The organism is Alcanivorax sp. (assembly GCF_002726155.1).
Taxonomy (GTDB): domain Bacteria; phylum Pseudomonadota; class Gammaproteobacteria; order Pseudomonadales; family Alcanivoracaceae; genus Alcanivorax.
On sequence record NZ_PBSH01000031.1, the window covers coordinates 115,344 to 161,571 of the forward strand.

Genomic DNA, 46,228 nt, shown 5'->3' on the forward strand with positions numbered 1-46,228 from the left:
GTGAAACCATGAGCTACCAAAGTTTTGAAGACCTTATTGCGTCCATGTCTGCAGAAGCCTGCGACAACATGCGCCGTGCGGTGGAAACCGGGAAGTGGGCGGATGGCCGCGTTTTAACCCGTGAGCAAAAGGAGCTTTGCCTGCAGGCGGTGATTGCCTGGGAGCAGCAGAACCTGCCGGAAGAGCAGCGCACCGGGTATATGGAGCAGGCCTGCAAGAGCAGTGAAGAAAAACCGGAAGAACAGCCAGTAATCCTGCGTGGCCCGGATACATTGCAGTAAACATATTTTAATTATTTGAATACTTTTCGTCGGTGACCGGCGAGTCGTCCCTGAAAAAACGCCTGCCGGCGTTTCCCGCCATTATTTTTCTGTTCCGCGCGTTTGTGGAAAAACGGAATTAATGTATTCTTCCTAGAAACCTCACTTCGGTAGTGGGGTTAGCGTAGGCACAAATAATTCGTTTGGCTAAAGAGCCTTCTGCTGCTTGTATCAAGCCCCCCCTGAGTGTAAGTGCAGGCAACGGCAGGAATTAGATAATAAAAAGTGGTTTGGGAGAGATCATGAATACTTATAAAAAGGTACTGCCTCTGGCAGTGGCTATGGCACTGGCTGCCTGTGGCGGCGGGAGCGACACGGTACCGGACCAGAGCGAAGGGGCCACCTTCCTTGGTACTTACCCGAAATTTAACCCTGTCACATCGGATCTGCCTCTTAACACTGATCTGATTTTTGCCGATGCGTCCACCAGTGATGGCACGGCGAATGTTGGCGTGCCGGATAACGCGATCGAAGCTGCTGTTAATAGCCTGGATGGTTTTTCGGTTACGGCCTATTTTGATATCGCCTTCGCTGGCGGTTCTATTGACCCCGACAGTATCTGTACCCCGGTTCAAGCCGCCATGGGGGCCATGTGCCAGCCAAATGTTTTTCTTATTCCTCTTGATACCTCGGGCGGTGACGGTGATGCGCTGAACCCCGGCAATATTGTTGGCGTCGATATGGCTGCACTGGCAACGACGGCATACTCGGCCTCAACGGCATCGGTGGATGGCGGCACTGATAACGTGCTGCGTATCACTCCGGCCATTCCGCTGATGGCGAAAAGCAAGTATCTGGTGTTTGTAACTGATGGCTTGCTGAACTCTCAGGGCGACCCTGTTGGCGGTTCTGCCTCCTACCAGTTAATGGGGGCCGATGCTCCTCCAGTGCCAGCCAGCCTGGCACCTGTGCGTGGCGCTGTTCAGGGATGGGAAACCATTGCTGGTGGCGTGCTGTTTGCCAATGGTCTGGCTGCCGATCCGGTATCCGCGAAAGACTCTGTGGTGATTTCCTACACCTTTACGACTACGGATCCTCTGACTCCGCTGGTTGCCATGGCGGCGCCTCGTGCGGCAGTGACCCAAGCCCAGATTGATGCCGGCCAGGATCCGATGGTGGCTGCAGGTAACGCCGCAGATCTGGAAACAAACGGGCTGTTGAGCACACCGAAAGCGCGTTTCGTTGACGTCAATGCCGCCACCGGTTTGGATTTCAGTACCCTGACTCAGGGAGCGCTGGCTGCTGATGCTGGTAAGCTGTATACCGGTGCCATTGAGCTTCCCTATTATCTGAAGGCGCCGGCCAGTGCCTCTGATCTGAGCTTCCTGCAAACATCTTGGACTGCGGACCAGGTTCTCGGCTCGCAGCTGGGAGAGGGTGTGCCGCCCATGGATGTGGACGGTTCATTCAATGTGACTTACCGCTATCCGTTTGCGGCGCGAATGGGTAACGAAACTGTACCTCTGCAGGTAACCTTGCCGAACCCGGCAAGCCAGCCGGCAGAACTTGGCGGTGCCACCTGTGCGAATGTCCGCGATAGCTCGGGTTACCCCACGGTTATCTATGTGCACGGCATTACCAGTGACCGGACCTCGGTAATGGCGCTGGGCCACACACTGGCGTCCAAGTGTGTGGCGACAGTGGCCATTGACCTTCCGGTTCACGGTGTTCCGGCCAACAGTGCCTTTGCTGGTGCGCTCAATGTGGAAAACAGCGCGTTGATCCCGTTCTCTACGCTGTATGGCGATACCCTGCGTGAGCGGCACTTTAATGTGGCCCAGGATGCTGCGGGCAATCCGGCGCCGATGAACTTTACTAACCCTACCGCTCTTGACGGTGCGGGTGCATGGTTTATCAACCTTGCTGACCTGACCAATACTCGTGACAACCTGCGCCAATCGGTTATGGATCTGCTGAACCTGAATGCGAGCATTCAGGCGATCAGTGATCTGGATATCGATGGCAACGGTTCGCTTGATGTGGATAACGTGACGGTTGTTGGCGCTTCATTGGGCACCATCGTTGGTTCGGTGTTCACCACAGTTAACCAGATTGCCATGGGCAACGATGCCAGCTTCGGCAGCAACCTGAACGCGATCCAGGGTTTCGTAGGGTCCGTTGGCGGTACGCAACTGGCTCACCTGCTGAATAATTCCGATACCTTCGCACCGCGTATCCAGGCAGGGCTTGCCGCCAATGGCGTTCAAGTCGGCACGTCGGACTACGAGAAGTTCCTGTATGTGGCGCAAAGCACGGTGTCGTCCGGTGATCCGGTGAATTTCGCGGCGACCCTTGGCACTCTTGGGGTACCGGTTTTGCTCCAGCAGGTTAATGGTGACACCGTTGTACCCAATGGTGATGCATCGTTGCCTTTGATGGGGACAGATGGTCTGTCTTCTCTGGTAGGCGCTGTGCAACTGACACCGGGTGAGCAAGATGTTTCCGGCACCCCGGGCATCGTCAAGATGACCGCTGGTGGCCATGGTTCGTTGCTGACGCCTTCTGGTGGTGCGCCTCAGGTAACGGCGGAGCTTCAGACCCAGGCGGTGAGCTTCATTCTCTCGGGTGGTGCACAAACGGCCGTGGGTGCAGCTGCGCCGGCGGATGTGGAAACTCCAGCTCCCTGATTCACAGTTAGTCTCCAATAAACGACAACACCCCGCCTCGGCGGGGTGTTGTCGTTCTGGGCTAACGATTAAGATGGCGGTTCCCGTGATTTGTCAGGAGCAGTAGATGGAAACCGCGCACAGTGCAGTCAAGACTACCCGTCTGGTGGATTACCAGCCGCCGGCCTATCTGGTCGATAGTGTGGCACTGGATGTAGATATTCGCGATGGTGTGACCACGGTGACCAGTAGTCTGTCTCTGCGTCGCAATCCCGCCTTTCCTGACGCCACAGTAATGATCTTCAACGGTGAAAGCCTCCTCTTACGCACCCTGGCGCTGGATGATGTGGTGCTCGATAGTGACCGCTATCACTATGAAAACGGCCTGTTAACCGTCGAGGGATTGCCTGAAGCCTGTGTGCTCACCTCCGTGGTCGATATCGAGCCGGAAAAAAACACCGCGCTGGAAGGGCTGTATCAGTCCAACGGAATGTATTGCACCCAGTGTGAAGCGGAAGGCTTTCGCCACATTACCTTTTTCCCGGATCGCCCGGATGTGCTGGCCCGGTTCACTACCACCGTGCGGGCTGATAAAGCCCGTTATCCGTTGTTACTCTCCAACGGTAATCCCGTGGCCTGGGGGGAAGAAGAGGAAGGCGGGAACGGTCGCCACTGGGTGACCTGGGAAGACCCGTTCCCGAAACCCTGTTATCTGTTTGCGCTCGTAGCCGGAGACCTGGCGTGCCTGGAGGGCACTTTCGTGACGGTTTCCGGGCGCAAGGTGGCATTGCGCTTGTATGCCGAGCACCGTGATCTGGACAAGCTGGACCATGCCATGGCGTCGCTGAAAAACGCCATGCGCTGGGATGAGCAGGTTTACGGCCGGGAATACGATCTGGATATCTACATGATCGTGGCGGTCAGCCATTTCAATATGGGTGCCATGGAAAATAAGGGTCTGAATATTTTCAACACCTCCTGTGTGCTGGCGCATCCCTCCACTACCACAGACGCAGGTTTCCAGCGGGTGGAATCTGTGGTGGCTCACGAATACTTCCATAACTGGTCCGGTAATCGGGTGACCTGTCGCGACTGGTTCCAGCTAAGCCTGAAGGAAGGGTTTACGGTCTTTCGCGATCAGCAGTTTTCGGCTGACATGAATTCCGCTGCCGTTCAGCGGGTGGAGAACGTGGATTTCCTGGTGAACCACCAATTCCCGGAAGATCAGGGGCCCATGGCCCACGCAGTTCGCCCGGAGGAATATCAGAAAATTGATAATTTCTACACCCTGACCATTTATGAAAAGGGCGCGGAAATTGTTCGCATGCAGTATCACTTGCTGGGGGCGGAGAATTTCCGCAAGGCTACAGACCATTATTTCCAGGCGAATGATGGCAAAGCGGTAACCTGTGATGACTTCGTGGCCAGCATGGAGGCCGTTTCCGGCCGTGATCTGGGCCAGTTCAAGCGCTGGTACAGCCAGGCGGGTACGCCAATACTGACCGTTACAGATGAGTACCGTGACGGGCAGTATCATCTTACTTTTCGTCAACATACTCCTGCCACCCCCGGTCAGGAGGACAAGCAGCCGTTGGTGATCCCCATCCGCCTGGCCCTTCTGGATAAACAGGGTGCGCCCTGTGCTCTGGACGCGAGCGGGCAAGGCGAGCGGGTCATCATCGTGGATAAGGCACAAGATACTGTGTCCTTCTCCGTGCCAGAAGGCGTGACGCCTTCGTTGCTGCGTGGTTTCTCCGCCCCGGTGGTGCTGGATTATGACTACACGCCGGCGCAGCTGGCACGCCTGCTGGCGTATGACAGTGATGGCTATTGTCGATGGAATGCGGCTCAGCGCCTTTACTTCGCCGCCCTGGATCGGCTGGTGGCTGAGCCCGGGGAGGCGAATGCAGAAGCTGCGGCGCTGGTTCCTGTGCTGGAGCAAGTCATCGCACGCAGCGATGAAGACCCCGCTCAGGCCGCGCTGTTGCTCACCTTGCCCAGTGAAGTGGCATTGGGTGACCGGCATACCCCCTTGAACCCAGCATCCATTCACTTGGCGCATCGCGCCATGAAACGGGCATTGGGTAAGGCCTTGCAGGCACACTGGCTGTCTCTGGCAGAAAATCTGCTGGCGACGGAGTTGAGCATGGATGGCCGTGCCATGGGGCGGCGGCAATTGCGTAATCTGGCGCTGGACTTTTTAGCAGCAGGCGAACATGACGAAGCAGGGCGCTTGGCGGTGGAATTGTTTGAGCTTCCCCTGTGCATGAGTGAAGAGTTGGGGGCGCTGAAGGTGCTGGTGCACCATGACTTGCCAGGGGCAGACCAGGCTCTGGCGCAGTTTGCTGAACGGTGGCAGGACGAAGCACTGGTGATGGATCAGTGGTTCGCGGTGCAGGCCACTGTGCCGGGCGAGCAGACCGTCGATCGGGTCAATGGCTTGCTGGAGCATCCTGCCTTTGACTGGAAAACGCCGAACCGGGTGCGGGCTCTGGTGGGAACATTCACCAATGGCAACCCGTCGGCCTTCCATGCGGAAAATGGAGCGGGGTACCGCTTGTTTGCCCAGGCGCTGACCCGGTTGGATGCGATCAACCCACAGGTGGCGGCCCGCCTGGCCAATGGGGCGGCGCGCCTGCCGAAGCTCGAACCGCAGCGGCGGGAGCGGCTGGCAGAGGTGCTTTCCGGAGTGCAAAAAAGTGCATCGGATAACGTGGTAGAGGTGCTGGGCCGCATCCTGTCATCCTGATTCCGGGGGCACCGCCGGATGGGCTTGTACGGGGCGAATTAGGGGATGACCGGCTAGTCGTTAATAATAGAGTACACAGGGGATTTATTTTTTTTCCTGATGTGTAAGAATTATGCATTAGCTCGGGCGGTGGTTTGTATCAGGAAGAATGATGGGACCTGCTGCAAATGGGAGCTACTGTTGCCCGAGTAAAAAACAATAAAGCCATGCGCATGGCAATTCGGAGAGCTACATGAATAATAATCACCTGCGTAAAACCAGGCTGGCTATGGCTGTTGCCAGCATCACTGCCCTTACCGGACTATCCCTTCCTGCTTCAGCGGTCCAGCTGGACTTCGAGAATCCTGACTGGGCAGGGCGACTGGATACGACTGTGTCTGTTGGTGCCCTGTTCCGGACGGAGGGGCAGGATTCCATGCTTGCCGCCACCGGTGACGTGGTGGATATGACCAAGGCCGGTTATGGTTCTCAGATCAACAAGAACGATGCCAACAATAACTACGATACCGGTCTGGCTTCTCTGGTGTACAAAATTACTCCGGAACTGGATCTGAGCTGGCAGGGCAAGTACGGCATGTTCCTGCGTGGTACCGCCTTTTATGATCAGGTGATTATGGGGGGCGATCATGACGGTGGTGTTCTGAATGCGTCTGCCCCGTATGTACCTGGAAATGGTTTTAGCCGTTACGCAACCTATTCGGATTATGCCAACAATGGCACCGGCGATGACTTTACCCGTGATGCCGAGCGCTATGCCGGCCAGCGTGCGCGTATGCTGGATGCGTATGTGTGGGGCAACTTCGATATGTTCGACCGCCCCCTGAACGTGCGTCTTGGCCAGCAGGTGATTAACTGGGGTGAGGCGCTGTTCATGCAGAATGGTGTTAACACCGCCAACTACTTTGATCTGAATGCCTTGCGCCTGCCGGGTTCTGAAATCAAAGAAGCCTTGCTTCCCCTCAATAGCTTGTACTTCTCCTACGGCTTGACCTTCAATGCCACCCTTGAGGCGTTCTACCAGCTGGACTGGAAGAACTCTGAAGACGCGCCAACGGGGACATACTTCTCCACCCATGATGCCTTCCCGGGCAAGGGCGCAGACAACGTAATCATTGACGGGCGGGTGGTGGCTCTGGGTGCCAATGCTCCGGGTCTTGAAGGCGCCTTTGCAGGTTATACCGCACTCAACTACTCCGACTATCAATACGAAGCGACTCAGGTCACGGTAGATCGTATCCGGGACAAGGAAGCATCAGACAGTGGTCAGTTCGGCCTGGCATATCGTTATTTTGCTGAAGGCCTTAATGGCACGGAGTTCGCGCTGTATTACACCCGCACCCATGCGAAGACGCCGGTCGTGGGCGCTCGTCTGAATAATGTCCAGGCTGCACAAGGTGGTGGCGCAGCAGCGATGCCATTGATTATCGACACCGCAGAATATCAGATGGCGTACGCCGAAGATCAGGACATGATCGGTGGTAGCTTTAACACCAGCATTGGTAGCATGTCGCTGGCCGGTGAGATTGCTTACCGTCCCAAGCGTGCGATTATCAACGAAGCAGGCGATGACCTGATTTCTGCCCTGGCAGGAGCCGCGGGTAAATCCGCAGGTTTGTTGGGCCCTGATACTGTCGTGAGAATAGAAGATCTGACCGGCCACTGTGTGCGTGCAGAAATGGGCGGAAGCTGTCTGTCCGGCGATACAGTGGTCACAGATAGTGCGCTCTATTACTTCTATGACGAAGTGGAAAGCTACAACGGCTCTCTGGTCAGCATCTTTAACTTCGGTCCTACATTCGGTTCTGATGGCCTCATCGCCTTGCTGGAGCTGGGTGTTGAGCACATCGAAGGCCTGGAAAGCCCGGATGAAGAATACAACTCAACAGCGGCAATTCTGGAATCAGAAGCACAGATCCTGAGCCCGGATGATCCGAACAAGTACAACCTGGACCCCACTTCCTGGGGCTACCGTGCGGTGCTGAAGGCGGATTACAGTAACGTTTTCGCGGGTGTTTCCATGAGCCCAAGTGTACGTTTTGCCCATGATGTAAACGGTAACTCTCCGATTGGCGGCAACTTTATGGAAGATCGTAAAGCAGCCACCCTGGGCGTGAGTTTCCTGTACTTGAACAACCTGGAAGTGGCCATGTCTGGCACCACCTTCTGGGGCGCCAAATATTCCAACAAACTGGCCGACCGGAACAACGCTTCGGTTTCTGTTAAGTACTCTTTCTAATTTGTTCCAGGTCGGGATGCCGGCCTGTTTTTAACGGAGAGCAATCATGTTGAAGAAATTGACCGCAATGGGTGGTGCACTGGCACTGTCTCTGAGCGTAGCGGCCAATGTGCACGCTGGTGTTTCCAGCCAGGAAGCGGCGAAGCTGGGTAAATCCCTGACGCCATTCGGTGCACAGATTAAAGGCAACGGTAAAGCGATCTCTACAGGTCTGGGTATCCCGGATTACACTGGTGGCATTCAGCGCAAGGATATTCCCAAGGAATACACCCGCCCGGGCCAACATCACCCGGACCCGTACAAGTCTGACAAAATCGCCTTCACCATCAACGCCCAGAACGTGTCCCAGTATGCGGACAAGGTGCCGGACGGTGTGCAGGCCATGCTGAAAACCTACCCGGACACCTTCAAGCTGAACGTGTATCCGAGCCATCGCTCCACGTCTGCACCGCAGTGGGTGTATGACAACACCAAAAGCAACGCTACCAAGGCCAAGCTGGGTGAAACCGGTGTGGACAACGCCTTTGGCGGTATTCCGTTCCCGATTCTGAGTGGTAGCAACGAGCAGAAAGCCAAGCAGGCAATCTGGAATCACATTTTGCGCTGGCGTGGCCTGTACGTAGTGCGCCGTGCGTCAGAAGTGGCCGTTCAGCGTAGCGGTGCCTACTCGCTGATTACCTCGCAGCAGGAAGTGTATTTCCGTTACTACGATCCGAAGTACAACTTTGACTCCCTGGATAACATCATTTTCTACTACCTGTCCTTCACCAAAGCGCCGGCACGTCTGGCGGGTGGTGCGGTACTGGTACACGAAATGCTGGACCAACAGAAAATGCCGCGCCAAGCTTGGGGCTACAATGCTGGCCAGCGTCGCGTGCGCCGTGCACCGAACCTGGCTTACGACACGCCGATTGCGGCGGCCGATGGCCTGCGTACGGCAGACGACACCGACATGTATAACGGTGCGCCAGACAAGTACAACTGGAAGCTGGTTAGCGATAAGCCGGTAGAAATGTTTATCCCGTATAACAACTACAAGCTGGATAGCGCGGATGTGAAATATGAGACCCTGCTGCAAAAGGGCCATGTGAACTCTGACTACCAGCGTTGGGAGCTGCACCGCGTCTGGGTGGTGGAAGCAAACTTGAAAGAAGGTGAGCGACACATCTACGAGAAGCGTCGCTTCTATATTGATGCGGATTCCTGGCAGATTGCCGCCATCGATCAGTACGACCGTCGTGGCGAGCTGTGGCGCGTCAGCCTGGCTTACATCAAGAATTACTACGAAGTACCGACCCAGTGGACCGCTCTGGATACGTTCCACGACCTGCGTGCTCAGCGTTATCACGTGCAGTTCCTGGATAACGAAGAGTCAACGATGCTTGATTACAGCCAGCCGGTACCCGGCGACCGTTACTTCCACCCGGCAGCGCTACGCCGCCGCGGTCGTTAATTATAAAAACGTCGGTTCCTTGAAGCCGGCAATGCAAAACGACCGGGAGGCCGCCTATGGCTCCCGGTTGTTTTGTGCTCGGCCCTGAAAAAAGGGCCCTCGGGAAGAGTAAGGGACAATGAAAAAAACAGTGTTAATGGCTTTTTCGGCCATGCTGTCTGCGCCCCTGCAGGCAGATTTCGTTTCGAATGATGCACCTCTGGTCACCGCTAACAGTTACCTGGATATCGCTTACGCCGATAGCCGGGTTGTTGCTGTGGGCGACCGGGGTAAAATTCTCTATTCCGATGATCAGGGTGATCACTGGAAGCAGGCGGTAACGCCCTCTGAAGTGCTGCTCACCTCGGTGTGCTTTGCTGATGCTCGCCACGGCTGGGCGGTTGGCCACGATGCGGTGGTACTGGGCAGCGATGATGGTGGGGAAACCTGGACCGTGCAATACAGCGACCCTCTGGGTAGCGGTGAGGAGGATGCGGCGCCGGTTGAGGAGGAGCTGGATGACTACGCCATGGATGATCTCTATGGTGACCCCTACGGTGATGATGCCTACGGCGATGAAGGCGACGATCTCTATGGCGATAGTGCTGCCATGGCACCAGTCGATACATCCGGTGCACCGTTGCTGGATGTGTTCTGCGATAGTCGTGATCGTGCGGTTGCTGTGGGCGGGTATGGCTACTTCCTGCGAACCACTGATGGTGGCGAAACCTGGAATAAAGCCCTGGATAGCCTGGATAACCGTGATGGCTGGCATTTGTATGACTATGCCGCTGCCAAAGGCGGAAACGATCGCTATGTAGTGGGCGAAAAAGGCGTGATGTTCCACTCTGCCGACAAAGGCGTGAGCTGGGAAAAATTGCAAAGTCCTTACAGCGGCACCCTGTTTGGGGTGACGACCATTTCTGATTATAAAGCCTTGGCCTATGGCCTTCAGGGCAATGTGTGGTTGACGGCTAATCGCGGGCGCAGCTGGGCAAAAATTCCCTCAAAGCTGAGCCGCGGTGTGAACGATGGCACCGTGCTGGCGGATGGCACTGTGGTGCTGGTCACTAATGCCGGTGGCATCCTTACCAGCCACGATGGCGGTCAATCTTTTTCCCTGCGGTTCTTGCCGGATCGCGATTCTATCTCCGCAGTTCTTCCTCGTGATGCAGGTGGCATTCTTGTCGCCGGGCAGGGTGGGTTGCGTGTGATCGAAGACGTTAAATAAGGGGCACAGCAATGTCAGGTCGTATTTCCAAAAGTATTGCCAGTGGGCTGTTTGCTGTTCGGCCCCTGATTCTGCTGGCCTTTATCGCAGCCACTGTGCTGCTGGGTTTCCAGGCCAGCAAGATCGAACTGAACACCGATATCCGCAAGATGGTCCCGCTGGATCATCCTTATATCCAGAATTTCCTCGAACACCAGAATGATTTGAGCCTGGGTAATGACGTCCGCGTGATTGTTGCGGAAACCCAAGGCGAGGACATTTTCAACGAAGATTATGTCAACGCGTTAAAAGAAGTCACTGACGAAGTCTTTGCGCTGGAAGGCGTTGATCCGAGCAAAATTCGTTCGCTGTGGACCAGCAACGTGCGCTGGAACGAAGTGACCGAGCAGGGTTTCCAGGGCGGGGAAGTGATTCCTGCAGGCTATGATGGCTCACAAGATTCTCTGGAGCAGCTGCGCACCAACGTGCTGCGTTCCGGGCAGGTGGGGCGTCTGGTTGCTGATAACTTCCAGTCCAGCGTGGTGCACGCTTATTTGCTGGATGCCTTGGGTGATGACGGTGTCGATATTCCGGCCCTGTCGGCCCGGCTGGAAGAGATCCGCAGCAAGTATCAGGATAAATACCCGAACGTTCGCATTCACATTGTCGGCCTGGCAAAGAAAGCCGGTGACGTGATGGCAGCGGCGGAAGAAGTGGCCATGTTCTTCTTCTTCACCCTGGGGTTGATCGCGCTGTTGCTGTTGATCGACACACGTTGCCTGCGCAGTGCACTTACCGTGACGGCCTGTTCCTTTGTGGCGGTGATCTGGCAGCTGGGCATTGTCAGCAGCCTGGGCTTTACCATCGATCCCTATTCCATGCTGGTGCCGTTCCTGGTCTTTGCCATTGCGGTATCACACGGTGTTCAGATCGTTAACACCCTGGCCAACTATGCAGCAGAAGGGCGTAGCTCTCTGGATTCGGCCCGCTCTACGTTCCAGGCGCTGTGTGTGCCGGGCATGGTGGCGCTGGTATCAGATGCCATCGGTTTCCTCACCCTCTACATGATCGATGTGGGCGTGATTCGTGAGCTGGCCATGGCCGCGAGCATCGGCGTGGCGGTGATCATCATTTCCAACCTGGTCGTTGTCCCGCTGGTATTGTCTTACCTGGGCGTGAGTGGTGCTTCCATTCGCAAGATTCAGGCAGGGGAAAAGAAAGATCACCCGCTGGCGGGGCTGTTTGCCCGCTTTACTCGCACTCCGTTGGCAGCGCTATCTATTGCTGTGGCTGTTGCGGGTTATGGTGCCGGTATTTATCTCAGTCAGGATCTCAAAATCGGTGATCTGGACAAAGGGGCTCCTGAATTGTGGCCGGACCCATGTGAAGACATGGACTGCCCGCGCGGCTATGAGCCCAAGCCTCGCTACCGTTACAACCATGACGTGAACTTCCTGGTATCCAATTACTCGGTTAGTGCGGATGTGCTGGTGGTCATGGGCAAGACTCCGATGGAGTCCTGTAATACCTATCAGGCCATGCAGACCGTGGATGACCTGGCGTGGAACCTGCGTAACGTGGAAGGGGTGCAAGACGTCACGACCATCGCGTCTGCGACGAAGCTGATCTCTACCAATATGAATGAAGGGTCCATGAAATGGGCGACCATTTCCCGGGATCAGTATGCGCTGAATAACGTCATGAGCTTTATGCCGGACAGCCTGTACAACCTGGATTGCTCCCTGACGCCGGTTTACGTGTTCCTGGACGATCACAAGGCAGAAACACTGGAGCGTGTTACCGGAGCCGTAGCCGACTTTGCCGAGTCTCGTAATAACAAGGATGTGATGGAGCTGAAGCTGGCCTCGGGTAACGCGGGCGTGGAAGCAGCAACCAACCAGACCATCGCCGCCAGCCAGTACCCCATGCTGGCTCTGGTTTACGCGGTGGTGTCGGTGCTGATTCTGATCGCGTTCCGCTCTTTCCGTGCGGTGATTTGTATCATCGTGCCGCTGGGGCTTACCTCGATTCTCTGTCAGGCACTGATGGCTCACCTTGGCATCGGCGTAAAAGTCGCCACTCTGCCGGTTATTGCTCTGGGTGTGGGTATCGGTGTGGATTACGGTATTTATATCTACAGCAAGCTATCCGAATACCTGAAGCAAGGGATGGAGCTGGAAGAGGCCTATAAGCAGACCTTGAAAACCACGGGTAAGGCGGTGGCATTCACCGGTATTACCCTGGCAGTGGGCGTTGTCTTCTGGGTGTTCAGTTCCATTAAGTTCCAGGCGGACATGGGCATCCTGCTGACCTTTATGTTCCTGTGGAACATGATCGGCGCCCTGTGGCTTCTGCCGGCTCTGGCTCGCTTCCTGCTCAAGCCGGACCCGGCCCGCGCCAAACTGCGCAGTTAACTGGCGCGCTGATTTCGTTGGTTATCTTCAAGCCCGGCTCTGCCGGGCTTTTTTTGTGCCGCTTTGCGGCTGCAGCAGGTCTCACGCTGCAGGTAGCACGCCATGCGTAGCGGATTTTGGGAGGTGATAGCGCGCGGACTGGGTTTCCAATGGATTGACCGTTCGCCTCACTGTCGGACACAAAACATCGAAGTCACCGGGACCGTTGGCTATAATGCCGCCGATTACCACCGATCGGGCACTTTCATGCTGTATTCCCTGGCACGACCTTTACTGTTTTCTCTCTCTGAAGAGCATTCCCACGAGCTGACGCTGGCAATGCTGCGCAAGCGGGCAGGCAAGTTGTGGCCTGGCACGGTGCCGGCGGCGCCTAAAGAAGTCATGGGAATCGAGTTCGCCAATCCGGTGGGGCTAGCTGCAGGGCTGGACAAGAATGGTGACTGCATCGATGGGCTGGCGGATCTGGGTTTTGGTTTCGTTGAAGTGGGGACTGTTACGCCCCGGCCGCAGCCGGGCAATCCTCAGCCGCGTCTGTTTCGCCTTCCCCAGGCCCAGGCCCTGATCAACCGGATGGGGTTCAATAATCTGGGAGTGGAATACCTGGTAGGGGCGGTGAAACGTAGCCGCTATCAAGGGGTGCTGGGGATCAACATTGGCAAGAACAAGGATACCCCGGTGGAAGATGCGGTTCAGGACTACCTGATCTGCCAGCAGAAAGTGCACGCCTATGCCAGCTACCTGGTGGTCAATGTGTCCTCACCCAATACGCCGGGTTTACGCACCCTGCAACACGGCGCCGCTCTGGATGAGCTGCTGGGTACGTTGCGCGAAGCCCAGACGCGCCTGGATCAGGAACACCGCCGCCGGGTGCCGCTGGTGATCAAGATTGCCCCGGACAACAGCGAGGAAGAGCTGCAGGGGATGGCAGACGCGTTTGTGCAGCACGGAATCGACGGTGTGTGCGTGGGCAATACCACCTTGTCCCGCGAGGGCGTACAGGGCCTGAAGCACGGAGAGGAACAGGGTGGGCTCAGTGGCGCGCCGTTAACCCCCATTGCCAACCGGGCGTTGGCTTCCATGCGCCATGCGCTTAATGGTCGTATCCCTATTATTGGTGTGGGTGGCATTAATAGCGCTGATGATGCACTGGAAAAGCAGCGCCAGGGGGCGGATCTGGTGCAGATTTACAGTGGCCTGATCTACCAGGGCCCGGGCTTGATCGGTGATATCGCTCGTGCCTGGCCGAAAGGGATTTGATCGATCCATGTCCCGCTATGGGCTGGACATTAAAAAGGGCCCGGGTGGGGCCCTGTGGGTCGGCGCGCTGAACGCGTCGGCGTTGTGAAACTGGAAGAAGTTAACCGATATTTTTCAGATTCTGGATGCTGGCCACGCCGAGCATTCCGTGAGCAAAGTCAGTGCGACCTTCGCGCCATCCCCCCATCCAGTTGGTGCGTGCCTGGAGCGTGCCAAACGGGCAGTCTTCACGGGATTTTCCATCCAGGCCGGCGTTGTATCCCCGGTTGTAAGCGCGGTCGTCTTTACTACGTTTTTGTCGCTTCATAAACGCTTTCCCTTTCACAGATAGCGGTACCGAAAAATGGCCCCTCGGCTAAAAACGTAGCCAAGTAGCGGGGCCGACACATTCAGTATGGGAAAGCGGTAAGGTGGTGTCGAATACCATGTAGCAATATGGTCAGTGCTGGTTAAGCATATGACGTATAAAGGACAGATTGATGACCGTTTCTCTAATACCATGAAAAACAAGTAGTTAGTTTTTCGCATAGGGCATGAATCAGTCACTTAAGAGGATTTGGTAATGGAATTTGTGGCCACCTGCATGCCAGGTTTGGCAGATCTGCTCAGTGACGAATTGTCTTCACTGGGCATATCCGTAACAGAAGCCGGGCGTGCCCATGTGAGTTTTTCCGGAGGCTCGGCGGATGCCCTCAAGGTGTGCCTGTGGTCTCGACTGTCTGAGCGTGTTCTGTTGCATCTGGCCACGCTGGGTGTAACGCCCGACATCGCGCCGGAAAAGCTCGCCGGTAGTCAGGATTGGCTGTCGCTGGTGGGCAACAACGCTCCTGTGCACGTGCATATTGAGCACGGTGCAGAGGTACGTGGTGATAACCGGATCAGCGCCAAACGCTTTATCCAGGCTCTACCAGAGCAGTTTGCGATTTCGCGTGAACCGAAGGGCAGTTGCTGCATTCGTGCTCGCCTTGATCTGAACGAAGCGCACCTGTGGCTGGACCTGGCCGGTGAGCCCCTGCACCGTCGCGGCTATCGCCTTGCAGGTGGCCGGGCGCCGTTGCGTGAAACCCTGGCAGCAGCCATGTTGTGGGCCATCGGTTGGGGTAAAGCAGAGCGTCATCCTGCCTTGCTCGATCCGTTCTGCGGCAGTGGCACCCTGGTGATAGAGGCGGCCTTGATGGCTGCCGGGCGCGCCGCCGGTGCTCAGCGTCAGCACTATGGCTTCCAGCACTGGCGCGGTTGCCGCCGTCAGTTGTGGCTGGATGCCCAGCAGGAAGCGGGTGAGAGCGCCAATCGTCCGGTGCCGGCGTTGTCGTTGAAGGGCTTTGATGCTGATAGCAAGACGTTGCCGTTGGCATTGCAGAATGCCGAACGTGCCGGGGTGCGTAATGCGATTCATTTTGAGCGCCGGGAGTTGGGGGCGCTGAGGCCGCGTGACTTTGCGGCCAATGGCATTGTGGTGGGCAATCCGCCCTGGGGCGAGCGTCTTGATGAGAAGCAGCAGGCGGGCTGGTTACACTATGCCATCGGCCGGATTCTTGCGGTGCGTGCGCCTGGTTATCAAGCGTTACTGCTAGGCGCTGATGTGGACGTAATGGATCGTTCCGGGATGAATCTGGAGCGGCAGTGGCGCTTGAAAAACGGACCGTTCAATAATTTTATTCGCTTGTATACACCGCGCAAACAGACGCTGCCTGCTGTGGCGCAAGTGGCCGATGAGGGGGCGTTCAATGTGCCGGAAGGCGCGCAGCCTTTGCTCAACCGTTTGCGTAAGAACGGCAAGCATCTGCGTCGTTGGCTGGAGCGGGAAGATATCCAGTGTTATCGCCTTTATGATCGCGATCTGCCGGAATTCAATGTGGCCGTGGATATCTATGGCGACCAGGTGTTGGTGCAGGAATTCAAAGCGCCGAAAACGGTCGACCCTGAAAAAGCGAAAGCACGGCGTGATTGGGCGGTAACGGCGGTGCGCGCCGCACTTGGTGTGCATCGTGAGCAGGTGCATTTGCGTACGCGTGAGAAGCAAAAAGGAAATCAGCAGTATCAAAAACTGGATACCCAGGGACATTATCGTGTCGTGCGCGAAGGTCAGGCGCAATTGTTGATTAACTTGCAGGATTACCTGGATACCGGTTTGTTTCTGGATCACCGTCCCACGAGACTGCGCATTGCGGAACAGGCCAGCGGCAAACGTTTCCTCAACTTGTTTGCCTACACCGGCTCGGCCACGGTGCATGCTGCCGTAGGGGGTGCCAAGCGCACGGTGACAGTGGATTCCTCCAAGCGTTATCAGGACTGGACCGCCTGTAATCTGGCGGCCAACGGCTTCTCCACCGACCAGCATGAGCTGGTCCGCATGGATGCCATGCGTTGGCTGGATGAATGCAAGGAGCAGTTCGATCTGGTGTTCTGTGATCCGCCCACCTTTTCCAACAACAAGTCACGCAGTGACTTCGTGGTGGAAGAGCATCATGGCGATTTGATTCGCAAGATCATGCGTTGCCTGGAACCGGGTGGTGTGCTGTATTTTTCCTGTAATTACCGCCGTTTCCAGATGGATGAAAGCATCAGTAAATGGTTCGACGTGGAAGATATTTCTCGTTGGAGTATTCCCGAAGATTTCCGCCGAAATGAGAAGATCCATTACTGTTACGCGATTCGCCATGTGGAGGACGCATGACGGTTGTGCTCTACACAACCCTGGGTTGCCATCTGTGCGACCAGGCCAGAGAACTGGTGGCCATGGTGAATCCGGGGCTGGTGCTTACCCCGGTGGACATCGCCGAGGATGATGCATTGATCGAGCAGTATGGTGAGCGGATTCCGGTGTTGGTGCGCGAGGGCAAAGAGCTGGCCTGGCCATTTGGTGTGCTCGACGTGCAGCAGTTCCTTTCCTGATGTGGGGGCCGGGTTATGCCGCCCAGGCTCTCTGTGCCCTTGGCTAAACCCGGCCCGCAGCCTCTGCGGTTCCGCGACGGAATGGTGGCCCGGTTAGCGAAATAATGTTAACGCATTTTGATAGGTCATGGCGGCCACGTCCTGTGTCTGCTGCCCGCGTAGCTGTGCGACCCGCTGGCCAATCCAGGGGAGTAGCGCGGGTTCGTTACGGCGTTTTTTCGGGGGGGCTTGCGGCAGGTCCCGGGGGAGCAGGTAGGGGGCGTCGGTTTCCAGCAGCAGGCGTTGATCCGGAATATTGGGCACCAGTTCTGCCAATGGTTTGCCGCGGCGCTCGTCGCAAACCCAGCCAGTAATGCCGATATGGCAATCCAGATCCAGGTAGGCAAACAACGCCTGGCGGGAGCCGGTGAAGCAATGCACCACGGCGCCGGGTAGATCGTCGCGGAACGCTTTCAGGATAGGCAGAAAACGCTCATGGGCGTCGCGCTCATGGAGGAAAACAGGCAGTTTCATTTCTACCGCCAGCGCCAGCTGGGCCTCGAAGGCGCGCTCCTGGTCCGGTCGAGGAGAGAAGTCCCGGTTGAAGTCCAGGCCCATTTCTCCTGCAGCTTTGGTCTGCTCATGGGCGAGCAATTCGTGCAGTTCTTTTTCCAGGGCAGGGGAATAAAAGCGAGCGCTGTGCGGATGCAGCCCGGCGGTAGCAAACAGGGTGGGATGTTCGTCGGCCAGGGCAATGGCGGCGCGTGACTCGTCGATGTTGGTGCCGGTAATCAGTTGCCAGGCGACCCCGGCCGAGGCCGCCCGTTCAATCACCGTTTCGCGATCGTCATTGAATTGCCGGTCGGTCAGGTTAACCCCGATATCGGCCCATTGCTCAGGCGCGGTGTTCTGCGTTTCCGAAGGCGTGTTGCTGTGAGGTGCGGTCATCGGTGTCCTGTTCAGATAGCTGCTCGCGCAGGGATTCTACCCGACGACGGTTCGCACCTAAATCCCAGTAGCCGGTCCGCGAGGCCGAGCGCACTTCCACCACCCCGTTATCGCGAACATAGAAGGTCACATCGTCCACAAATCGCAGAACCCGGCTGGTGAAGCGGGCCTGGATGCGCGATTGACCTACCACTTCATAGTCCACACGGGGCAGGTTGCCAAGCAGGCTTTCCAGCTTTTTCAGGCTGCTTGGCCGATCGGCGCCTACCTGTAGAGGGGCGACTCGCTTGTCGGCCTGTGTCGCCAGGCTGGACACACAGTTGGGTGAGTCCGGGCAGGGCGCAAGAAGATGGGTATCAGCCATGGCAAATGCACTCCATACAATCAGGCAAGTGCCTATACCCGTGTGGATACAGGCTTTAATAAGAGTTCGGATCACGAATCAGCCCCACGAAAATGCCTTCGATGATAAGTTGATCAGCGGGCACCTTGATGGGCTCATAGGCTTCGTTGGCCGGCAGCAGGGTGGCGCTGGATTTATTCAACTTTAAGGTCTTCACCGTGACTTCTTCGTCAATGCGGGCCACCACGATTTCACCCGTGCGCGCCACATTGGATTTGCGTACCGCAATCAGGTCACCGTCGAAGATACCCGCATCCACCATACTGTCGCCTTGAACCTTCAACAGATAGGTCGGGCGTTGCTTGAACAGCCCTTGCGGGACCGGCACGGTGCGTTCCACGTTTTCGATGGCTTCGATGGGAACGCCTGCCGCGACCCTGCCGACGATGGGCAGTTCTTCTTCGCCCCAATAGGCGTTATCCAGCAGCTGAATGCCCCGCGAGCGGTCACTGTGCAGCTTGATATAGCCCTTACGCTCAAGGGCACGGAGATGATCCGAGGCCGCATTCTTGGACTGGAACCCCATGATGTCGGCAATCTCTGCACGGGTGGGGGCCATGCCGCTGTCCGAGAGGCATTCGCGGATACAATCGAGAACCTGCTGCTGTCGGTCGGTAAGTTTGCTGCTCATAACCTTCTCCCTGTTTCCTGCAGAGTGGAGTGCCTGCCGGTGGCCGTGCAGGCAACCTTGCCGGGGTCGTATTCATCCCATGCCTGTCACGGGTTGCTGTAGGCATTTGTATGGTTGCGTGCCTGGGCTTGTAAGTCGTGGCTGACAGGCAGTGCTACATTCTGGATGCTAGCACAGGCACTGATAATATGAACAGTGTTATTTGAACAGTTGTCGAGCGAGGTTTTATCCCGCTTTTACGTCCATGTCGTTGCTCTGTTAAGGCGCGGGTACTAGCATGTGTACACTTGATAACGATTCCATCAGAACAGTGGGGATAGTAGATGGAGCAGGCCAATAATAACGATTTCGGCCAGCAACGGCGGCGCCAGCTGTTGGCTGGTGTGCCGTTTTTTAATGAAATCGCCCGGGATGATCAGAACGAATTTGAACAGCTTGAAAAGACGACTCGCCTTTGGGTGGCGGCTTCCGGAGAAAGCGTCATCCGGGCCGGTGACGTGGACTCCACTCTGTATTTTCTGCTGCGGGGTCAGTTGGAAGTGCTTTCGGACGCCGCGCCGGAATCCCCGCTTTATTATGTGTCTCCGGGTGAGGTTTTTGGCACCTTGTCCATGTTGTTAGGGACACCGCGCAGTGCCACGATTACGGTGGCAGACAACGCCCGCGAAGCGGTGTTGGCGAGCCTGGATTTTAATGAATTCAATGACGATGATGGCCCTTATTCGCTGGCGACCCGATTGGCGTTTTTCCATATGATCGTTCACCACATTCGCTGGACACTGGAAGTGAAGCGAATGCAGGCGCCGACCCATGAACTGGTGCATTCCATGCGCAAACTGCCGGTTTTTCACGGAGAGAAGAACAGCCCGGAAGAGCTGGCCGCGTTGAAGGTGCAGGCCCAGGGGCTGGCTGAATTGCTGTGCCGCTGGAATGGAGAAGGGCAGGCGAGCACCGGCACACTACAACTGACCTGATTCTCGCTTGCGCCAGCTTGCGTGCGGAATTCCTTTCCTGCTCGTTGCGGCTACTGATCGACCTTGACGGCCAGTACGTCGCAATGGGCTCCGGGTACCAGGCCGCGTGCGGTTGAGCCCAGCAGCAGGGCCAGGCCGCTGCGGGTATGGCTGCCAACCACGATCAAATCCGCCCCTATCTTGTCCGCCTTGTCGAGAATGGTCTTTTCGATGGATCCCATGTCCACATAAACGTTGGCTTCGGGAATGTTGTATTGCCCTGCGTATTTGTCCGCCATTTCACGGGCCTGTTTCATCAGGCCGCTTTGCAAGTCCGTCACATCCATGGGCACATCCGCTCCGTAGGCCAGGGCCAGCGGTTCGATGACATGGATCAGATGCAGCTCACCGTCATTGCCTGACAGTACGCCTGCTGCGCGGGACAGCACCTGGGGGGATTCATCGCTGCCATCGATGGCAACCAGAATTTTGCGGTAGGGACTGGGCACGGTTCTCTCCCTGAAAACGTGAGGTTTCCTGCAGTATAGCGCGCTTTGTCGGGGTTGCCAGCGGGCTGTTTCACAGATGAGGGTTGCCCTGACGGGTCTGCCTGTACTACTACTAAAAAAGGAAAACGGGGGCACTTCCTGCTTGACCCGCCTATACCGGCGCTGTCTAAATAGCGCCCATCACGAGCCTTAGACCGGATGTTGAGTACCTGAGAATGGGAAAATCGCTAGTAATTGTGGAGTCGCCTGCCAAGGCCAAGACCATTAACCGCTACCTGGGCGACGACTTCATCGTGAAGTCCAGTGTCGGCCATGTGCGGGATCTGCCGGTCAGTGGCGGCTCCAAAAAGAGCACCCCTCAGGAGCGGGCCAAGGAAGCAGCCTATACGCGCTCCCTGCCCAAGGAAGAGCGGGATGCCTATAAAAAGAAGAAGGCCAAGAAACAGCTGGTTAACCGCATGGGGATCGATCCGGAAAAGGGCTGGGCGGCCCACTATGAGGTGCTTCCCGGCAAGGACAAGGTGGTCGACGAACTGAAACGCCTGGCGGCGAAAGCCGACCGCATCTATCTGGCAACGGATTTGGACCGCGAAGGGGAGGCGATTGCCTGGCACCTGCGGGAAGTCATTGGTGGAGAGGATGACCGGTTCGACCGGGTGGTGTTCAACGAAATTACCAAGAAAGCGATCCAGGCGGCGTTCGAAGAACCCGGCAAGCTGGACCTGCACCGGGTAGAAGCCCAGCAGGCCCGACGTTTTCTGGACCGGGTCGTGGGTTTCATGATCTCCCCATTGCTGTGGGAAAAAATTGCCCGTGGCCTGTCCGCCGGCCGGGTACAGTCCGTGGCTGTGGAGCTGGTGGTAGAGCGCGAACGTGAAATCCGCGCCTTTATTCCTGAAGAATTCTGGGAGTTGTACAGCGACACCCACAGCGGCGATGGCGAAGCACTGCGCCTGCAGGTGGCCAAACACAATGGTGAAGCGTTCCGGCCCAATAATGGTGACGACGCTGGTGCCCACAAGCAGGTATTGGAAAGCGCCGGCACCCTGACCATCAGCCAGCGTGAGCAGCGGCCCACCCGTTCCAAGCCGTCGGCGCCTTTTATTACCTCTACCCTGCAGCAGGCCGCGAGCACCCGCCTGGGCTTCGGGGTGAAAAAGACCATGATGATGGCGCAGCGGCTTTATGAAGCCGGCCACATTACCTACATGCGTACCGATTCCACCAACCTGAGTGCAGATGCCGTGGCGGCCTGCCGGGAGTGGATTGGCGAAAAACTGGGTGATAAGTACCTGCCTGATGCGCCGCTGTCCTACAGCAGCAAGGAAGGGGCCCAGGAAGCGCACGAAGCCATTCGTCCTTCGGATGTGCGGCGCACCTCTGATTCCCTGAAAGATATGGAACGCGACGCCCAGCGCCTGTACGAGCTGATTCGTCGACAGTTCATCGCCTGCCAGATGCCCCCGGCGGAATACCTGAGCTCCACCCTGACGGCCACCGGCAACGGTTACGAGCTGAAAGCGAAAGGGCGCATCATGAAGTTCGATGGCTGGACCCGCATTCAGCCGCCGGCTTCGCGCAAGGGCCAGGAAGACACCCTGTTGCCGGATGTGAAAGAAGGCGATGTTCTGTCTATCGATAACGTGGATGCCAACCAGCATTTCACCAAGCCGCCAGCCCGTTTTACCGAGGCGAGCCTGGTCAAGGAACTGGAAAAGCGTGGCATTGGCCGCCCGTCCACCTATGCGGCGATCATTTCCACCATTCAGGATCGCGGTTACGTGCGCCAGGACAGCCGTCGTTTTTATGCAGAAAAAATGGGTGACATCGTCACCGATCGTCTGGTGGAAAACTTCCCCAACCTGATGGATTACGGTTTCACTGCCAGCATGGAAGAAACCCTGGATGAAGTCGCCGAAGGGCATCGAAACTGGCAGGACGTGCTCAACGAATTCTACAAGGATTTCGTCAGCAAGCTGGATGCGGCCCAAGGTGAAGGGACGGGCAAACAGGCGGTGGGCGGTATGCGCGCCAACCTGCCTACTGATACCGACATAGAATGCCCCACCTGTGGCCGGCCGATGCAGATTCGCACCGGTTCCACCGGCGTGTTCCTGGGCTGCTCCGGTTACGGCCTGCCGCCGAAAGAGCGCTGCACCGCCACCTTGAATCTGCTGCCCGGTGAAGAAGCCGAAACGGTGAAAGCGGACGATGATGAAGAAGCGGAAATCAACGAACTACGCAGCAAGAAGCGGTGCCAGAAGTGTGGTACTGCCATGGAAAATTACCTGATCGACGAAAAGCGCAAGCTGCATATCTGCGGTAACAATCCAGATTGTGATGGCTATGTGGTCGAGAAGGGCGAATTCCGGATCAAGGGTTATGATGGCCCGGTGCTGGAATGTGAGAAATGCGCGCACGAGATGCAGTTGCGTACCGGCCGGTTTGGCAAGTTCTTCAAGTGCACCAATGATGAGTGCGGCAACACCCGCAAGCTGTTAAAAAGCGGCGAACCTGCACCGCCGCGGGCAGACCCCATCCCCATGCCGCATTTGCAGTGCCAGAAAGTGGATGACCATTATCTGTTGCGTGATGGAGCCTCCGGCCTGTTTTTGGCCGCCAGCAAGTTTCCGAAAAACCGCGAAACGCGCCCGCCGCTGATTGAAGAAATCCAGAGCGTGGCCAAGCAGCTGGATCCGAAGCACGCGTATCTGGCTGAGGCGCCTGCCGAAGACCCGGACGGCAACAAAGGCGTGCTGCGCTATAGTCGCAAGGCGAAAGAGCAGTACGTGATGAGCGAAATCGACGGCAAGGCCACCGGTTGGATGGCGTTCTATCGCGACGGCAAATGGGTCGAAGAACAGACCAAGAAAAAAGCCCCCGCGAAGAAGAAGGCCGCTGCCAAGAAAAAGGCAGCCAAGAAGAAAGCCCCGGCCAAAAAGGCTGCCGCCAAGAAGTAACCCAGCAAGCATCACGCTTCACGCATGCAGGCGACAGCCTGCGTGTCGCGTGGTGCGTGCAGCGGAGTGTTTTATGTCCAGAATGGTTCGAGACAACACCGTAAGCGGTTTGCGCGAGCGAATTTATTTTGCCAATGCCCTGTTACGCCAACTCATCCACGATCAAGCCGATGCCACGCCCACCGTGCGCCTGGCGCTACGCGGTGCGGTGGTGTTTCATCTTTATTCGGTGCTGGTGGGGCTGGCGCGACAATCCGGCAAGACCTTTCAGGTAGACGGTGCGGACAGCTTGTTCAGCCTGGCGGCGCTGGAGCAAGCTTTCCGTGATGCCGGGGTTGAAGCCCCGGAGATCGCTATTCTGGCCCGTGCCCGTGCCGACCGGGGGGATCTGATCGCCTGGCTGGATGGGGAAATGCAGACGGCACTGGGGGCCTCAGGCCTGGCCCGTCGCCCGGCGCCACCCAGCGAAGAAAATGCCCTCAACCTGATGGCCGAGGACCGCTACGCGCCTTTGGCCGAAGGGGATCTCCAGCGTCTTGCCGACAGCGTGACCCGGGTGGGCGAGCTGGTGGAGCATTGCATGGGCTACCTGGAAGAGTGGTGAAGGTCAAAGGTCAGGTGACAGTTGATAGTGGACAGTTGGCAGTGCGCGGCTGAGCACTTTTATTAGCTCCAATGTAAGAGGCCGCGCCCAGAGAAGGGGCGCGGCCTCTTACGTTGGAAACCAGAAGCATCGTAGGGGCGCGTAGCTGTCCACTATCAACTGCCAATTATCTTTTGGCCCCTTCTGGCATCGCTGTTTCTATCCAGATCGCTATCATGGTAAACATGCTGTTGCCCGCTTTACCGGCGCAGCCCCAGACATGTACACCGTGAGGAATGCGATGAACGCCCGTTTACTGCCCGCCGCTTTGTTAATGGCCTTGGCCACACCTGCCGTATTGGCCCAGACCCCGGAAGAAAAAGGCCTTGAGATCGCCCGGGAGGCGGATAGCCGTGGCGAAGGCTTTGGGGATTTTCAGGCCGACATGAAGATGGTGCTGATCAGCAAGAGCGGCCAGACCTCGGACCGGGAGCTGCGAGTGAAGACGCTGGAAGGCACCGGCGAGGAAGAGGGTGACAAGAGCCTGACTATCTTCGATACCCCCCGCGACGTGCGCGGCACGGCCATGCTCACGTTCAGCTACAAGACCCGTGATGATGACCAATGGCTGTACCTGCCTGCATTGCGCCGGGTAAAGACCATTGCCTCACGGAACAAATCCGGCCCCTTCATGGGCAGTGAATTCAGTTTTGAAGACATGCGCGGCCAGGAAGTGGAGAAGTACACCTACAAGTACCTGCGTGACGAAGCGTGTGGCGAACTGACCTGCTTCGTGGTGGAGCGCTATCCGCAGGATGAAAATTCCGGTTACACCCGGCAGGTTTCCTGGATTGACCAACAGGAATACCGGACCTGGAAAGTGGACTATTACGATCGCAAGGAAAGCTTGCTTAAGACGCTGACGGCCAGTGATTTCTCCCAGTACAAAGACAAATACTGGCAGCCGGGCAAGATGTCCATGGTCAATCACCAGACAGGGAAATCCACGGACCTGTTCTGGAGCAACTATCGCTATGACACGGGCCTGAGCGAATCGGATTTCAACAAGAACAGCCTGAAACGCGCCCGTTGATTTCGCCCGTTAAGAACATGAAAAACTGGCTGCTAACGGCATCGTTGCTGACGGTGCCTCTCATTTCCCCTGCGTGGGAGTTTCGCGGTGAAGTGGCGCTCGAAGGACGTTATTTTACCCAGGACTCTCCCTATCCCCAGGCGGATTATTCCACTAATGGTTCCGGCTATATCAAGCCGGAAGTTTTCCATGAGTGGAATAACCGCGATGACCTGTTCACCTTCATTCCCTATGTCCGGGTGGATGAGCATGACTCTGAGCGCACCCACTGGGACATCCGTGAGCTGTCCTGGATTCATGTGGGCAATGGCTGGGAATCCCGGGTGGGGATTCGCAAGGTGTTCTGGGGCGTCACCGAAGGCCGCCATCTGGTGGATATCATTAACCAGACCGACCAGGTGGATCAGGTGGATGGCGAGGAAAAGCTCGGCCAGCCCATGATTAATCTGTCCACGGTACGGGATTGGGGCATCGTCGATGTGTTCGTGCTGCCCGGTTTCCGTGAGCGCACCTACGCGGGTGAAGAGGGGCGTCCGCGTACACCGTTGCCGGTGTCCGATAACGCGCAGTACGAATCCTCGAAAGAAAACCAGCGGGTGGATTTTGCCATTCGCTACCAGCAGTACTTCGACAACGGGCTGGAGCTGGCGTTGTCACACTTCTCCGGCACCAGCCGTGACCCGTTGCTGGTTCCGGATTCCCTGACGTTGGCCGAGCTGCAGGCGCTGATTGCCAGCGGGCAATTGCCGTCGGGTAGCGACCCGGAATTTACCCCCTTGTACAACGTGATCGACCAGACCGGTCTGGAGTTGCAATACCTGAATAGCGGCTGGCTGTGGAAGCTGGAAGCGATCAGTCGGTCCGGGCAGGGCGAGCGTTTTAATGCCGTGGATGGTGGTTTTGAATTTACCCAGGTGGGGCTGTTCGATACGGCCACGGATCTGGGCTGGATTGTGGAATACATCTGGGAAGACCGGGAGGACAGTCTGGCGTCGCCGTTGGCCAGCGATGTGCTGCTGGGGACCCGTTTTACCTTCAATGACGTGGCCTCCACGGAGATCCTCGCCGGTATTATTTATGACACCCAAGACGAGGAAAAAGCCATCAGCCTGGAATCCAGCCGCCGTTTTGGCAACAGTCTAAAGGCCAGCCTTGAAGCGCGGTTCTATACCGATACCGGCAAGCCCCAAAGTGCCTCCGCGCTGTATCGCGATGTCCTGCGTAACGTCAACAGCAATCCTGGCCTGGGCCCGATTAGCCGGTCTGACTTCGTTCAGGCGGAGCTGGTGTATTACTTTTAGAGCAGTGCTTGACGCCGAAGGCCTGACGGGAACGATCGCCTTTCTTTCTTGACCCTCCTGGCAGCCAAACGTATGTTTGAAACGTATGTTTTGAACGCACAGGGCAGGCTATGGCACAGGCGGGCACAGTAGACCGGATTCTTGATACCGCAGAGGTATTGTTTGCCCAGAAGGGCTTCGCGGAAACCAGCCTGCGTGCGATTACCAGCAAGGCCGGGGTGAACCTGGCGGCGGTGAATTACCACTTTGGCTCCAAGGAAGCGCTGATTCAGGCTGTCTTTGAACGCTTTCTGACGCCTTTCAGCCTGGCGCTGGATGCCAAACTCGACGAAATGGAAGCTTCCGGGATTCCCGATACCCCCGAGAACGTGCTCGGCATCGTGTTTCGCCTGGCCCTGGGTACCCACCCGGATGACCCTCAACGCGCGGCGATCTTCTTTCGCCTTTCGGGTCAGGCCTACAGCCAGCCCCAAGGGCACCTGCGCGAATATCTCCATACTCACTACGGTGCCGTGTTCGCCCGATTGCAGCTCCATTTGCATCAGGCAGTGCCCGGGGTGCCGCCTATGGAGCTGTTCTGGCGTGTACAGTTCAGCCTCGGTGCGGTCATTTTCACTCTGTCGGGCATGCAATCGCTGCAAAGCATCAGCAAGGCCGATTTCAATATGGACGCGAGCACAGCGGATATCACCAAGCGCTTGCTGCCGTTTCTGGTCGGTGGCATTCAGGCGGAAGTGCCGGATCAGCCGTTGCAAACGGAACGCTAGACGCTGCAAAGACGTTGTTCGTTAGGTTTGGCAATAGTTCGCGCGTTGCAACGGCGAACTTTCAACTTGAAACTATCCCCATGGAACTGATTATCAACTTGTCTGAGCAATGGCTGGAGCTGCGTGGCACCCGGACCGAGCGCTTTGCGATCTCTTCAGCTGCTAACGGAGCTGGCGAAGCCATGGGTAGTGGTGCTACCCCCCGTGGTGACCATGTGGTTCGGGCCCGCTTTGGTGCCGGGTTACCGCCTGGGGCGGTATTGCTGGGCCGCAAGTTTTCCGGTGAAGTGTTCGACGCCGAGTTGGGCGCCCGTTTTCCCGAGCGTGACTGGGTGCTGAGTCGCATTCTCTGGCTTGGTGGTCTGGAACCGGGCCGGAATCTGGGCGGCGACGTGGATAGTTTTCGGCGCTTTATTTATATTCACGGCACACCGGACAGTGAGCCCATGGGCAGACCGGCCTCCCATGGCTGTATCCGGATGCGAAACGATGCGGTGATTCGCGTGTTTGACCAGGTGCCAGTAGGCACCCGGGTGACGATCACCGATTAATGTCTTCTGCCTACAAGGTTGCCATGTCTGCATCCGCCTCCCCGTTATTAATGCTCGACCTGGAAGGGCTCGAGGTCAGCGCCTCGGAAAAAGACATGCTGGCACACCCCGGTGCCGGTGGTCTGATTCTGTTTACCCGTAATTATGCCAATCGCGAACAGCTGGCTGAACTGGTGCGCCAGGTGCGGGCCGTACGCCCGGACATGTTGATCGCGGTGGACCAGGAAGGTGGGCGAGTGCAGCGCTTTCGCGACGGCTTTGTCCGCCTGCCGCCTATGGCCGCGCTGGGGCAGCGTTATGACCAGTCTCCCACAGAGGCGGTTCGTGAAGCGGCGCTGCTGGGGGAGCTGATGGCATCGGAGCTGACCGAGCTGGATATCGATATCAGTTTCGCGCCAGTGCTGGATCTGGACTACGGCAACAGCTCGGTGATTGGTGATCGTAGCTTCCATGGTGACGCAGATGCCATGATCGCCCTGGCTGGCGCCTTTATCGATGGCATGAGCGCCGCGGGCATGGCGGCCACGGGCAAGCATTTTCCCGGCCATGGCCATGTGGTTGCCGACTCGCACCTTGAATTACCGATAGACCCGCGCCCGCTGGCTGAGCTGGAGGCGGCAGACATGCGCCCCTTCATGGCGTTGGCGGCGAAGCTGGACGGCATCATGCCCGCCCATGTGATTTACAGTGCGGTGGAGCAGCAGACAGCCGGGTTCTCTCGCTTCTGGTTGCAGACACAGTTACGTGAGCGACTGGGCTTCCGCGGTGTGATTTTTTCTGATGATTTGTCCATGGCGGGTGCCCACGGTGTGGGCGGTTATCCGCAACGGGCGCAGGCGGCACTGGAGGCCGGTTGTGACATGGTGCTGGCCTGCAATTGCCGGGAAGGGGCCGAGCAGGTACTGGATTTCCTGCAGGCGAACCGGTTTCAGGGCCAGGTGCCGGCGGCAGGGCTGCGTGCCCGGCCACGCTTGCCCATGGTGGCGGAGCGCCGGGCCATTGCCACTGAGTTGGCCGCTGCACTGCGCGAGCAGGTTGCGGTATAAAACCGATTTTCACTGAATAGTAAAAGCGAAGGAAAAGATTAATGAATTGGGACTGGAATCAATTGCTGCAGTGGCCCACGGATCAGACGCCAATGGATATCTGGCTGACGCAGCTGTTTGTCATTGTACTGTGCACGGTGTCCGTCAACTTTATTCTGATGCGCAGTATCGATGTGGCAGAGCGGTTGATTGGTAAAACTGACACCCTGTGGGATGACGCCTTGCTGGAGGCGGCGCGTATCCCGGTTCGTCTGGTGTTCTGGGTGATCGGCTTGTCCGTGTCCATGGAGCTGCTGCAGGCGGTGTCCACCGAGAAAAACGCCCTGTTTGAGTTAGTACCCCAGGCGCGTCGTATCGCCTTTATTATCATCATCGCCATGTTCCTGAACCGGTTTGTTTCCTATACGGAAAAAAACCTGATTGATCCGGGCCGCATGCGCAAGCCGATGGATCGGTCCACGGCTGCTGCGGTTGCGAAACTGCTGCGGGTCTCGGTGATTATTACGTCATTGCTGATCATTTTGCAGACACTGGGCTATAGCATTTCCGGGGTGCTGGCCTTTGGCGGCATTGGTGGCATGGCGGTGGCCTTTGCGGCCAAGGATCTGCTGGCCAATTTCTTTGGCGGCATGATGGTCTATCTGGACAAACCGTTCCGGGTCGGGGATTGGGTGCGCTCTCCGGATCGCTCTATTGAAGGCAGTGTGGAAGATATCGGCTGGCGCCTGACCCGCATTCGTACTTTCGATCAGCGCCCGCTGTATATTCCCAATGCCATGTTTACCTCCATCGTGCTGGAAAACCCGTCGCGGATGTACAACCGTCGTATCAATGAAAAAGTCGGCATTCGCTATGATGACTGGCAAAAGATGCCCGGCATTGTGGCCGACGTGCGTGCCATGCTGATTGACCATGAAGACCTGGAAACGGAAAACCGTACCCTGATCGTGAACTTCGATAGCTACGGGGCCTCACACCTGGAATTCTTTATCTATACGTTCACCAAAACCACCCAATGGGTGCAGTACCATGAAATCAAACAGGACGTACTCATGAAGATCATGAGTATCGTCCATGAGCACGGTGCCGAGTTTGCGTTCCCCACGCGCACCTTGCACCTGGTCAGCCAGAATGATGATGCCCCGGCAACGGGCCTGGAAGACAACAATCCGGAGGACGCACAGCATGTCCAGCGCTGATACATTGCAACAGGAACTGATGCAGGTTCGTCGTAACGCCATCGAACTGCATTCCTCCGATCAGGTACAGGAAGCCATCGCCAAGCTGGCTTTTGAAGTGACCGAAGCCTGCTCCGGCAAGGTGCCGGTGTTCGTCACTATCATGAATGGCGGCATGATCTTCGCAGCGGAACTGGTCAAGCGTCTGGATTTTCCCCTGGAGATGGATTATCTCCACGCCAGCCGCTATCTGGGTGCCACCAGTGGTGGCGATGTGGAATGGATCGTGACGCCCAACGCCACCCTGGAAGGGCGCCACGTGGTGATCGTGGATGACATTCTTGATGTGGGGTCCACGTTGCTGTCGATCATCGAGGCTTGCAAAGCCCAGGGCGCGGCGTCGGTGAAAACCTGTGTGCTGGTGGATAAGCAGCACGATCGCAAGGCAAAACCCGGATTGAAAGCCGACTTTACCGCGCTGGAAGCAGACGATTATTACCTGTTTGGCATGGGCATGGATTACAAGGGCTTCTGGCGTAACGCGCCGGGCATCTACGCGGTAAAAGAGAGCGACCTCTGATGCTGGCGTTCATTGGTGGTACCGGCCTTACGCGCATGGACAACCTGCGCATCATCAATACCCACACGGTGGAAACCCGGTTTGGTGCTCCTTCCGCGCCCGTGGTGGAGGGGGCGCTGGATGGTCAGCGGGTGCTGTTTCTGGCCCGTCATGGTGATCCCCATGTGCTGTTGCCTCATCAGGTGAATTACCGCGCCAATTTGGCCGCACTGAAAGAGGCGGGTGCCACGGCGATTGTGGCAGCCAATGCGGTGGGTGGCATTACCGCCCAGGCGCCCACCGGTGCGCTGGTGTTACCGGACCAGATCATTGATTACACCTACGGCCGGGATATGACCTTGTTTGATGATCCGGATGAGCCGCTGGTGCATGTGGACTTCAGCTGGCCGTTTGATGTGACGTTGCGTAATGCTCTCAAAGCCCGGCTGGCAGCCACGGAGCTGAACTGGAGTGATGGCGGCTGCTACGGTGCAACGCAGGGGCCCCGGTTGGAAACGGCCGCGGAGATTGCTCGCCTGGAGCGTGATGGCTGCGATATCGTTGGCATGACCGGCATGCCTGAAGCGGTGCTGGCCCGGGAACTGGCATTGCCCTATGCCATGCTGTCCCTGGTGGTCAATCCGGCCGCCGGCAAGTCCACCCATGAAATTACCATGGCGGAAATCGAAGCCGTCATCCACGATGGCATGGCCAATGTGCGTCAACTGCTGGCGGACTTTGCTCGACACTATTCGCCGTCATAACCCCTATTCAGGCAACCGGTTTGTCAGGTTGCTTGCTGGCATAAGGAGCATGCATCGGTGACGTTGCTGATTATATTCGCCACCATTTCCATTGGCTTTTCTTTTGTGTGCTCCGTGCTGGAAGCGGCGCTGCTGTCCATTACCCCCAGCTTTATTGCCGGCCTGCGTGACAGTAACCCGAAGCTGTATACGAGCCTGCGCGCGTTCAAGGATGATATCGACAAGCCCCTGTCGGCGATTCTGACCTTGAACACCGTGGCGCATACGGTCGGCGCCACCGGTGTCGGCGCCCAGGTGGCGGTGGTGTTTGGTGAGGCCTGGCTGGGCGCGGCGTCGGGCATTATGACGCTGGCGATTCTGGTGTTCTCCGAGATCATCCCCAAAACCATCGGCGCGAAATACTGGCGTTCACTGGCACCGATGCTGCCGCCCACGCTCAAGGTAATCATGGTGTCGCTGCTGCCGTTTGTGTGGCTGTCCAAGCTGATAACCAGCCGTATCGGTGGCAACGAACATGATGTGGATGTGCGGGCGGAAATTCGCGCGTTGGCGGATATGGGCGAGGATCAGGGCGCGCTGGATGATGACGAGCATCGGGTGATCCACAACATCCTGCGTCTGCACGACATTCGTGTGGGTGCCATTATGACCCCGAGTACGGTTTGCCGGGTGGTCGAGCCGGGCCTGACTGTGAGTGAATTCAAGGAGCGGGAGAAGGGGCAGCCGTTTTCCCGTTACCCGGTGATGAGCGCCAGTGGTGAAGCAAAAGGCTATATCCATAAATCCGATTTGCTGGATAGTGGCCCGGACCAGACCATGCAGGCGTTGGCCCGCGAGGTGTCCATGGTGCATACCACGCTCAATATCGAAGACTTGTTTAGCGCCATGTTGACCCAACGTCAGCATATGGCAGTGGTTTATGATGACCACGGCACCTGGGTGGGCCTGATCACTCTGGAAGATATTCTGGAAAGCATCCTGGGCCGTGAAATCATGGATGAAACCGATAACGTGGCCGACCTGCGCCTGTATGCGCGCCAACGCTGGAACCGGCGGCTGAAAAAGCAGGACAAACCACAGTAAGGCATTGCGCAACGCGCGCCGAGAATGGAGGAGAGCATTATGACCGGCATTTACCAAGACAATAGTGAAACCATCGGTAATACCCCCCTGGTGAAGATCAACCGCATCAGTCAGGGCAATATTCTCGCCAAGATCGAATCCCGTAACCCGGCGGGCAGTGTGAAGTGCCGGATCGGCGCGTCCATGATCTGGGACGCAGAGAAGAGCGGCAAACTGAAGCCAGGCATGACGCTGGTGGAACCCACCAGTGGTAACACCGGCATTGCGTTGGCCTATGTGGCGGCCGCCCGGGGCTATGATCTGGTTCTGACCATGCCGGACTCCATGAGTCTGGAGCGCCGCAAGATCCTCAAGGCGCTGGGAGCCAAACTGGTGCTGACGCCCGGCCCGAAAGGCATGCCCGGTGCTATCGCCAAGGCAGAAGAGCTGGTGCAGGAAAACCCGGACAGCCACCTGATGCTGCAACAGTTCAATAACCCGGCTAACCCGGCGATCCACGAGAAGACCACGGGCCCGGAAATCTGGGACGCCACCGGCGGGGATATCGATGTACTGGTGAGCGGGGTTGGCACTGGTGGCACCATCACCGGCGTGGCCCGTTACATCAAAAACACTCAGGGCAAGGCGATTACCGCCGTGGCCGTAGAGCCCGATTCCTCGACCATGATTTCGGCGGCGCTGAAGGGCGAAGAGCCGACCCATGGCCCCCACAAGATTCAGGGCATTGGTGCCGGTTTTGTACCGAAGAACCTGGATATGTCAGTGGTGGATCGGGCTGAGCAGGTCAGCAACGAAGAGGCCATGGAGTGGGCCCACAAGTTGATGCAGGAAGAAGGCATTCTGGCCGGTATTTCCTGCGGGGCGGCCATGTGTGTAGCGGATCGTCTCAGCCAGCAGCCAGAATTCGCCGGCAAGACCATTGTGGTGGTGCTGCCGGATTCCGGGGAGCGTTACCTCAGCTCCCCCTTGTTTGCCGATACCTTCACTGAGCAAGAGCTCGGCCAGTAACACGGCCCGGCAGTATGGTGCTCAGTGGCACTAATCCCGCTGCTGAGCGCTGTACTGTCAGGGGCGGGCAGGGTATAACTGCACCATAAGCCCGTACACGGGCAGCTTCCGCCTTCAGGCGGACTATTGGGGGAACACCATGAAGAGCACCATGAAATACCTCGCAGTCATGCTCTGCGGTGCCACATTGCTCAGTGGTTGTTATTTTGAAGAAGATGACATCAGCAGCAGTGAGCGGCAGGAACAACTTCCTATCGTGCAGAATGATGCGCCACAGGGCACCCGCATAGTGCCAGGCGAGCAGGTCATGAGCAGCGGCCGCTACCGCAACGACATTCAGGTGGCCAATGGCGCTGCCGCGATCAAGGCAACCAGCGAACATTACGGCACCACCGCCGAAATTTCCGTTATTCAGTAATCGATGGCTGGCGTTACTGAATAACGCAAGCCGGATTCCGGGAAGACAAGCCATGTGCCTGGCGGCGAATGTCGCCGTTCATTAAGCTAATGTCTTCCGCGGAATATTTTTCTGCACGACTTCCCTTTTGTTCGCCTCATTGCGTTGTTACAGCCCGTGGCATTGCCGGGAGGGTTTGCGTCGTTATTAAGCGGCTTTGCAGTGTGTCTGCATTGTTAGCACTATAGTCTCTTTAAATTCCTTGTTTTACTTTTCAACGCTTCACTTCTCCTTCATGTGTCAGTAGCGCGTGAAATATTGACAGCTTTTTTGTTAAGCCCGATGGCGCGGCGGTGAATAACTGTCGTCGTGTAGTAAGACCGGGAACTCCCTTCATGACGGTCCTCTTTCTGCGAGCGCACAATCGCGTCATGCGATGTATACAGCGTGACTCGTTATGTCGATTTCAAATAACAATTCCTCGGGAGAAAGACTAATGAAGAACCTAGAGCGCCTGATAGGGCTGGGCTTGCTCACCGCGGCGTTGCTCGCCTGTGGCGGTGGCAGCAGTTCTGGCAGCGCGAGCCCTACCGCAAACACGGGCGGTGGTGGCTCGCCTTCCCCAGATGAAGAGACACCCAGTGCAGATGATCCTATGGCTCCGGCTCCAGCGCCTACGAGGGCATCTTTCGCTGGCCGCGAATATAGCTGTGACGGTGATGAGTGCCAGTTAGGCAAATTTGATGGCCCGTTTGCTGAACCGACCATTCGCTACAGCGATTCCAGTACTGGCGAGAATTTGAAGGTGGTTACCACCGAGGATAAATGCCTGGAAGACGCGGAAGGTTCGTTGCGCTGCAAGCCTGCCGCCGGGTCCATCGCCTTGTTACCGGATAACCGTTTGGTTTATTTCAATGCTCTGGAGGGTACAGAGAACGTTGAATTCTCTATCGTTGCAGAATTTGGTTTCGTCGCGGTTAATGATCAAACGCGAGTACTCAATTTCGGCCCCGCCGGTGCCAACGATGAAATCTCCTGGCAACGGCCCTCGCCTGTACGTGGTGGTGCCAATGTGGACGGAAACGACAGTGATACGTTGTTGCCGGGCGGTGAATTGAGCGACGCGGAGAGCACAGAAGGCAATGACGGCGCTCTATTCTGTGCCGATGTTATCCAGCTGGCGGATGGTCGAATCATGGCAGTGGGCGGCACGGATTATTACACTGAACCATCACTTGGGTCGGTCTTTCCCCAGGCCCGAGATGTGCTGGGCTCCATTGATACCGAAATTCCTTTGCCCAGTAATTTTGGTGAAATCAGCGTGCCCGACGATATTGGCGTCGTGGAGCTGGAAGGCCTCAAAGACGCTCGTATTTTCAATCCCGAGGACAACAGCTGGACCCAGACCGGTCACATGAACCATGGCCGCTGGTACCCCAGCATGGTGACCTTGCCCGATGGCGATGTTTTCGTGGCAAGCGGGGTGACCAAGCTACTCAAGCCAGTTTATACCGGTGCTTTGCTGGGTGGAGAAAGCGAAGGGCTGCGTGAATTGCTGCAGTCTGCCGATAATGTGCGCACCAGCGAAACCTATGATCTGGAAGCGGGGACCTGGTCCGAGAATGGGGACCGGCCGCTTGAGGGACTGGACAGCACCGCGGGTAAAGCGTTGCCGTTGTATCCCCGCCTGCATCTACTGCCTAACGGCAAGGTGTTCTATAACGCTGCCGGGCAGGCTTTTAACCCTTTTGGCCAGTCATACAATCAGGCCCAGTGGAACTTCGTATCGGTTTATGATCCGCAAGAGCAGCTCTGGACTGATCTTGGCTACGCGGGCTTGAATGTGCAGCTCGATGAACTCGGTCTGGAGCGCATTACCTCTGCACTGACTCTTACCAGCCCGAATCTGGTAGAGGACTTAATCGGGACAGGAGAGGGGCTGCTCACCAACTTGCTGGGTGACCCGCTTAGCAGTCTGGAGCAGGTCGAGAACCTGCTTGGCGATATTGCGGACCCGCAGGTGGCCAACCGTTTAATCGGCGCAGGTTTCCGTGGTTCAAGCTTCTCTATCATGATGCCGCTGCGCCAGGATGAAAGCGGCGCCTACAGCGAAGCACAATTCCTGACTGCCGGTGGCGTGCTCGGCGCAGTAGCCGCCTCCAGCCCGGGCAGTTACCTGGCCGTCCCCAATAGCCGTCTGGACACCGTGAATGTGGATGCCGATACCGAAACAGGAATGCGTTACTCCTCAGAGATTGTTGGTAATCTGAATGGTCCACGCTGGTTTTCCACCGGGGTATTGCTGCCTGATGGTTCGGTGATGGCATTTAACGGCGCCAACAGGGATGAGGTCGTCCTACCGGGGTCGGCGACGCCTGTACAAACCACCGAGCGGTATGATCCGCAAACCCGTGAGTGGACGGAAATGGCGACCTCATTGAACCCCCGAACCTATCACAATACCGCGTTACTGCTCCCTGATGGCCGTCTGTTGATCGGTGGTCACGCGCCAATTAACACCGCTTACTTATTCAGCCTTAACCTGGAAGAGCTGGGGCTGTCTCCGAATGATGGCCGTGATCCGTCCTTCGAAATATATAGCCCGCCGTATGTGTTCAAGGATCGCCCCGAAATCCAGCAGGCCCCTAGTGAAGTGGATCATGGTGACTCCATCGACATCGCCGTGGATGATGCGGCTGCAATCAATGAAGTGATGTTGGTGCGCCGTACCAGTCTCACGCATCTGGTTGATGGGGATCAGCGCAACGTGGTGCTCCCGCATACTGTTAGTGGCGGCAATGTGAGCGTACAAATTCCGGAAAATGCTGCGGTACTTCCGGCCGGTCATTACATGTTGTTTGTTAACCGTATCGCCAGCGATGGCTCCAACATGGTGGTGCCGTCCGTCTCTGCGCCGGTACAGGTGATGTTGCCTGAGGAAAGCCCGGGTTTGATGGCTCAACGCTAAGGAGTGATGAGGATGTCTTTATTTTCGTTTAATCCTTCGCGTGCGTTGGCCCGCTCGCTAGGCGCTGTGCTGGTGACGGTTCCGGCGTTGCTTCTGGCTCATGGGCCGGAGGCGAAGGCGGTCAAAGCACGTATGGATTCGCTGCCGGCTACGCTGAAAGGTATCAATGCTCAGGTGCAGACCACGGTGGCGCCACAGATTGTGGTTGCCAACGACAGTGCCCACACGCTGGACATTCTTGATGCACAAGGGAGAAGCTTCCTGCGAATCAACCAGCAGGGGGTGCAGGCGGATCTGGCCAGCCCTGCCTGGTACCGTAGCCAGACTGCCGCCCGTGGCGTGCCGCTTCCGAAAGGGGTGGCACAGGATGCAGAGCCACGCTGGGCGCTGGTGCACAAGAAACCCCACTGGGGCTGGTTTGATCCCAGGCTGCGCACCGACGACATCAAGGTGCCCCACCAGGTAGAGCATGACGGCAAGCCCGCGCGGTTGGCTGAATGGTCGGTGCCGGTGCGGTTTGATGGCGAGGCGTCAGCGCTGGCAGGTGCTTTTCGTTATGAACCCTTGCCGCCAGGCTCCTTTCATTCGCGTCTGACCTCGGATGCTACCCCCGTTGCCGGGGTTACCGTAGGCCTCTCTCCCGGTACCGTGCCGGCGGTGCACATCCACAATCAGAGCGGCAAGCCGGTGGTGGTGGCTGATGCCCAGGGAATGCCCCATTTACGTATTGGCCCTGGCGGCAGTTTCATGAACACGAACCGGAGTAATGGAGAGCCCCGGTGGGTGAAAGTGGCTGGCGGTTCACGCTACACCTGGACAGAACCTCGGGCGACCTTCGGGGCGCTACGAGCGCCGGCAGACGTGATTGAAGCGGGACAGCGTGCCCGAGTGGCAAGCTGGTCGTTACCGATCACGGTGGACGGCAAACCAGTGGCTGTAAAAGGCGTGGTGGACTGGTTGCCCGGAGAGCAAATCGCTGCCAGTGGCGGGCATCACTGACTTTATCGATCGGGGGGGGCTGTTTTGGTCGGGCAGGCCCCCGGATCGGTAGATACAGTCCAATCACTGCAAATCAGCTAAACCCATTAGGCAGAGCTGCAGGTGCAGCTCTGCGGCACCGATGGCACTAGCGGTGCATCCCCGTTATCCTTGCCGGCCGGATTCAGGCTGGTGGTTTCATGTCAGATAAAGCAGGGGCAGGCACAACCCAGGTAGATGTGGTGGTTATCGGTGCCGGCGCAGCCGGGCTGATGTGTGCGGCCACGGCGGCCTACCAGGGCCATCGGGTGCTGGTGCTGGACCATGCCAACAAGGCCGGCAAGAAGATTCTCATGTCCGGTGGCGGACGTTGCAATTTCACCAACCTGAATACCACACCGGAGCATTTTGTCTCCGCCAACCCGCATTTCTGCAAATCGGCTCTCAAGCGTTATACCCCTTGGCATTTCGTGGAGCTGGTGGAGCGTCACGGTATCGAGCACGTGGAAAAAGCGCCCGGGCAGCTATTCTGCGCGGATTCGGCCAAAGACATTCTCGGCATGCTGCTGACGGAATGTGAGTGGGCCGGAGCCGAGATCCGCCTGAAGACCGATATTCGACGCGTCAGACAAACAGAATCGGGCTTTTCGCTGAGCACCAGCGGGGGGACCGTCCAGTGTGCGAAGCTGGTGGTGGCCTGCGGTGGCCTATCGATTCCCACCATGGGGGCCAGCGGTTTTGGCTACCAACTGGCGGAACAATTCGGGTTAAACGTTCTGCCTACCCGTGCCGGCCTGGTACCGTTTACCCTGCAGCCTGATGACAAGGCCTGGCTGGCAGCCCTGTCAGGTATCAGCACGGACGTGGTGGCGCAAACCTCAGCGGCGTCCTTCGCCGAGCCCATGTTGATAACCCATCGTGGCCTGTCCGGGCCTGCCATGTTGCAGGTTTCCAGCTTCTGGACGCCGGGCCAGCCGGTGACCGTGGACTGGCTGCCCCAGGTGGCGGATCCGTTCGAGCAACTGGTGGAGGAGCGCCGGGCACACCCCAACCGTGGCCTGGAAAGATGGTTGCGCCAGTACTTCTCCCAGCGGCTGGCGGCTGCGCTGGCCGAGCAATTCGGCTGGCAAGGCAATCTCCAGCAGTTCAATAATGAACGGTTGGCCAGCGTTGCCGCGACGTTGAAAGGCTGGGCGTTCAAACCCTCTGGCACAGAAGGCTATCGCACCGCGGAAGTGACCCTGGGCGGGGTGGACACCGATGCGATTTCCTCAAAAACCTTTGAAGTCAAAACCGTACCGGGCCTGCATTTCATTGGCGAAGTGCTGGATGTAACCGGGCAGCTGGGGGGCTTTAATTTCCAGTGGGCCTGGGCCAATGGCTGGTGTACGGGGCTGGCGCTGTAAATCGCTGCCTTGGTGGACGATTGGATGAAGTGAACGGCATCCTGAAACGCTTGCCCCTCTGAGACCCCCTTTCTATGATGAAGGTTAATAAGTGCGCGGGCAGGTGGGGTGGTGGTGAGTGACACGGATAATGATGAGCTAATCGGGCAGATTTACGAAACCGCGCTTTCCCCCGGCGACTGGGTGGATCTGGTCGATACCATTACCAGCTGGACAGATATTCCCTCAGGCCCTCCGTCGGACTTGGTAAGCACCGATATCGATAGCCGCAGAACCCCAGCGGAAGTCGAAGTGCTGATCAATCATCTTGATCGTGCCGTACGTAGCAGTGCGTACATGCATGCGCTTGAGGATCGCACCCGTATCCTCAACGACATGTATAACCAGATGCCCTGGCCCATGCTGATGCTCGATGAGCGGATGGGGGTGCTCGAATGCAATCCGGTAGCGGAACAGGTGTTGTCCTGTGGGCCAGTGGAAATCCTGCCGGATCGCTCCTTGCAGTTCAGTGACCGGGAGCTGCGCCAGTCGTTGAAGCGTGTGATTTCACTGGAAACGGGGCGGGAAACACAGCTTCTCAACTCCCAGCAAGACTCGGTTTCCTTACTCTGCCTGCCAGTGAAAAAATCCGATGCGCCGGGCAGTATTTCTCAGGTACGAACCATCGTCTGGGTATTGGCCGGACAGAGCATGGTGACACCCTCGCCGGAGATGCTTCGGTCCGTCTTTCACATTACCCATGCAGAATCTCGTTTGCTGCACCTGCTTTGCAAAGTCGGCAATCTGAACCAGAGTGCCGAGCTACTCAATATCAGCGTGCACACGGCGCGTACTCAGCTCAAGTCCACCATGAGTAAACTCAACGCCAGCAGCCAAGTGCAATTGGTTAGCCAGGCCATGGGGCATGCCCTGGTGCAAGCCGCCCGGTTGCCGCAGGTGCAGGCTGAACGTGAATTTACACTGACGCTGCCCGACGGCCGGGTACTCAGCTGGTACGAGTATGGCGATCCGAATGGGCGCCCGGTGCTGACGCTGGATAACCTGGGCGCTGCGGTGCCCGATCATACGTTTTTTGATGGCTGGTACCGGGAAAAAGGCTTACGCATGATCATGATCGTGCGCCCGGGATATGGCATTTCTACCTACAAGAAAAATTTTGAATTCCGGGATTTTGGTGACGACATCCAGGCCCTCTGTCAGCACCTGAAAATCCAGCGCCCACCGATGGCCGCGTATTGTGGTGGTGGCCCCTATGCCCTGTGCGCAGCCGCCACGCATCCGGATCTTTTTGAGCGGTTGGGCATTCTTGCCAGCACTGTCCCCATCGAGCATTTCGAACTGGATAAACTGGACCGTTTACACAAGATGTTCCTCCGGCTTTTTCGTCGTGATCCACGTCTCTTTGTGTTGATGGGGCGGCTCGGGTTACGTGGTGTGCAGCACGCCCCGGAAAAATATTTTGCCAAGCTCGCCAAGTCGCTCTGTCAGCACGATCAGGAGGTTCTTGGCAATCCGGATTTACTGAGTCGCTTAATCAAGTGTATGCGGCGGAGCCATTTTCAGGGGGCAAAAATTCTTATCGATGAATACCTGCGTCTGCAGTTTCCCTGGAAAGTAGATCTGGGTGATATCGCCATTCCGGTGATGCATTGGCATGGTGAAGACGACCGTATTATCTCTATCGGCAGTGCTCGTGGTTTGGCGTCCGATATTCCCGGTGTAGCATTCCGCAGCTTTGCAGGATTGGGGCGTTTTATGATTTATGCGGTTTGGGAGGACTTCCTCAGCGAATTACTTGAATTGCCGGCGGACACTCAGAGCGGCTGACCGTCTGCTGGGGGAGGAGGCAAATGCTCAGACAATACCCGGGAATTTTGCCTTGAAGTCCTCGGGCACCGGCATCACGCCGTGGTTGTGGTGATCAAAGAAAACGAAGCCCTGTTTGGCTAGCACCACCAGTTGCCCGCTGGGTTGTTTGGTCACCCGGAAAATCAGGTCCGCCCCGTATTTGTTGAAATCCATCAGCCCCACTTCAAACTGCAAGTCGTCCTGCGCAAAGCTTTCAGCACGATAGCTGGCTACCAGATCGGTCACCACGATACGTTCCTGACTGTAATCAATATCGCAGAAAAACCGGTAGCGGGCCTCGGAAAGTAGCGAAATCATCTGATCATTGCCCACATGTTTGCCGGTATTCAGGTCGGTCATGCGCACGTTGATGGTGTGGGTGTAAAGAAACTGTTCAGGCAAATCCAGCGTAACGCGCGCCATGGGAGGCTCCGGTGGGGGGCAAGCGGTTATTTTAGCAAGTGCCAATGGCGCATGTGAAATGGCATTTTAATAAGTGGGCTTGCGGTGCCCAGGTGCGGGCCCGGTTGCTGGCGGCCCTGCAGGCGAATTGGCCCAACGGGAACGTGCTACGGTTCTGGCTCCTGCGAACAATAGTGCCAACACCTATGACTCAAGGAGGATCCCATGGCCAAATCCAGCTGGCGCCCGACACAGATTCCTGATCTCACCGGCAAGACCATACTGGTTACCGGAGCCAACAGCGGTATTGGCCTGGAAGCGGTGAAATTATTTGCCGCCAACGGTGCAGAGGTGATCATGGCATGCCGTAACACGGCCAAGGCGCAAGCAGCCGTGGAGCAGGTCAGGGGACTGACACCGAATGCCAGCTTGATTGTTATGCCGCTGGATCTGGCCGATCTGGCATCGATAACGGCGTTTGTTGTGGCACTGAAAGAGCGTATCAGCAAGCTGGATATTCTGCTCAACAACGCGGGCTTGATGGCGCCCCCGCTACAGCGCACCAAGGATGGTTTTGAAATACAGTTCGGTACCAATCATCTCGGCCACTTTGCGCTTACCGGCCCTTTGCTGGAACTGCTGGAAGCGGCGCCGGCTCCGCGCATCGTGCAGATCTCCAGCCTGGCGCACCGTAGCGGCAAGATCATGTGGGGAAATCTCAATGCCGAGAAGCGTTATTCCCGCTGGCCGTTCTATTGCCAGAGCAAGCTGGCTAACCTGGTTTTCGCCAAAGATCTGCACCGCCGTTTACGCAAGCGTGGTTCAAACATCCAGGTGATGGCTGCCCACCCTGGTTACTCGGCGACCCATCTGCAGGACACCATTCCCGGCGGCGGTCTGTTCAACAAGGTTATGGCTCAGCCAGCCGAGATGGGCTGCCTGCCGGGGGTGATGGCGGCCACCAGTGATGAGGTGGTCTCCGGAGGCTATTACGGACCGGATGGAAAAATTCTCGAGTTGCGAGGCTACCCGGCACCGGCCTTTGCCCGAAAAATCACGAATAATGAAACGCTTGCGCAACGGTTATGGGAGGAATCCGAACGCCTCACCGGTGTTCGCTACCTGAATGCATAAGTGCATTGAACAGGAAGTAACATAAGCCGTTATTATTGAAAGGTACGCCAGCAGGCGTGTGGCCAATGGTCTTTGAAAGGGGATAAAACGTGGGGGGATATGTCGATGGGTTGTTTCGGGCTGCGACGGTGGGGTTGGCTTTGTGGGGGGCATTGTGTGCACCGCACGCCATGGCTGTGGAATTTGCTTTGCAAGATGGCAGTGTGCTGACAACGGACGAGAGCAATTTCGTCATGGAAGATAATGCCGTCACCGGCCCGGTGACCATTACCAGACCCGATGGCATGGTGTCGAAAGGAGAGATGATAAAAGGTGGGTGGCAAGGTCCGGTGAAGATCTTTGTTCCTGCTACCGGGCTGCGATTTGTGGGCTTGTATGACAAAGGCGTGCAGCTCTCGATGTATTCGGAGCTGGAAGCAGATATAGCTATTGGGCGCTTCGATAAGGCGTTTGCGATTCGCGGTGAACGGCCATTCATGGGGCTCAGCTTTAAGGAAGCGGCCGAGCCTGCTGGTACAGCATACGTCGGTATTGAAAACGTGATTTATAATTCCCCTGCATACTTGGCGGGTTTCCAGTCGGGCGATCGAGTTCTGGATTATAACGGCAAGAAATATAGAGACATGGGCACTCTGGTCTCGGATATCCAGACTGTCCGTTTCGGTGACACGGTAACTTTTCGGCTGCAACGCAATGGTGAGCCACTAACGATAACCTTTGCGCCCCATATCATTCCCGCGGACCACGCCCTGGTGAAGAACGGGAAGCTCACGGCCTCGAAAACCCTCCTTTGGCAAGCCATTCAACGGTCGCCAACACAAAGTGGTTTGGCTGATTACATCAATGATGTGGCAGACCCGGCTTACCTGCCGAAGGCTAAGCTGCTCAGGGAAACGTTAAACAAGCAGGAAGCAGCGGCGTATGAACGTGCGATAAAAACCAACACGCTGGCAGGTTACATCGCTTATTCCTCCATCTATGACCTATCTGCTAACCGCAGAGAGGTTGACAGGCGCGTGCTCGGGATCCAGGAAAAAGCGGATGATCCGGTTGCCGTATACCGGGCGTATCGGCAAGCGTGTCGTGCCTGTGGTGATATTTTTCCGGGAAACTATGCCTTGTTGAACGTCGGGCCTGATGAGAGCGCGACGGTGGGCGCGCTATTGAAGCGGGAGAAGGCAGGCGCGAGTATGGGCGAGTTACAGAACATCATCGACAGCCATCCGTTCTTTCGTTATCCAGAACTGACCCCAGAGAATCGGGATTTGTTATTGTTCCTTGGCATGAGCGAAACATTGATTGTGGCACTGGAACGTGGAGCTCAACAGCGCAGTGTTGCAGCCCGTTCACCAGTGGCAGCGGGCCCATCATCCTCTGTTCAGAGCACCCTAACCGACACGGCAGTGGAGTGCACCAAGCTAGCCGTTGCCCTGGAAGGCTGCGACCGGTTGGGCTCTTTTTCTGCCATGGGGTGCCGCGCTGTGGTGAGAAAAAAATTCCAGTGTCCGGGTATGTAGAGAGTACCGGTCTTAAAATCTGCTTGTACCACAACAGCAAACGAACCGGTGGCCTGCATGCCATTTGAAAAAGACAGCAAGGACAACACAAGACATGACAGATATCCCATTGGCGAAGGCTTTAAAGCGTGCTGCACAGGAGCCGTCGCAACGGCCAGCTTTTTACCGGGCTCTGATGGAGGCGGATGTATTTGTGATCGGTCATACGGACCAGCCTGACCTGAACGCGCAGGGCCACCTCACCATTCCTGCCGGGGCCAATGTGTCACTGGTAAATTGGGAAAAGGCCGATGGAAGCCCCGTGATTCCGTTTTTTACCCATCTGGAAGCGCTGCAACTGGCCATCGATGCCGAGACGTCTTACCTGTCACTGCCTGCCCGCAGCCTGTTTGAACTGACGCGTGGGGCTACACTGTTCCTCAATCCGAAATCGGATCACGGCAAGGAATTTGTTCCTCACGAAATTGATGCCCTGCTGGATACCGGCATGAACCAGAAAGCCGACACCCGGGTGGTGGAGAAAGAAACGCGGGTGATGCTTGGCCAACCAGCAGAGTATCCCACGGCCATGGTGGAGGCCTTGCAGCAGCTTCTGCCTGACCACCCTGGTGTGACAGCCGCCTATCTATGCCTGATGCATGATCCTGAAATGTCGCAGAAGCCGACGTTGGTGGTGGGATTTGAAGGGCTGGATCTGGAGGTTGCCATGTCTGAGGCAGGATCTGTGGTTGTGGATACCGCTCCATCCGGCCAAGCGGTTGATTTCGTGGTCGTCAATGGAACGGGTATTGGCGAGTACATGAAAAAGAGTGGGGCGTTTTATGAAAAAGGTTGAGCAATAATCAGTGATGTATGAAGAGGGAGGGCACTGGTTTGGGTAGGGTGTCTGCTCCTTAGAGCAGGCTCTGACACCGAGCGCGACACCCCGTCGTGCAGAAGTTGGCACCGCGTCTGTATAACCAGACACAGGGACGGGTCCTTACAGCCCTACGATAGCCTCGTGCTCCTTCCCCCCCTTTTTGTGACATACGACACCTTGATGGTGAAAAGCGCAATGATGAAAATCCGTTTCCTTCATGTGACCCGAATTGCCACTGTTGGCCGCTCCTTCTGACTCGTTTTGCAACCCTTTCTTCTGAGGTTGATTGCTAGGATCCCCATGGCTCGGCGTTGCCGATTCATGAAAAGCAATAAACCTTTCGATGGAGAAAAGGGAAAATGATAAGAGCTTCAATTATTACGTCACTGGCATTGGGGTTGATGGCCTGTGGTGGTGATTCCAGCAGTAATGGCGTTGCTGATGGGACAGAGACTGTTCCAAATCCAACTGATATAAATACCTGTTTCTGGACAGGGCCTTACATCAAGGAAATTCCTGCCCGGAATTTTGCTTATCCGGATACGGGGGCCGCGTATTGGAGTGCACAATACACGTTGCCGGAAGGGGCCACGTTAAAGCTGAAGGGCGACTTCCCCTACGCGCGATACATTTCGTTTAACAGCTACCGTTCCGATGGTACGCCAGCCCACGCCATTAGTGATAATGCGATTGTGCCTAATGCGGGCGCAATTAATCCCTTTGCCGGCGGAGCTGAGCGCCAGTCTGAGTTTCGTGGCTATGAGCTGGAAGTGGCTGCCGGTGAAGCGCCGGAAAGCGAAGCGGCCAATACGCTCTACGACTACGCGGAAGACGGCGATAGCACCTTGCTTTACCGCGTTTATGTGCCGGATGAGGGAAAGGACCTGGCTGGAGGAGTCAAGCTTCCCGAGGTCGAGGTGACTCTGGCAGACGGTAGCACCGTATCCGGTGAAGCCGCATGTGACGCAGTGGAGTCCAGCTCGGATAATATTACCGTTCCCCGTGTTCCTGCGGATGTTTACGCTGCAGCAAGTGAGAACAACCCGGCAAATGATCCTCCGGTATGGCGTGCAGCCTATAACTTTGCCCACTCTCTGGCCTGTTCCTTTTACGGTAGCTGCAACACGGATCCGGAGCGTGAGGTTTCCTGGTTTGCGAACTTGGACAACCAGTATATTTCCACTCATGTAGTGGTCAAGTGTTTTAGGCCACCGTCTTTTGAGCTTTCCAGTAGGCCTGTTCTGCCACATTCGGCGGCAATCCGCCGTTGTGTTTATGAGGCCG

At 56.9% G+C, this 46,228-nt stretch carries 38 protein-coding genes; 32 read left to right on the top strand and 6 right to left on the bottom strand.

The genetic code is table 11. The annotated features are described in order from the left end of the window. Nucleotides 1–8: 8 nt before the first annotated feature. The 8 genes from CL546_RS09730 to CL546_RS09765 all read left to right on the top strand — a co-directional run bounded on the left by CL546_RS09730 (nt 9) and on the right by CL546_RS09765 (nt 14,224). Entirely contained in the window at nt 9–281 is a 273-nt protein-coding gene (locus tag CL546_RS09730; protein WP_290494482.1) for a YeaC family protein, read from the top strand. Between the two features lie 281 nt (nt 282–562). Continuing rightward, complete coding sequence (locus CL546_RS09735) at nt 563–2,947, top strand: hypothetical protein (RefSeq protein ID WP_290494484.1); 2,385 nt, start codon at nt 563–565, stop codon at nt 2,945–2,947. Between the two features lie 106 nt (nt 2,948–3,053). After that, complete coding sequence (pepN, locus tag CL546_RS09740; protein ID WP_290494486.1) at nt 3,054–5,675, top strand: aminopeptidase N; 2,622 nt, start codon at nt 3,054–3,056, stop codon at nt 5,673–5,675. A 232-nt stretch (nt 5,676–5,907) separates the two neighbouring features. Next, nucleotides 5,908–7,911 carry a DUF1302 domain-containing protein gene (locus CL546_RS09745; protein ID WP_290494488.1) on the top strand — a complete coding sequence of 668 codons (2,004 nt, stop codon included), beginning with the start codon at nt 5,908–5,910 and terminating at the stop codon, nt 7,909–7,911. Nucleotides 7,912–7,957: 46 nt separating this feature from the next. After that, nucleotides 7,958–9,364: a DUF1329 domain-containing protein gene (locus CL546_RS09750; RefSeq protein WP_290494490.1), complete on the top strand. Its 1,407-nt coding sequence runs from the start codon at nt 7,958–7,960 to the stop codon at nt 9,362–9,364. Nucleotides 9,365–9,482: 118 nt separating this feature from the next. Next, nucleotides 9,483–10,574, top strand: a complete 1,092-nt coding sequence (locus CL546_RS09755) for a WD40/YVTN/BNR-like repeat-containing protein (protein WP_290494492.1) — start codon at nt 9,483–9,485, stop codon at nt 10,572–10,574. Between the two features lie 11 nt (nt 10,575–10,585). After that, the gene (locus tag CL546_RS09760; RefSeq protein WP_290494494.1) at nt 10,586–12,967 is read left to right on the top strand and encodes an efflux RND transporter permease subunit; all 2,382 of its coding nucleotides are present in this window, start codon (nt 10,586–10,588) and stop codon (nt 12,965–12,967) included. A 246-nt stretch (nt 12,968–13,213) separates the two neighbouring features. Beyond that, nucleotides 13,214–14,224 (top strand): quinone-dependent dihydroorotate dehydrogenase, encoded by a 1,011-nt coding sequence (locus tag CL546_RS09765; protein ID WP_290494496.1) that lies wholly within the window; start codon nt 13,214–13,216, stop codon nt 14,222–14,224. Between the two features lie 100 nt (nt 14,225–14,324). Here the strand turns inward: CL546_RS09765 and rmf are convergent, their stop codons facing one another. Continuing rightward, nucleotides 14,325–14,531 carry a ribosome modulation factor gene (rmf, locus tag CL546_RS09770; RefSeq protein WP_007149522.1) on the bottom strand — a complete coding sequence of 69 codons (207 nt, stop codon included), beginning with the start codon at nt 14,529–14,531 and terminating at the stop codon, nt 14,325–14,327. A 255-nt stretch (nt 14,532–14,786) separates the two neighbouring features. Here rmf and rlmKL point away from each other — a divergent pair, with 255 nt between their 5' ends. Both rlmKL and CL546_RS09780 read left to right on the top strand, forming a co-directional pair. Further along, the gene (gene rlmKL, locus CL546_RS09775) at nt 14,787–16,901 is read left to right on the top strand and encodes a bifunctional 23S rRNA (guanine(2069)-N(7))-methyltransferase RlmK/23S rRNA (guanine(2445)-N(2))-methyltransferase RlmL (protein WP_290494500.1); all 2,115 of its coding nucleotides are present in this window, start codon (nt 14,787–14,789) and stop codon (nt 16,899–16,901) included. Beyond that, nucleotides 16,898–17,119 carry a glutaredoxin family protein gene (locus CL546_RS09780; protein WP_063520833.1) on the top strand — a complete coding sequence of 74 codons (222 nt, stop codon included), beginning with the start codon at nt 16,898–16,900 and terminating at the stop codon, nt 17,117–17,119. Before rlmKL ends, CL546_RS09780 begins: the two co-directional genes overlap by 4 nt. Nucleotides 17,120–17,212: 93 nt before the next feature. Here CL546_RS09780 and CL546_RS09785 read toward each other — a convergent pair whose 3' ends face one another. Genes CL546_RS09785 through lexA form a run of 3 tightly spaced genes read right to left on the bottom strand, consistent with a single transcriptional unit; the run spans nt 17,213 to nt 19,080 of the window. After that, nucleotides 17,213–18,046, bottom strand: a complete 834-nt coding sequence (locus CL546_RS09785) for a TatD family hydrolase (protein ID WP_290494502.1) — start codon at nt 18,044–18,046, stop codon at nt 17,213–17,215. After that, nucleotides 17,994–18,410 (bottom strand): DUF1499 domain-containing protein, encoded by a 417-nt coding sequence (locus CL546_RS09790; protein WP_290494504.1) that lies wholly within the window; start codon nt 18,408–18,410, stop codon nt 17,994–17,996. The genes CL546_RS09785 and CL546_RS09790 overlap by 53 nt, the downstream gene beginning before the upstream one ends. A 55-nt stretch (nt 18,411–18,465) precedes the next feature. Further along, nucleotides 18,466–19,080 (bottom strand): transcriptional repressor LexA, encoded by a 615-nt coding sequence (gene lexA, locus CL546_RS09795; RefSeq protein ID WP_007149021.1) that lies wholly within the window; start codon nt 19,078–19,080, stop codon nt 18,466–18,468. A 323-nt stretch (nt 19,081–19,403) separates the two neighbouring features. Here lexA and CL546_RS09800 point away from each other — a divergent pair, with 323 nt between their 5' ends. Next, complete coding sequence (locus CL546_RS09800) at nt 19,404–20,054, top strand: cyclic nucleotide-binding domain-containing protein (RefSeq protein WP_290494507.1); 651 nt, start codon at nt 19,404–19,406, stop codon at nt 20,052–20,054. 50 nt (nt 20,055–20,104) lie between these two features. On the opposite strand, the gene CL546_RS09805 is transcribed toward CL546_RS09800, so the two are convergent. Continuing rightward, a complete protein-coding gene (locus tag CL546_RS09805; protein ID WP_007149061.1) occupies nt 20,105–20,542 on the bottom strand; it encodes a universal stress protein in 438 nt (145 codons plus the stop codon). A 215-nt stretch (nt 20,543–20,757) separates the two neighbouring features. Here CL546_RS09805 and topA point away from each other — a divergent pair, with 215 nt between their 5' ends. The 17 genes from topA (at nt 20,758) to CL546_RS09890 (ending at nt 41,011) form a co-directional block, all read left to right on the top strand. Further along, nucleotides 20,758–23,502, top strand: coding sequence for a type I DNA topoisomerase (gene topA, locus CL546_RS09810; protein WP_290494510.1), 2,745 nt, complete (start codon nt 20,758–20,760; stop codon nt 23,500–23,502). A gap of 73 nt (nt 23,503–23,575) precedes the next feature. Further along, complete coding sequence (locus CL546_RS09815; RefSeq protein ID WP_290494512.1) at nt 23,576–24,106, top strand: hypothetical protein; 531 nt, start codon at nt 23,576–23,578, stop codon at nt 24,104–24,106. A gap of 280 nt (nt 24,107–24,386) precedes the next feature. Continuing rightward, nucleotides 24,387–25,178 carry an outer membrane lipoprotein-sorting protein gene (locus CL546_RS09820; RefSeq protein WP_290494514.1) on the top strand — a complete coding sequence of 264 codons (792 nt, stop codon included), beginning with the start codon at nt 24,387–24,389 and terminating at the stop codon, nt 25,176–25,178. 17 nt (nt 25,179–25,195) lie between these two features. Further along, nucleotides 25,196–26,479: a hypothetical protein gene (locus CL546_RS09825; protein ID WP_290494516.1), complete on the top strand. Its 1,284-nt coding sequence runs from the start codon at nt 25,196–25,198 to the stop codon at nt 26,477–26,479. A gap of 110 nt (nt 26,480–26,589) precedes the next feature. After that, nucleotides 26,590–27,246 (top strand): TetR/AcrR family transcriptional regulator, encoded by a 657-nt coding sequence (locus CL546_RS09830; RefSeq protein ID WP_290494518.1) that lies wholly within the window; start codon nt 26,590–26,592, stop codon nt 27,244–27,246. 80 nt (nt 27,247–27,326) lie between these two features. Further along, nucleotides 27,327–27,797 (top strand): L,D-transpeptidase, encoded by a 471-nt coding sequence (locus CL546_RS09835; protein WP_290494520.1) that lies wholly within the window; start codon nt 27,327–27,329, stop codon nt 27,795–27,797. Beyond that, on the top strand, nt 27,797–28,843 hold the full coding sequence (gene nagZ / locus CL546_RS09840; RefSeq protein WP_290494522.1) for a beta-N-acetylhexosaminidase: 1,047 nt from the start codon (nt 27,797–27,799) through the stop codon (nt 28,841–28,843). Before CL546_RS09835 ends, nagZ begins: the two co-directional genes overlap by 1 nt. A gap of 41 nt (nt 28,844–28,884) precedes the next feature. Further along, nucleotides 28,885–30,042, top strand: a complete 1,158-nt coding sequence (locus CL546_RS09845; RefSeq protein WP_290494524.1) for a mechanosensitive ion channel family protein — start codon at nt 28,885–28,887, stop codon at nt 30,040–30,042. Continuing rightward, nucleotides 30,029–30,601, top strand: coding sequence for a hypoxanthine-guanine phosphoribosyltransferase (locus tag CL546_RS09850; protein ID WP_290494526.1), 573 nt, complete (start codon nt 30,029–30,031; stop codon nt 30,599–30,601). The genes CL546_RS09845 and CL546_RS09850 overlap by 14 nt, the downstream gene beginning before the upstream one ends. Next, nucleotides 30,601–31,344: an S-methyl-5'-thioinosine phosphorylase gene (locus CL546_RS09855; protein WP_290494528.1), complete on the top strand. Its 744-nt coding sequence runs from the start codon at nt 30,601–30,603 to the stop codon at nt 31,342–31,344. The genes CL546_RS09850 and CL546_RS09855 overlap by 1 nt, the downstream gene beginning before the upstream one ends. 57 nt (nt 31,345–31,401) lie before the next feature. Beyond that, entirely contained in the window at nt 31,402–32,427 is a 1,026-nt protein-coding gene (locus CL546_RS09860) for a CNNM domain-containing protein (RefSeq protein ID WP_290494530.1), read from the top strand. A 39-nt stretch (nt 32,428–32,466) separates the two neighbouring features. Further along, nucleotides 32,467–33,435, top strand: a complete 969-nt coding sequence (gene cysK, locus CL546_RS09865) for a cysteine synthase A (RefSeq protein ID WP_290494532.1) — start codon at nt 32,467–32,469, stop codon at nt 33,433–33,435. A 151-nt stretch (nt 33,436–33,586) separates the two neighbouring features. Beyond that, nucleotides 33,587–33,853, top strand: a complete 267-nt coding sequence (locus tag CL546_RS09870) for a hypothetical protein (protein ID WP_290494534.1) — start codon at nt 33,587–33,589, stop codon at nt 33,851–33,853. 475 nt (nt 33,854–34,328) lie between these two features. Further along, nucleotides 34,329–36,800 (top strand): galactose oxidase-like domain-containing protein, encoded by a 2,472-nt coding sequence (locus CL546_RS09875; RefSeq protein WP_290494536.1) that lies wholly within the window; start codon nt 34,329–34,331, stop codon nt 36,798–36,800. A gap of 12 nt (nt 36,801–36,812) precedes the next feature. Further along, nucleotides 36,813–37,799, top strand: coding sequence for a hypothetical protein (locus tag CL546_RS09880; RefSeq protein ID WP_290494538.1), 987 nt, complete (start codon nt 36,813–36,815; stop codon nt 37,797–37,799). A 179-nt stretch (nt 37,800–37,978) separates the two neighbouring features. After that, nucleotides 37,979–39,184 (top strand): BaiN/RdsA family NAD(P)/FAD-dependent oxidoreductase, encoded by a 1,206-nt coding sequence (locus CL546_RS09885; RefSeq protein WP_290494539.1) that lies wholly within the window; start codon nt 37,979–37,981, stop codon nt 39,182–39,184. 114 nt (nt 39,185–39,298) lie between these two features. Further along, a complete protein-coding gene (locus CL546_RS09890) occupies nt 39,299–41,011 on the top strand; it encodes a bifunctional helix-turn-helix transcriptional regulator/alpha/beta hydrolase (RefSeq protein WP_290494541.1) in 1,713 nt (570 codons plus the stop codon). Between the two features lie 27 nt (nt 41,012–41,038). Here the strand turns inward: CL546_RS09890 and CL546_RS09895 are convergent, their stop codons facing one another. Beyond that, the gene (locus tag CL546_RS09895) at nt 41,039–41,455 is read right to left on the bottom strand and encodes a thioesterase family protein (protein ID WP_290494543.1); all 417 of its coding nucleotides are present in this window, start codon (nt 41,453–41,455) and stop codon (nt 41,039–41,041) included. Nucleotides 41,456–41,659: 204 nt separating this feature from the next. Here CL546_RS09895 and CL546_RS09900 point away from each other — a divergent pair, with 204 nt between their 5' ends. The 4 genes from CL546_RS09900 to CL546_RS09915 form a co-directional block, all read left to right on the top strand. Beyond that, nucleotides 41,660–42,568, top strand: coding sequence for an oxidoreductase (locus tag CL546_RS09900; protein ID WP_290494545.1), 909 nt, complete (start codon nt 41,660–41,662; stop codon nt 42,566–42,568). An 89-nt stretch (nt 42,569–42,657) separates the two neighbouring features. Next, entirely contained in the window at nt 42,658–44,085 is a 1,428-nt protein-coding gene (locus CL546_RS09905) for a PDZ domain-containing protein (RefSeq protein ID WP_290494547.1), read from the top strand. Between the two features lie 94 nt (nt 44,086–44,179). Beyond that, a complete protein-coding gene (locus tag CL546_RS09910) occupies nt 44,180–44,920 on the top strand; it encodes an enhanced serine sensitivity protein SseB C-terminal domain-containing protein (RefSeq protein ID WP_290494549.1) in 741 nt (246 codons plus the stop codon). Between the two features lie 383 nt (nt 44,921–45,303). Continuing rightward, the coding region (locus CL546_RS09915; protein ID WP_290494551.1) for a hypothetical protein at nt 45,304–46,228 on the top strand (925 nt) is incomplete at its 3' end.

What these genes read in the sequence shown, in the direction of transcription:
- CL546_RS09780 (WP_063520833.1), top strand. Translation starts at nt 16,898, where the DNA reads ATGACGGTTGTGCTCTACACAACCCTGGGTTGCCATCTGTGCGACCAG.
- CL546_RS09830 (WP_290494518.1), top strand. Translation starts at nt 26,590, where the DNA reads ATGGCACAGGCGGGCACAGTAGACCGGATTCTTGATACCGCAGAGGTA.
- CL546_RS09765 (WP_290494496.1), top strand. Translation starts at nt 13,214, where the DNA reads ATGCTGTATTCCCTGGCACGACCTTTACTGTTTTCTCTCTCTGAAGAG.
- CL546_RS09790 (WP_290494504.1), bottom strand. Translation starts at nt 18,410, where the DNA reads ATGGCTGATACCCATCTTCTTGCGCCCTGCCCGGACTCACCCAACTGT.
- CL546_RS09815 (WP_290494512.1), top strand. Translation starts at nt 23,576, where the DNA reads ATGTCCAGAATGGTTCGAGACAACACCGTAAGCGGTTTGCGCGAGCGA.
- CL546_RS09760 (WP_290494494.1), top strand. Translation starts at nt 10,586, where the DNA reads ATGTCAGGTCGTATTTCCAAAAGTATTGCCAGTGGGCTGTTTGCTGTT.
- CL546_RS09825 (WP_290494516.1), top strand. Translation starts at nt 25,196, where the DNA reads ATGAAAAACTGGCTGCTAACGGCATCGTTGCTGACGGTGCCTCTCATT.
- CL546_RS09850 (WP_290494526.1), top strand. Translation starts at nt 30,029, where the DNA reads ATGTCCAGCGCTGATACATTGCAACAGGAACTGATGCAGGTTCGTCGT.
- CL546_RS09845 (WP_290494524.1), top strand. Translation starts at nt 28,885, where the DNA reads ATGAATTGGGACTGGAATCAATTGCTGCAGTGGCCCACGGATCAGACG.
- CL546_RS09900 (WP_290494545.1), top strand. Translation starts at nt 41,660, where the DNA reads ATGGCCAAATCCAGCTGGCGCCCGACACAGATTCCTGATCTCACCGGC.
- CL546_RS09910 (WP_290494549.1), top strand. Translation starts at nt 44,180, where the DNA reads ATGACAGATATCCCATTGGCGAAGGCTTTAAAGCGTGCTGCACAGGAG.
- CL546_RS09895 (WP_290494543.1), bottom strand. Translation starts at nt 41,455, where the DNA reads ATGGCGCGCGTTACGCTGGATTTGCCTGAACAGTTTCTTTACACCCAC.
- CL546_RS09785 (WP_290494502.1), bottom strand. Translation starts at nt 18,046, where the DNA reads ATGACCGCACCTCACAGCAACACGCCTTCGGAAACGCAGAACACCGCG.
- CL546_RS09855 (WP_290494528.1), top strand. Translation starts at nt 30,601, where the DNA reads ATGCTGGCGTTCATTGGTGGTACCGGCCTTACGCGCATGGACAACCTG.
- CL546_RS09800 (WP_290494507.1), top strand. Translation starts at nt 19,404, where the DNA reads ATGGAGCAGGCCAATAATAACGATTTCGGCCAGCAACGGCGGCGCCAG.
- CL546_RS09735 (WP_290494484.1), top strand. Translation starts at nt 563, where the DNA reads ATGAATACTTATAAAAAGGTACTGCCTCTGGCAGTGGCTATGGCACTG.
- nagZ (WP_290494522.1), top strand. Translation starts at nt 27,797, where the DNA reads ATGTCTTCTGCCTACAAGGTTGCCATGTCTGCATCCGCCTCCCCGTTA.
- CL546_RS09745 (WP_290494488.1), top strand. Translation starts at nt 5,908, where the DNA reads ATGAATAATAATCACCTGCGTAAAACCAGGCTGGCTATGGCTGTTGCC.
- CL546_RS09820 (WP_290494514.1), top strand. Translation starts at nt 24,387, where the DNA reads ATGAACGCCCGTTTACTGCCCGCCGCTTTGTTAATGGCCTTGGCCACA.
- CL546_RS09875 (WP_290494536.1), top strand. Translation starts at nt 34,329, where the DNA reads ATGAAGAACCTAGAGCGCCTGATAGGGCTGGGCTTGCTCACCGCGGCG.
- CL546_RS09880 (WP_290494538.1), top strand. Translation starts at nt 36,813, where the DNA reads ATGTCTTTATTTTCGTTTAATCCTTCGCGTGCGTTGGCCCGCTCGCTA.
- rmf (WP_007149522.1), bottom strand. Translation starts at nt 14,531, where the DNA reads ATGAAGCGACAAAAACGTAGTAAAGACGACCGCGCTTACAACCGGGGA.
- CL546_RS09730 (WP_290494482.1), top strand. Translation starts at nt 9, where the DNA reads ATGAGCTACCAAAGTTTTGAAGACCTTATTGCGTCCATGTCTGCAGAA.
- CL546_RS09870 (WP_290494534.1), top strand. Translation starts at nt 33,587, where the DNA reads ATGAAATACCTCGCAGTCATGCTCTGCGGTGCCACATTGCTCAGTGGT.
- lexA (WP_007149021.1), bottom strand. Translation starts at nt 19,080, where the DNA reads ATGAGCAGCAAACTTACCGACCGACAGCAGCAGGTTCTCGATTGTATC.
- CL546_RS09755 (WP_290494492.1), top strand. Translation starts at nt 9,483, where the DNA reads ATGAAAAAAACAGTGTTAATGGCTTTTTCGGCCATGCTGTCTGCGCCC.
- CL546_RS09835 (WP_290494520.1), top strand. Translation starts at nt 27,327, where the DNA reads ATGGAACTGATTATCAACTTGTCTGAGCAATGGCTGGAGCTGCGTGGC.
- CL546_RS09750 (WP_290494490.1), top strand. Translation starts at nt 7,958, where the DNA reads ATGTTGAAGAAATTGACCGCAATGGGTGGTGCACTGGCACTGTCTCTG.
- topA (WP_290494510.1), top strand. Translation starts at nt 20,758, where the DNA reads ATGGGAAAATCGCTAGTAATTGTGGAGTCGCCTGCCAAGGCCAAGACC.
- pepN (WP_290494486.1), top strand. Translation starts at nt 3,054, where the DNA reads ATGGAAACCGCGCACAGTGCAGTCAAGACTACCCGTCTGGTGGATTAC.
- cysK (WP_290494532.1), top strand. Translation starts at nt 32,467, where the DNA reads ATGACCGGCATTTACCAAGACAATAGTGAAACCATCGGTAATACCCCC.
- CL546_RS09885 (WP_290494539.1), top strand. Translation starts at nt 37,979, where the DNA reads ATGTCAGATAAAGCAGGGGCAGGCACAACCCAGGTAGATGTGGTGGTT.
- rlmKL (WP_290494500.1), top strand. Translation starts at nt 14,787, where the DNA reads ATGGAATTTGTGGCCACCTGCATGCCAGGTTTGGCAGATCTGCTCAGT.